Annotated in this window: 42 protein-coding genes and 1 pseudogene (2 of these 43 cut by a window edge); 21 read left to right on the top strand and 22 right to left on the bottom strand. The window is 74.1% G+C overall.

Going from position 1 to position 57671, the window contains the following annotated elements; genetic code table 11:
* Positions 1-488: the 3' portion of a hemolysin family protein gene (locus WME96_RS12340; protein WP_437292309.1), read on the top strand. It extends 853 nt beyond the left edge of the window; only the last 488 of its 1341 coding nucleotides appear in the window; the start codon falls outside the window, past its left edge; it ends in the stop codon at positions 486-488.
* Between the two features lie 7 nt (positions 489-495).
* On the opposite strand, the gene WME96_RS12335 is transcribed toward WME96_RS12340, so the two are convergent.
* Complete coding sequence (locus tag WME96_RS12335; protein WP_437290339.1) at positions 496-1905, bottom strand: POT family MFS transporter; 1410 nt, start codon at positions 1903-1905, stop codon at positions 496-498.
* Between the two features lie 346 nt (positions 1906-2251).
* Here WME96_RS12335 and WME96_RS12330 point away from each other — a divergent pair, with 346 nt between their 5' ends.
* From WME96_RS12330 to WME96_RS12320, 3 genes are all read left to right on the top strand, one after another.
* Positions 2252-3418, top strand: coding sequence for a site-2 protease family protein (locus tag WME96_RS12330; protein ID WP_437290338.1), 1167 nt, complete (start codon positions 2252-2254; stop codon positions 3416-3418).
* A 138-nt stretch (positions 3419-3556) separates the two neighbouring features.
* The gene (locus WME96_RS12325; protein ID WP_437290337.1) at positions 3557-5347 is read left to right on the top strand and encodes an MXAN_6577-like cysteine-rich protein; all 1791 of its coding nucleotides are present in this window, start codon (positions 3557-3559) and stop codon (positions 5345-5347) included.
* Positions 5348-5397: 50 nt separating this feature from the next.
* Positions 5398-6351 (top strand): alpha/beta fold hydrolase, encoded by a 954-nt coding sequence (locus tag WME96_RS12320; protein ID WP_437290336.1) that lies wholly within the window; start codon positions 5398-5400, stop codon positions 6349-6351.
* Positions 6352-6406: 55 nt separating this feature from the next.
* Here WME96_RS12320 and WME96_RS12315 read toward each other — a convergent pair whose 3' ends face one another.
* Positions 6407-7144 (bottom strand): YqjF family protein, encoded by a 738-nt coding sequence (locus WME96_RS12315; RefSeq protein ID WP_437290335.1) that lies wholly within the window; start codon positions 7142-7144, stop codon positions 6407-6409.
* A gap of 165 nt (positions 7145-7309) precedes the next feature.
* Here WME96_RS12315 and dhaK point away from each other — a divergent pair, with 165 nt between their 5' ends.
* The 3 genes from dhaK to ptsP are packed head-to-tail and all read left to right on the top strand — an operon-like array spanning position 7310 to position 11451.
* Complete coding sequence (gene dhaK / locus WME96_RS12310) at positions 7310-8311, top strand: dihydroxyacetone kinase subunit DhaK (RefSeq protein WP_437290334.1); 1002 nt, start codon at positions 7310-7312, stop codon at positions 8309-8311.
* 3 nt (positions 8312-8314) lie between these two features.
* Positions 8315-8977 carry a dihydroxyacetone kinase subunit DhaL gene (gene dhaL / locus WME96_RS12305; protein WP_437290333.1) on the top strand — a complete coding sequence of 221 codons (663 nt, stop codon included), beginning with the start codon at positions 8315-8317 and terminating at the stop codon, positions 8975-8977.
* Complete coding sequence (gene ptsP, locus WME96_RS12300) at positions 8932-11451, top strand: phosphoenolpyruvate--protein phosphotransferase (protein ID WP_437290332.1); 2520 nt, start codon at positions 8932-8934, stop codon at positions 11449-11451. Before dhaL ends, ptsP begins: the two co-directional genes overlap by 46 nt.
* A gap of 428 nt (positions 11452-11879) precedes the next feature.
* Here the strand turns inward: ptsP and WME96_RS12295 are convergent, their stop codons facing one another.
* From WME96_RS12295 to wecB, 3 genes are all read right to left on the bottom strand, one after another.
* Positions 11880-13463, bottom strand: coding sequence for a pentapeptide repeat-containing protein (locus WME96_RS12295; RefSeq protein ID WP_437290331.1), 1584 nt, complete (start codon positions 13461-13463; stop codon positions 11880-11882).
* Between the two features lie 8 nt (positions 13464-13471).
* Entirely contained in the window at positions 13472-14014 is a 543-nt protein-coding gene (locus WME96_RS12290) for a Type II secretory pathway pseudopilin (protein WP_437292308.1), read from the bottom strand.
* 315 nt (positions 14015-14329) lie between these two features.
* A complete protein-coding gene (gene wecB, locus WME96_RS12285) occupies positions 14330-15448 on the bottom strand; it encodes a non-hydrolyzing UDP-N-acetylglucosamine 2-epimerase (RefSeq protein WP_437290330.1) in 1119 nt (372 codons plus the stop codon).
* A gap of 106 nt (positions 15449-15554) precedes the next feature.
* Here wecB and WME96_RS12280 point away from each other — a divergent pair, with 106 nt between their 5' ends.
* A complete protein-coding gene (locus WME96_RS12280; protein WP_437290329.1) occupies positions 15555-16715 on the top strand; it encodes a glycosyltransferase family 4 protein in 1161 nt (386 codons plus the stop codon).
* A 35-nt stretch (positions 16716-16750) separates the two neighbouring features.
* Here the strand turns inward: WME96_RS12280 and WME96_RS12275 are convergent, their stop codons facing one another.
* From WME96_RS12275 to WME96_RS12260, 4 genes are all read right to left on the bottom strand, one after another.
* Positions 16751-17998: a glycosyltransferase family 4 protein gene (locus tag WME96_RS12275; RefSeq protein ID WP_437290328.1), complete on the bottom strand. Its 1248-nt coding sequence runs from the start codon at positions 17996-17998 to the stop codon at positions 16751-16753.
* Positions 17999-18071: 73 nt separating this feature from the next.
* Positions 18072-20903 (bottom strand): cation-translocating P-type ATPase, encoded by a 2832-nt coding sequence (locus WME96_RS12270; protein ID WP_437290327.1) that lies wholly within the window; start codon positions 20901-20903, stop codon positions 18072-18074.
* Between the two features lie 206 nt (positions 20904-21109).
* Complete coding sequence (locus WME96_RS12265; protein ID WP_437290326.1) at positions 21110-21838, bottom strand: class I SAM-dependent methyltransferase; 729 nt, start codon at positions 21836-21838, stop codon at positions 21110-21112.
* Positions 21838-22653: a class I SAM-dependent methyltransferase gene (locus tag WME96_RS12260; protein ID WP_437290325.1), complete on the bottom strand. Its 816-nt coding sequence runs from the start codon at positions 22651-22653 to the stop codon at positions 21838-21840. Before WME96_RS12260 ends, WME96_RS12265 begins: the two co-directional genes overlap by 1 nt.
* 71 nt (positions 22654-22724) lie before the next feature.
* On the opposite strand from WME96_RS12260, the gene WME96_RS12255 reads away from it, so the two are divergent.
* Both WME96_RS12255 and WME96_RS12250 read left to right on the top strand, forming a co-directional pair.
* Entirely contained in the window at positions 22725-24323 is a 1599-nt protein-coding gene (locus tag WME96_RS12255) for a lipopolysaccharide biosynthesis protein (protein ID WP_437290324.1), read from the top strand.
* Between the two features lie 246 nt (positions 24324-24569).
* A complete protein-coding gene (locus WME96_RS12250; RefSeq protein ID WP_437290323.1) occupies positions 24570-25502 on the top strand; it encodes a DUF4123 domain-containing protein in 933 nt (310 codons plus the stop codon).
* Between the two features lie 57 nt (positions 25503-25559).
* Here WME96_RS12250 and WME96_RS12245 read toward each other — a convergent pair whose 3' ends face one another.
* The 3 genes from WME96_RS12245 to xseA are packed head-to-tail and all read right to left on the bottom strand — an operon-like array spanning position 25560 to position 30434.
* Positions 25560-27746 (bottom strand): amylo-alpha-1,6-glucosidase, encoded by a 2187-nt coding sequence (locus WME96_RS12245; protein ID WP_437290322.1) that lies wholly within the window; start codon positions 27744-27746, stop codon positions 25560-25562.
* On the bottom strand, positions 27743-28729 hold the full coding sequence (locus WME96_RS12240; RefSeq protein ID WP_437290321.1) for a shikimate dehydrogenase family protein: 987 nt from the start codon (positions 28727-28729) through the stop codon (positions 27743-27745). Before WME96_RS12240 ends, WME96_RS12245 begins: the two co-directional genes overlap by 4 nt.
* Positions 28716-30434 carry an exodeoxyribonuclease VII large subunit gene (gene xseA, locus WME96_RS12235; protein WP_437290320.1) on the bottom strand — a complete coding sequence of 573 codons (1719 nt, stop codon included), beginning with the start codon at positions 30432-30434 and terminating at the stop codon, positions 28716-28718. Before xseA ends, WME96_RS12240 begins: the two co-directional genes overlap by 14 nt.
* 156 nt (positions 30435-30590) lie before the next feature.
* Here xseA and WME96_RS12230 point away from each other — a divergent pair.
* The 5 genes and pseudogenes from WME96_RS12230 to WME96_RS12210 form a co-directional block, all read left to right on the top strand.
* Positions 30591-30854, top strand: a pseudogene (locus tag WME96_RS12230) (biotin carboxylase N-terminal domain-containing protein); the annotation flags it as partial.
* A 103-nt stretch (positions 30855-30957) separates the two neighbouring features.
* Positions 30958-31119, top strand: coding sequence for a hypothetical protein (locus WME96_RS12225; RefSeq protein ID WP_437290319.1), 162 nt, complete (start codon positions 30958-30960; stop codon positions 31117-31119).
* Positions 31120-31417: 298 nt separating this feature from the next.
* Positions 31418-32593, top strand: a complete 1176-nt coding sequence (locus WME96_RS12220; RefSeq protein WP_437290318.1) for an IMP dehydrogenase — start codon at positions 31418-31420, stop codon at positions 32591-32593.
* Positions 32594-32752: 159 nt separating this feature from the next.
* Positions 32753-33097 carry an SCP2 sterol-binding domain-containing protein gene (locus WME96_RS12215; RefSeq protein ID WP_061615991.1) on the top strand — a complete coding sequence of 115 codons (345 nt, stop codon included), beginning with the start codon at positions 32753-32755 and terminating at the stop codon, positions 33095-33097.
* A gap of 183 nt (positions 33098-33280) precedes the next feature.
* The gene (locus tag WME96_RS12210; RefSeq protein WP_437290317.1) at positions 33281-34489 is read left to right on the top strand and encodes a CaiB/BaiF CoA transferase family protein; all 1209 of its coding nucleotides are present in this window, start codon (positions 33281-33283) and stop codon (positions 34487-34489) included.
* A 118-nt stretch (positions 34490-34607) separates the two neighbouring features.
* On the opposite strand, the gene WME96_RS12205 is transcribed toward WME96_RS12210, so the two are convergent.
* Positions 34608-36176, bottom strand: coding sequence for a hypothetical protein (locus tag WME96_RS12205; protein ID WP_437290316.1), 1569 nt, complete (start codon positions 36174-36176; stop codon positions 34608-34610).
* A gap of 141 nt (positions 36177-36317) precedes the next feature.
* Here WME96_RS12205 and WME96_RS12200 point away from each other — a divergent pair, with 141 nt between their 5' ends.
* Both WME96_RS12200 and WME96_RS12195 read left to right on the top strand, forming a co-directional pair.
* Entirely contained in the window at positions 36318-39167 is a 2850-nt protein-coding gene (locus WME96_RS12200; RefSeq protein ID WP_437290315.1) for a protein kinase domain-containing protein, read from the top strand.
* A 10-nt stretch (positions 39168-39177) separates the two neighbouring features.
* On the top strand, positions 39178-40257 hold the full coding sequence (locus tag WME96_RS12195; RefSeq protein WP_437290314.1) for a hypothetical protein: 1080 nt from the start codon (positions 39178-39180) through the stop codon (positions 40255-40257).
* A gap of 33 nt (positions 40258-40290) precedes the next feature.
* Here the strand turns inward: WME96_RS12195 and WME96_RS12190 are convergent, their stop codons facing one another.
* The gene (locus tag WME96_RS12190) at positions 40291-41106 is read right to left on the bottom strand and encodes a uracil phosphoribosyltransferase (protein ID WP_437290313.1); all 816 of its coding nucleotides are present in this window, start codon (positions 41104-41106) and stop codon (positions 40291-40293) included.
* Positions 41107-41346: 240 nt separating this feature from the next.
* Between WME96_RS12190 and WME96_RS12185 the strand changes: the two genes are divergently transcribed.
* Positions 41347-41838 carry an SMI1/KNR4 family protein gene (locus tag WME96_RS12185; protein ID WP_437290312.1) on the top strand — a complete coding sequence of 164 codons (492 nt, stop codon included), beginning with the start codon at positions 41347-41349 and terminating at the stop codon, positions 41836-41838.
* A gap of 57 nt (positions 41839-41895) precedes the next feature.
* Positions 41896-43860, top strand: a complete 1965-nt coding sequence (locus WME96_RS12180; protein WP_437290311.1) for a serine/threonine-protein kinase — start codon at positions 41896-41898, stop codon at positions 43858-43860.
* A 62-nt stretch (positions 43861-43922) separates the two neighbouring features.
* On the opposite strand, the gene WME96_RS12175 is transcribed toward WME96_RS12180, so the two are convergent.
* Positions 43923-44915: a hypothetical protein gene (locus tag WME96_RS12175; protein ID WP_437290310.1), complete on the bottom strand. Its 993-nt coding sequence runs from the start codon at positions 44913-44915 to the stop codon at positions 43923-43925.
* A gap of 184 nt (positions 44916-45099) precedes the next feature.
* On the opposite strand from WME96_RS12175, the gene hisD reads away from it, so the two are divergent.
* The gene (hisD, locus tag WME96_RS12170; RefSeq protein ID WP_437290309.1) at positions 45100-46482 is read left to right on the top strand and encodes a histidinol dehydrogenase; all 1383 of its coding nucleotides are present in this window, start codon (positions 45100-45102) and stop codon (positions 46480-46482) included.
* 310 nt (positions 46483-46792) lie between these two features.
* Here the strand turns inward: hisD and WME96_RS12165 are convergent, their stop codons facing one another.
* Positions 46793-47722: a DUF4388 domain-containing protein gene (locus tag WME96_RS12165; protein WP_061610377.1), complete on the bottom strand. Its 930-nt coding sequence runs from the start codon at positions 47720-47722 to the stop codon at positions 46793-46795.
* Between the two features lie 335 nt (positions 47723-48057).
* On the opposite strand from WME96_RS12165, the gene WME96_RS12160 reads away from it, so the two are divergent.
* Positions 48058-49140 (top strand): L-erythro-3,5-diaminohexanoate dehydrogenase, encoded by a 1083-nt coding sequence (locus tag WME96_RS12160; protein ID WP_437290308.1) that lies wholly within the window; start codon positions 48058-48060, stop codon positions 49138-49140.
* 70 nt (positions 49141-49210) lie between these two features.
* On the opposite strand, the gene WME96_RS12155 is transcribed toward WME96_RS12160, so the two are convergent.
* The 6 genes from WME96_RS12155 to WME96_RS12130 all read right to left on the bottom strand — a co-directional run.
* Positions 49211-51439, bottom strand: a complete 2229-nt coding sequence (locus tag WME96_RS12155) for an ATP-binding protein (protein ID WP_437290307.1) — start codon at positions 51437-51439, stop codon at positions 49211-49213.
* Between the two features lie 101 nt (positions 51440-51540).
* Complete coding sequence (locus tag WME96_RS12150) at positions 51541-51825, bottom strand: hypothetical protein (RefSeq protein ID WP_437290306.1); 285 nt, start codon at positions 51823-51825, stop codon at positions 51541-51543.
* Positions 51826-51931: 106 nt separating this feature from the next.
* Positions 51932-55579, bottom strand: a complete 3648-nt coding sequence (locus WME96_RS12145) for a sigma 54-interacting transcriptional regulator (RefSeq protein ID WP_437290305.1) — start codon at positions 55577-55579, stop codon at positions 51932-51934.
* Between the two features lie 99 nt (positions 55580-55678).
* Entirely contained in the window at positions 55679-56554 is an 876-nt protein-coding gene (locus WME96_RS12140; protein WP_437290304.1) for a DUF2520 domain-containing protein, read from the bottom strand.
* The gene (gene nadD / locus WME96_RS12135; protein WP_437290303.1) at positions 56551-57213 is read right to left on the bottom strand and encodes a nicotinate (nicotinamide) nucleotide adenylyltransferase; all 663 of its coding nucleotides are present in this window, start codon (positions 57211-57213) and stop codon (positions 56551-56553) included. Before nadD ends, WME96_RS12140 begins: the two co-directional genes overlap by 4 nt.
* Positions 57197-57671: the 3' portion of a hypothetical protein gene (locus WME96_RS12130; RefSeq protein ID WP_437290302.1), read on the bottom strand. It continues 143 nt past the right edge of the window; 475 of the gene's 618 nt are visible here — the last part of the coding sequence; its start codon lies beyond the right edge, outside the window — the gene reads right to left on this strand; the stop codon is at positions 57197-57199. The genes nadD and WME96_RS12130 overlap by 17 nt, the downstream gene beginning before the upstream one ends.

Genomic DNA, 57671 nt, shown 5'->3' with positions numbered 1-57671 from the left:
CGGCGTACTTCGTCGTCGGGTCGATGCCGGCCGTCGATCTGCTCGCCGAGATGAAGCGGCGGCGGATCCAGCTCGCCGTCGTGGTCGACGAGCAGGGCGGGATGATCGGCATCGTCACGATGGAGGACCTCGTCGAGGAGCTCGTCGGCGAGATTTTCGCCGAGAACGAGGCGCACGCGCGATCGCAGGAGACGATCCAGCGCGAGCCGGACGGGTCGGCGCTCGTGCCCGGGGACATGCCGGTCCACGAGCTGAGCCGGCAGCTCGCGATCGAGCTGCCGGACGACGTGCGCTGGTCGACGGTCGCCGGCCTCTGCATGGGGCTCGCCCGGCGCATCCCCGCGCCCGGCGACGTCCTGACGACCCCGGGCGGGGCGGAGCTCCACATCGTGGACGCGAGCCCCCGGCAGATCCGCACGGTGCGGGTCCGCGTCCCGCCGCCGGCCGAGGCCGACCTCGACGACGAGGAGCCCCGCCGCGAGGGCTGAGCGCGCGTCAGGAGGCGGGGGCGGGCGCGGCCCCGGCGTGCCTGCGCTGGAAGTAGTCGACCACCACGTAGCGCCGCGCGAGGAGCCCGAAGACGACGGCGGCGATGAAGATGAGCGCCGCGAAGAACAGGTACTGCATCGCGCCCGTGAACACGTTGAGCGCCGCGACGCCGGCGGTGATCAGGTTGCCCACGGTCACGGTGAGGTTCCAGAAGCTCATGATGGTGCTCTTCATCTCGCGCGGCGCCTGGGAATAGGCGAACTCGAGGCCCGTGGTGGACACGAGCACCTCGGCGAACGTGATGAGCAGGTAAGGCCCCGCCTGCCAGAGCACGCTGGGCGCGCTGCCCGACGTCATCGTGAGCTCGATGGCGGCGACCGCGACGAACGACAGCCCCGCGACCGCCATGCCCGCCGTCATGCGGCCGAGCGCCGAGAGCCGGAACCCGCGCCGCTCGAGGGCGGGATAGAGGATCATCGTGTTGAACGGGATGATCAGCATCACCATGAGCGGGTTGAGCGCCATGAGCTGCGACGGGGCGAGCCGGTGACCGAGGACGTCGAGGTCCATGCGCGTCGCCTGCACGACCCAGGTCGACCCCTTCTGATCGAACAGCGCCCAGAACACCGGGATCGGGGCGAAGATCGTCATCACCCGCAGGACGGCCTTGGCGCCCTCGATGGCGCCCTCGGGGTGATCGCCGCGCGCCGCGTCGAGGAAGTGCCCGCGCGCGGCGCCGCCACGCCCGTCGCGCCCGCCCCGGAGGGCACCCCAGAGGACGCGGAGGAACGAGTGCGGGTTCTTGCCGGTCGGGGGCACGTGCACGTACCTGTCGCGCCCCATCCAGAACACGAGCGTCGCGATCAGCATGAGAACGCCCGGGATCCCGAACGCTACCCTCGGCCCGAACCACTCGAGCGTCTTCGGGATCAGCGCGGACGCGAAGAACGATCCGAAGTTGATGATCCAATAGAAGAGGGCGAACACGTGCTTGACGAGGTGCTTGTTCTCCTCCGAGAACTGGTCGCCGACGTGCGCGGAGACACACGGCTTGATCCCGCCCGAGCCGAGGGCGATGAGCGCGAGCCCCGCGTAGAACCCGGTCGGGGTGCTCTCGAAGAGGGCGAGGCAGGCGTGCCCCGCGCAGTAGATGAGCGAGAGCCAGAGGATCGTCCGGTACTTCCCGAAGAAGCGGTCGGAGAGGAAGCCGCCGAGGAGCGGGAAGAAGTAGCAGGCGCTCACGAACAGGTGGTAGTTGGCCTTCGCCACGTGCTCGTGGATCAACATGTAGTTGATCATGAAGAACGTTAAGATGTTCTTCATGCCGTAGAAGCTGAAGCGCTCGCACCCCTCGTTTCCGATGATGTACTTGATCTGCGGGGGGAACTTGTCCGTGCTCGTAGCGGTTTGCGTCATGGCAGGCCCTCGCTCGCGCGCCCTCGCCGTGTAGACCGCCTCCCGCGCTCCGGCAATCTGCGGCCCTCTGCCGTCCCGAAAAGATCCGCCTGCGCGGCGAGCGCGCGCCTGGCGAGCCCACGCAGCGGCGAACAGGGCGGCGCGCGCGGGTGCGCGCTCACGGCGCTCCTCGCCTGCCCCGCGGCTCCATGTCAGGCGCGCTCTCCGGATGTTCCCGCGCCAACAACGCCGCCTCGGGGCCCGGTGCGAAATGCCCCGCTGCGGCGCCACGCCGCGGAAAAGCGTCCGTGATCCGGCCCGCGGCGCCGTGAACCACGGTACGCGCGTTGCTTTGACTGCCAGAAAGATGAAGTGGTCATTCAGGGTCGCCCGGGTCGCCGGGATCGACGTCAACGTGCATGCGACGTTCGGCCTCATCGTCGCCGTCGGCGCGCTCCAGTGGAGCGGCCGCCACGGCGCCCGGGGGGCGCTGTTCGGCGCCGCGCTGATGCTGGCGCTCTTCGCCTGCGTGGCCCTGCACGAGCTCGGTCACAGCCTCGTGGCCCGGCGCTTCGGGCTCACGGTGCGCGAGATCCTGCTCCTGCCGATCGGCGGCGTCGCCATGCTCTCGGGCCGCCCGCAGAGGCCGCTCCACGAGCTGCTCATCGCGCTCGCCGGCCCCGCCGTGAACGTCGCCCTCGCCGCGCTGCTCCTGCTCGCGGGCGCCCTCCTCGGCTTCCTCCCGGCGTTGACCGAGCTCGGCGCGGCCTCGACCCCGTCGCTGCAGACGGCGCTCCTCTGGCTCCTCGGCGCCAACATGGCGCTCGCGCTGTTCAACATGATCCCCGCCCTGCCGCTCGACGGCGGGCGCGTGCTCCGGGCGGGGCTGTCGATGGCCGTCGGCCCGGCGCGCGCGACGTCCGCGGCCGCCGCGATCGGGCAGGTGATCGCCGTCGGCCTGTTCGCGGTCGGCCTGCTGTCTGGCCACCTGGTGCTCGCCTTCATCGCGGTGATCGTCTTCCTCGGCGCGTCGCAGGAGCGGGCGGCCGAGCGTGCGAGATCGGTCCTCGGCGGCGTCCCCGTCGGGCGCGCCTACAACCGCCGCGCGATCGCCCTGTCGCCGTGCGACCGCGTGCACGACGCGGCCGAGCACATTCTCACGACGTACCAGTCCGATTTCGCGGTCCTGCTCGAGGGGGAGCCGATCGGCGTCCTGACGCGCGCCGACGTGATCCGCGCGCTCGCCGAGGGCGCGGGCGGCGCCTACGTCGCCGGGATCATGCGGCGCGACGTCGTCCGCGTGGGCGCCGATCGGTCGCTCGACGATGTGGCGCGGCTCATGTCCGAGAAGAGCGCCCCTGTGGTCGCGGTGTACGACGGTGAGCGATACCTGGGCCTCATCGGCCACGACGACGTGGCCGAGGCGCTCACGCTGCTCCAGTTCCTGCCGGCCTCGAGGCTGGGCGGCGCCGCGTCGCCCGCGGCGCAGCGGGCGCATGGGCGCGAGGCAGCGGAGGGGCCGCCGCGGCCCTGACGCACGACAGCGAGCCGCGTGAACGCGCCTTCAACGCGGGCCCGCGAGCATTGACAGCCTGGAAGGCCATCAGCGTATCCTCCCCGGTAGCTGCTCTTCACGACCCCCGTCGCCGGCATCTCTGCCGAGGGAAGGCTCATGCAAAAGCTCAGATCGCGCTCCAGGCTCGCGCCGACGTACACCCTGCTCTGGCTCGCCGCGGCGGTGCTCGCCTCCGTGGCGTCGTGCTCGGACGGCGGAACGACCACCCCGCCCACGTGCGTCGCGCCGCTCGCCTCGTGCGACGACGTCTGCGTCGACACCACGTCCAGCCCGGATCACTGCGGCGCCTGCGGCGCCGCCTGCGACGATGGCGAGACGTGCGTGTCGGGCACCTGCGTGGGCTGCGACGAGGGCCAGACGGCGTGCGGCGACGGGTGCTTCGATCTCCAGAGCGACGAGGCGCACTGCGGGAGCTGTAACAGCGCCTGCGAGGACGGCGAGACCTGCGAGGACGGCGCCTGCCAGGGCGGCGGCTGCGCCGCGGGGCGCACCGACTGCGACGGCGTCTGCGTCGACACCGCGTCCAACGCGGAGCACTGCGGCCGCTGCGACAACGCGTGCGACGAGGGCGAGGTCTGCGAGGACAGCGCCTGCCAGGAGGGCTGCTCCGACGGGCTCACCGACTGCGGCGGCGCGTGCGTGAGCACCGAGACGGACGCGGATCACTGCGGCGAATGCGGCAACGCGTGCGACGGGGACCAGACCTGCGTGGCCGGCACCTGCCAGGACGCGGAGGACTGCGGCTCGGGGCTCACGTCCTGCGGCGACGCCTGCGTCGACGTCCAGACCAGCGCCGCGCACTGCGGCGACTGCAACACGGCGTGCAACGACTCGCAGGTCTGCCAGGCCGGGATGTGCGCGTGCACGGTGGGCCCGGGCCAGGACCTCGGCAGCGCCGTGCCGCAGATCGTGAACGGCACGACGGCCGGCGGGTCGAGCACGTACGCCCCCTCGTGCGTGGCGACGAGCGCGAGCGAGCGCATCTACGCGTTCACCGCCGCGACCGCGGGCGTGTACTCCTTCGACAGCGCGGGGTCCGGGTACAACGTCGTCCTCGCGCTGCTCGACGCGGGGGGCTGCGCCGAGATCGCCTGCAACGCCGACCCGGGCGACGCCGTCGTCACGGCCGATCTGGCCACGGGCCAGACCGTCTACGTCGTGGTCGACGGCGCCGACGGCGAGACGGGCACCTTCGAGCTGAGCATCACGCGGCGGAGCGCCCCGAGCTGCCCGGCGGGCACGCTCGGCTCCGCGGTGCCGCAGACGATCACCGGCAGCACGGTCGGGCGGCCCGACAGCGTGAGCGCCACCGTGACGGAGACGTGCGGCGACGCGGACAGCCCCGACGCGGGATACGCGTTCACGGCGCCGGTCACGGGCGACTACGTGTTCGACACGTTCGGGTCCGAGTTCGACACGATGCTCCACGTGCACGACGGCGTCTGCCGGGGGCCTCAGCTCGGGTGCAACGACGACACCCTGACCGAGGACTCGGAGGTCACGGTCAGGCTCGAGGCCGGCCAGACCGTCGTGGTCGTGGTCGACGGGGCCCGAGACTCCACGCCGGGCGCGTTCACGCTCCACGTCCGGCGGGCCGTCCCGCCGCCCGTGTGCGACAACTCCGGCGTGTGCGGCGATTCCGTCGAGGGGTGCGTCGCGTGCGCGTTCGACGGGAACTGCGCCGACGAGCTCAGGAGGTGCACCGACAGCGAGACGTGCCTCGAGTACGTGAGCTGCATCCGCACATGCCGCCCGGGAGCGGAGTGCGATGCCTGCAGGGCGGCAGCCCCGGAGAGCGCCGCGATCTTCGACGCGGCCCTCACCTGCGCCTTGTGCAACGAGTGCCGGAACGACTGCGCCGGGACCGACGAAGTCGTGTGCCCGTGAGCGCGCGGGCGCGTTAGAAGCGCTGCGCGGGCCGTGGTAGGACCGCCCCGATGCGGCGGCTCCTCCACGGCCACTTCTGGACGATCGCTCCCTGGCTCAAGCATCAGCTTCGCGCCCCCGCGCTCCCCCCGACCTCCCCGTTCTCGGTGCACGTCGACGAGACGCCTGCAGGGCCCGTCCGGCTGCTCGGCAGGATCCGCCACCGGGAGGGCGCGCGCGCAATCCTCGTCATCGTGCATGGGCTCGGCGGCACGGCCGAGAGCTACTACGTGGTCTCGGCCGCCGCGCAGGCCGAGCGCGCCGGGCTCGCGTCCCTGCGCGTCAACCTGCGCGGCGCCGGGGGCGACGGGGCCGGCATCTACCACGCCGGCCTGTTCTCCGATCTGCACGCCGCCGTGGCCTCCCCCGAGCTCGCCCGGTACGAGCGCGTGCTCCTCGTCGGCTACTCGATCGGCGGGCACCTCGCGCTCCGCTACGCCGCCTCGGGCTCGCACGATCCGCGCCTCCGCGCCGTGGCGGCCATCTGCCCGCCGCTCGATCTCGCGCGGTCCGTCGCCGCCATCGATCGGCCGGAGCGCTGGCTGTACCGCCAGCACGTGCTGTCGGGGCTGAAGGAGATGTACAGCGCCGTCGCGTCCCGCCGCGACGTGCCCCTGCCCCTCCGCGAGGCGCTCGCGATCCGCACGATCCGCGAGTGGGATCTCCGCATCATGACGCGCTGGTTCGGGTACCAGAGCCCGGAGGCGTACTACGCAAGCGAGAGCGCGGCCCCGCGCCTGCGCGACCTCGGCGTCCCGTCGCTGCTCGTCGCCGCCGAGGCCGACCCGATGGTGCCGCTCGACACGGTGCGGCCGGTGCTCGAGGCCCACCCGCTGTCGCCGCTGCTCGACGTCCAGTGGCTCCAGCTCGGCGGGCACGTCGGCTTCCCGGGGACGCTGAGCCTCGGGTTCGGGGCCGCGCCGGGCCTGGAGTCCCAGGTCATCCACTGGCTCGAGAGGCACTGAGGCGCGCGCGCGATCCGTCGACCACGCGGCCGCCGGCCTCGCGGAGGCAGCCGCGTCACCCCGGCCGCGCGGCGGGCTCGAGCGCGTAGACATCGACGTCCACGCCCGGGCTGTAGAGCACGTGCGGCGCCCCCTCGGTCGCGGGCAAGCCGGCCGCGGCCACGACGCTCTCCTCGACGTGGCTCACCTCGGCGCGGTGGAGCGGATAGGGCGCGTGGTGCACCTGCCCGATCCGGAGCTCGCCCCCGCGCGCGGCGAACAGCAGGTAACGCTCGGCCAGGAAGTGCTCGAACGTCCCCGGCGCCGCGGGGCCGATCGGCGCGCCGACGCGGTAGCGCGCCTCGAAGCGCGCGGGCACGGGGCCGGGCCAGCGCCGCTCGCTGCGGTAAAGGACCTCGCCGTCCCGCGCCTCGAGGGCCATCGAGGCGTGGTGATAGGGCAGGTGCCAGCCCGCCCGGGCCACCAGGACCGCGAGGGCCTTGGCCGCATCCAGGCTGAAGAACCACACGCCCGGGTCCCGCCCCTCCCGGTGCACGTAGGTGCGGACGTTGAGCTCGTGAAAGTTCGAGATCCCCGGCACGCTCGGCGACCACCACGGGGTGACGTCGCGCATGGTGAAGGCGACGACGCCGACGTAGGCCCTGCCCTCGAACGTGTCGAGCTCGAGGCCGGGCGGCACCACGGCGCGGAGCGCGGCGGCCGGCGTCTCCCAGTGCAGGAAGAGCAGCTCTCTCCAGCGCTGGAAGCCCGCCGGGCGGCCGCGAGGGCGGAGCGTGGGCGCGAGTCGATCCACGGCCCGGAGGATAGGACGGCGCGGAGAAAAGATCCCCCCTCGCGGCAGGCGACGCCATGGGGATATCCTGCCCGCAGCAGCGCGGTCACGGACGATAGCGGTCGGCAACAGACGCCAACAGACGCCAACGGACGCCAACAGACGCCAACGGAGCGGAGGGCAGGATTGAAGAAGCTCATCAACGCGCCGGAAGATCTCGTCAGCGAGGCGGTCGAGGGCATGGCGATGGCGCACGCCGATCTGCTCCGGGTGAACACCGCGCCGCTCTTCGTCACGCGCGCGGCGCCGAAGGAGAAGGGCAAGGTCGCCCTCGTCTCGGGCGGCGGCAGCGGGCACGAGCCGCTGCACGCCGGGTTCGTCGGGCGCGGCATGCTCGACGCCGCCTGTCCGGGGGCCGTGTTCACGAGCCCGACGCCGGACCAGATCGCCGAGGCGACGCGGGCGGTCGACGCCGGCGCCGGCGTGCTCCACATCATCAAGAACTACACCGGCGACGTGATGAATTTCGAGATGGCCGCCGAGCTCGCGCGCGAGGCGGGCACCTCGGTCGAGGGCGTGCTCGTGAACGACGACGTGGCGGTCGAGGACAGCCTCTACACGGCCGGACGGCGCGGCGTGGGGACGACCGTGCTCGCCGAGAAGATCTGCGGCGGCGCCGCGGAAGCCGGGCGACCGCTCGACGAGGTCGCGGCGCTGTGCCGGCGGGTGAACGCGCACGGCCGCAGCATGGGGATCGCGCTCTCCGCGTGCACCGTGCCGCACGCCGGCAAGCCGTCGTTCGAGCTCGGCCCGGCCGAGATGGAGGTCGGCATCGGCATCCACGGCGAGCCCGGCCGCCGGCGCGCCCCGCTGGAGCCCGCGGATCGGCTGGCCGAGCTCCTGATGCAGCCGATCCTCGAGGACCTGCCGTTCAACCCGGGCGACGACGTGCTCCTGTTCGTCAACGGCATGGGCGGGACGCCGCTCATCGAGCTCTACGTCGTCTACCGCAGGGCGCACGCGATCGCGCGCGAGCGCGGCCTCAACGTCGCGCGCAGCCTCGTCGGGCCGTACATCACGTCGCTCGAGATGGCCGGCGTGTCCGCGACGCTGCTCAAGCTCGACGGCGAGATGATCCGCTGGTGGGACGCGCCGGTGCACACCCCGGCCCTCCGCTGGGGGGCCTGAGCCATGCAGACCCTGAGCGGCGACCACATCGCGGCGTGGATCGAGCGCGCGGCCGACGCGCTGGAGCGCGAGAAGACCTACCTGACCGAGCTCGACGCGGCGATCGGCGACAGCGACCACGGGGTCAACATGGCGCGCGGCTTCACGGCGGTGCGCGCCCGGCTCGACACCCTCGATCGCGGCGACGTCGGCGCGCTGCTGAAGGGCGTCGGGACGATCTTGCTGTCGACCGTCGGCGGGGCGAGCGGGCCGCTCTACGGCACGCTGTTCCGCGACGCGGGGCAGAAGGTGGCCGGCGCCGCGGCGGTCGACCTCGCGGCCCTGACGGGCTGCCTCGAGGCGGGCCTCGAGGGCGTGCGGCGCCGCGGCAAGGCGTCGCCCGGCGAGAAGACGATGGTCGACGCGCTCGTCCCCGCGGTCGACGCGCTCAAGGCGGCCCTGGGCGCGCCGCAGCCCGACGGCGCGGACGACGGCGGCGCGCCGCTCGCGGCGGCGCTCGCCCGCGCCGCGGACGCGGCGAAGGCCGGGGCGGAGGCGACCGTGCCGCTGATCGCCCGCAAGGGCCGGGCGAGCTACCTCGGTGAGCGCAGCGCCGGGCACCAGGACCCCGGCGCCACGTCGTGCTGGCTGTTGCTGCGGAGCCTGGCCGCAACGGCAGGCGCATGAGCGGGGCGGCGGGCCGCGTCGGGCTCGTCCTGGTGTCGCACAGCCGTGCGCTCGCCGAGGCCACCGAGACGCTGGCCCGCCAGATGACGGGCGAGTCCGTCGCCATCGCGTGCGCCGCGGGCGCCGGCGAGGGCGGCGTCGAGCTCGGCACCGACGCGACCGCGATCGCCGCGGCGCTCGAGCGCGTCTGCGGGCCCGCCGGCGCCGTCGTGCTGATGGACCTCGGCAGCGCGATCCTGAGCGCCGAGACGGCGCTCGAGCTCGTCGATCCGGAGCTCGGCGCGCGCACCCGCCTGACCGGCGGGCCGATCGTGGAAGGCGCGGTCGCCGCCGCGGTGCGGGCGGCGGCGGGCGGCACGGTCGATCAGGTCGCCGCGGACGCGCGGCAGGCGCTCGCCGCGAAGATCGCGCAGCTCGGCGAGGGCGAGCCCTCTGCCGCGGCGACGGCGATCGCGGCGGCGGCCACAGCGGGCGCGGCGGCGGCCACAGCGGGCGCAGCGACGGCCGCGACGGCCGAGGTAGCGACCGCCGATCCGAGCGGCCTGCACGCCCGCCCGGCGGCGCACCTCATCGCGCGCGCGGCCGCCTTCGACGCCCGGATCACGCTGGAGAACGTGACCAACGGCCGCGGCCCGGTTCCGACCGCGAGCCTGATCGCGCTCGCCTCGCTCGGGGCGCGCCGCGGCGACGTGCTGCGCGTGCGCGCGACCGGGCGGCAGGCGGCCGAGGCCGTCGAGGCGCTCGTGGCGCTCCTCCAGCGCGAGGCGGAGGCCGCCGCGCCCGCGGCGATCGCCGTGTCGGGCTTCGCCATCCCTGTCGCGCCGGGCGTCGCGCTCGGCCCGCTGGTCCGGCTGGCGCGATCGCTCCCGGACGTCCCCGAGACCACGGTCGACGACATCGCGGCCGAGGTCGAGCGGCTGCGGCGAGCGCTCGAGCTCGCGGCGCAGGACCTCGGCAACGCGCTGCGCGGCAGCGACATCCTCGACGCCCACCAGGCGCTGCTCTGCGATCCGGCGCTCGTCGACGAGGCCCTCTCGCGCATCGAGCGGGAGCGCTGCAACGCCGCGTGGGCCTTCTGTCAGGCGATCGACGCCGCGGCCGCGATCTACCGGCAGCTCGAGGACCCGTACCTCCGGGCGCGCGAGGCGGACGTCCACGACGTGGGCCACGCCGTGGTGCGCGCCCTGCTCGGCGGCGCCGCGGGCACGGTGCCCGACGGGCCGCCGGCGGTCGTCCTCGTCGACGATCTCACGCCGTCGGAGGCCGCGCGGCTCGACGCGGCGCGCGTGCTCGGGGTCATCGACCGGCGGGGCGGCCCGACCTCGCACGCGGCCATCCTGCTGCGCGCCGCCGGCATCCCCGCGGTCGCCGGGGCCGCGGCGCTCGTGCCGGAGGCGGGCGGCGCGCGCGCCGGCCTCGACGGCGCGACCGGCGAGGTGTGGATCGACCCCGATCCCGAGACCGCGCTCGCGATCGAGCGGCGGCGGGCGGTCCTGCGCGCGTCGCGGCGGCCGGCGGCCGCGCGCGACGGCCGCCTGCGCCTCGCGTGCGGCCGCGCGGTCGAGCTCTGGGCGAACGTGGCCGGGCCGTCGGACGCGCGCGCCGCGCGCGACGCGGGCGCCCTCGGTATCGGGCTGCTGCGCACCGAGATGCCGTTCCTGGGCCGGCTCGACGAGCCCGGCGAGGCCGAGCAGGCGGCGCTGCTCGCCGAGACGTTCGCGGTGTTCGCCGGCGCGCCGATCGTGGTCCGCACGCTCGACGCCGGCGGCGACAAGGCGCTGCCGTACCTCGCCCTCGAGGCCGAGACGAACCCCAGCCTCGGCGTGCGCGGCGTCCGCCTGTCCCTCGCGCGGCCGGCGCTGCTCGAGGCGCAGCTCCGCGCGATCCTCGTCGCGGGGCGCGGCCACGACGTGCGCGTCCTCATCCCGATGGTCTCGACCGCCGCCGAGGTGAGCGCGGTGCGCGCCGCGCTCGAGCGCGCGCACCACGCGCTCGCTGCCGCCGGCAGGCCGCACCGCTGGCCCGTGGCCACGGGCATCATGGTCGAGGTGCCGTCGGCGGCGCTGATGGCCGAGCGCCTCGCGCGGCAGGCCGACTTCTTCAGCATCGGCACGAACGACCTCACGCAGCACACGCTCGCGGCCGAGCGCGGCCACGCGCGGCTGCACGCGCTCGCGGATCCGGCGCACCCGGCCGTGCTGCGGCTCGTGCGCGCGGTGGTGGAGGCGGGGCACGCCGCGGGGCGGCCGGTCTCGGTGTGCGGCGAGGCCGCGGGCGATCCCGACGTCGCGCCGCTCCTGGTCGGCCTCGGGGTCACGCAGCTCAGCATGTGCGCCTCGGCGTTCGACGCCGTGGAGGACGCGCTCGCCGGGGCCACGTTCGCGGAGCTCGCGGCCGCCGCCGAGGAGGCGCTCGCGGTCGACGAGGCGTCCGCGGCCCGCGCGACCCGCGCGGCGGCGCGGCGGCCGGGCTGAGGGCCGGGCTACCAGGGCTGCCGGCTGCCTCCCCCAGACCGTTTCCGGTGCCACCGGGGCTGGCCGGCTGCCTCCCGCAGACCGTTTCCGGTGCCACCGGGGCTGGCCGGCTGCCTCCCGCAGACCGTTTCCGGTGCCACCGGGGCTGGCCGGCTGCCTCCCGCAGACCGTTTCCGGTGCCACCGGGGCTGGCCGGCTGCCTCCCGCAGACCGTTTCCGGTGCCACCGGGGCTGGCCGGCTGCCTCCCGCAGACCGTTTCCGGTGCCACCGGGGCTGGCCGGCTGCCCCCGGCAGACCGTTTCCGGTGCCGCCAGGGCTGCGGACCGCCCCCCGTAGACCGTTTCCGGTCCCGCCAGGCTGCCCGGATGTCTGCCCTTCACGGGTTGCGCGCGCCCTCTCCGCGCCGCAGCCGCGGACACGCCGTTCTCTACAGCGCGTCTACCGGCGGCGCGCCGTCGTGCGTGCTGCGCGCCGTGGCGTCCTCCGCCGACTGCGGCGCGCGGACCGGGTGTCCGAGCACGCACGCGCCGTCGCCGGGCAGCTCGGTCGCCTCGTCGCACGCGGCCAGCTCCCAGCCGCGCGCCTGGTCGGCGTCCGACCCGGAGAGGTCGGCGCCCCGGAGGTCCGCCTCGCTCAGATCGGCGCCCTCGAAGGTCGACTCCATCAGCGCCGCGCCCGACAGGTTCGCCCCGCCGAGGCGCGCGTTCCGGAAGCTCGTCTGGGTGAAGTCGGCGCTGGAGAGGTCGAGCCCGGACAGGTCCACGCCATCGAACCGGCGGTGGCCGCTCCGCGCGAGCAGGCGCGCTGCGGCGGACCGGCTCTCGGCGTCGCCCGACGAGAGCGTGGCGCGCAGCCGGAAGACGGCGAGGCGGGACGGGTCGATCCCGTGGACGAGCGTCGCGGCGAGCGCGGCGACCACGAGGCGCGCCCCGAGGGCGCGCGCCGCGCCGCGCTCGGCCCCGAACGGCGGCAGCGCGAAGGTCAGGAGCGCCGCGCCGAGGGCGCCGCCGGCGTGCGCGGCCCAGAGGAGCCCGGGCTGCGGCACCTTCGCCAGCGCGACGGCGGCCGCGAGGACGAGGAGCAGCGCGCCGCCGGCGCCGGCGAGGCGCAGCTCGACCGGCCGCGCGAGCAGGGGCGCCTCCTGCGGCTTGCGCGGGGCGCCGGCCGCGGCCGGGCCGCGGCGGGGCCGCGGCGGCTCGGCCGGATCGGCGGCGCGGCGCGGCGCCACCGCGGCCGCGCCGTGGCGGCGCGACTCGGGCGGCGCGGACATCCGCTGCGATTCGGGCGGCGCGGATATCCGCTGCGATTCGGGCGGCGCGGACATCCGCTGCGACTCGGGCGGCGCGGACATCCGCTGCGATTCGGGCGGCGCGGACATCCGCTGCGATTCGGGCGGCGCGGACATCCGCTGCGATTCGGGCGGCGCGGACATCCGCTGCGAATCCGGCGCCGCCCCCAGCCGCTGCGAATCCGGCGCCGCCCCGACGCGGCGGCTCCTCGCCGCGCTCTCCGGGACCGCCTCGGCGCTGGCGAGCGCCTCGCGCAGCGGCGACGGGAACGCCCCGACGTCGTCGAACGACGCGCCCGCGCCCGCGAGCGCCAGGATCGCCTCCTCGTCCAGGCCCGAGCGCGCGCACGCCGACGCGTCGACGCGCGCGTTCGCGAGCGAGCTCGCCGACGAGAACGCGCGCGGCAGCTTCGCGCCGCGCAGGTCGGCGGCCGTGAGCAGCGCCCCGCCGAGCAGCGCCCCCGAGAGGTCGGCCCAGCGCAGGTCCGCGCCGGTGAGGTCGGCGTTCACGAGCGACGCGGCGTCGAGCCGCGCCCCCGCGAGGTTCGCGCCGCCGAGCTTGGCCCCGTCGAGCCGCGCCCCCGCGAGGTTCGCGCCCTGCAGGTCGGCGCACGGCAGGTGCGCCGCCGCGAGATCCGCGCCCGGGAGCTCGATCGCGGCGCCGTCACCGCCGCGCCGCGACGAGAGGGCGCCGAACAGCTTGTGGAGCGCGGCGTGATCCATGGCGCCCCCTACTCGTCCGGGTCGATGGTGCCGATCGCGCTCGCGAACACCACCTGCCCGTCCTTGAGATAGCCGTCCAGCGCGAACCACGCGTGCGTCCCGTCCCTGTCGAGGTCGCCGCGCGCGTAGGCCGCCCACCTGCGGTCCGGCGGCACGTCCGCCGGCCAGTGGGAGGCGGATACAGGCATCGGCGAGCCGCCGAGTCGATATCGATACTGATACGACTGAGGGTGGGTGACCTCGAATCCGAGGCACTTCCACCCCACGGTCGGACTCCCCGTGTTGTAGTCCATGCCCGGCCTGGGATCGGGCTGGTACTTTATCCCTTGCACCCGATAGAACGCGTTGGGCACGGTGACCGCGTCGCTGCACAGCGGGTGGGCCGCCGCACTACCCGTGTTCGACTGGAGCCTGTCGGCGGACGCGACGACGGCCCTCGAGATGGCGCCGACCGTCTGCTTCGCCTCGGCCGACGTGGCGAGCACCAGGTACTTCGACACACCGTGGGTGGCCAGGGCGGCCAGGATCGTCACGAGCCCGCCCGCGAGCATCACCTCGACGAGCGTGAACCCCCGTGTCCCCCGCCGCCGAGATGCCGAATCGACTTCAGGTAATAAATTCCTTGCCACGGTACATGTATAACCGGACTGTTCGTCGATGAACAGACGGAAACCCAGTGTCGCGGCGGCAGAGGCGCTGTTTGGTCGGGTGCTGTGGGGAGCGCGGTTGTTCGAGCGGCGCGCCTCCCACGTGGGCGATGCGAGAGGCGGCGTGGCGCGGTGGTGAGCGCGCGTGGTGCGCTCGGCGTGACGGTGAGCGCGCGTGTCGCGCTCGGGGCTCAGGCGCGCGGGCCGGACGCCCTGCGCTCAGGCGCGCGGGCCGGACGTCTTCGGCGGCGGGTCTCCCGCGAGGAAGGCCTCCAGCGCGTCGGCGATGCGCTCGCCGGTCTTGCCGTCCCACCCTTCGGGCACGGAGCCCCGCTTGCCGCGGCCGTCGAGGATGGCGTCGACCTCGCGCGCGATGAGCGCCGCGTCGAGCCCAACAACGATGTTGGTGCCCTGGGTCACGGTGACGGGCCGCTCGGTGCCCTGACGCATCGTGAGGCACGGGATCCCGAGCGCGGTCGTCTCCTCCTGGATGCCGCCGGAGTCGGTCGCGACGAGCAGCGCATTGCCCATCACGGTGACGAAGTCGTCGTATCCGAGCGGCTCCATGATCCGGAGCCCCTTCGTCTCGCGCAGGCGCCCCGACAGGCCGAACGCCTCGGCGCGCGCGACCGTGCGCGGGTGGACGGGGAACACCGTCGGCAGGCGCTGCGCGATCGCGGTGAGCGCGTCGAGCGTCTCGGCGAGCCGCTCGGCGCTGTCGACGTTGGCCGGGCGGTGGAGCGTCGCGATCGCGTACTTCTTCGGCTCGAGCCCGAAGCGCGACAGCGCGTCGGTCTGCCGCTTCAGGGCGTAATGGACCGAGTCGATCATCACGTTGCCGACGAACTTGACGCGCTCGGGCGGGATGCCCTCGGCGAGCAGGTTCGGGTGGGCGTCGTGCGAGGGCGTGAGCAGGAGATCGGAGAGCTGGTCGGTGAGGACGCGGTTGATCTCCTCGGGCATCGTCCAGTCGCGCGAGCGCAGCCCGGCCTCCACGTGGACGACGGGGATACCGAGCTTGGACGCCGCGAGCGCGCCGGCGAGCGTGCTCGTGACGTCGCCGACGACAACGACCACCTTGGGCCGGTGCTCCATCAGGTCCGCCTCGGCGCCGACGAGGACGGCCGCCGTCTGCTGGGCGTGCGAGCCGCCGCCCGCCTTGAGCGTGTGATCGGGCGTGGGCAGGCCGAGGTCGCGGAAGAAGACGTCGCTCATCGTCGGGTCGAAGTGCTGGCCCGTGTGCAGGAGCCGCATCGGCAGGCCGCGCGCCTTGAGGGCGCGGCAGATGGGGGCGAGCTTCATGAAGTTCGGGCGCGTCGCGGCGACGAGGTAGATCATCTCGACCCGCGAGCATGCCGTGGTCCGCGCCGCGCTACCAGCGCGTTGTGTCGAGGTCGCTGGCGCGACGCTTTACGCGGGCAGTGCCGTCCTGTACACGCGCCCCGTGCGTCTGACCGTGCTCCTCCACGGCGATCCGAAGGCCACGCAGCAGGCCCGCCTCGGCGCCGCGCTCGCCGCCCGGGGCCACCGGGTCATCCTCTGCGACGCGCCCGGGATCGCGGCCTCGATCCGCGGCGAGTACGGGCAGCGCTGCGAGGAGCTGAGGCTCCTCTCCTCCCTGGTCCCACACGCGCTCCGGCGCCTCTGGGCGCGGCGGCGCGTGCGCGAGCTCGGCGTCGACGTCGTGCACCTGAACTTCCTGCGTCCGTGGCACGACCTCTGGTCGAGGATGCAGGGCGGCCCGCCGATCGTCGCCACCGCGTGGGGCTCCGATATCAACCCCGAGGTGTTCCGGCGATCGCCGTGGACGGTCCGCCGGGTCAACCACGTGCTGTCGCGCGCCTCGGCCGTCACGGCGGACAGCGTGCCCCTGCTGGCGAGGGCGCGGGCGCGCATGGGCGAGCGCTCCCTCGCTGTCCCCTGCGAGATTGTGCTCTGGGGCGTGGATCTCGCGACGTTCGCGCGGCAGAGGGCGCTCGAGGGGGCGGCGCGCTTCCGGCGGGAGCTCGGGATCGAGCCCGGCAAGCGCGTCCTCCTGAGCCCCCGGCAGACGAAGCCGCACTACCACGTCGATCGCATCCTCCGCGCCTTCGCCGCGAGCCGGTGGGCCAGGGAGGGCGTCTTCGTGATCAAGCTGTACGGCCGGCACGACGAGCCCGCGTACGTGCGGAAGCTCAGGTCGATGGTGCGCGAGCTCGGCGTCGGCGCGAGCGTGAGGTTCGCGGAGCCGTGCCCGTACAGCGAGCTCCCTGGCCTCTACGCGATGGCCGACGCCGCGGTCTCGCTGCTCGAGGTCGACGGCGTGCCGTCCACGTTCTGCGAGCTCGCGGCGCTCGAGGTGCCGATCGTCGCGAGCGACCTGCCGGCCTACGAGGGCGTGCTCGATCGCGATCGCGCGCTCCTGGTGCCGCCCGCCGATCACGCGGCGCTCGTCGCGGCGCTCGACCGGCTGATCGACGAGCCCGACCTCGGGCCGCGCCTCGCGGAGCGCGGGCGCGCGTGGGCCGTGGAGCGCGCCGACTGGCAGCGGTGCGTCGACCAGTTCGAGGCGCTCTACCGCGCCGCCATCGTCGCCTCCGCCGCCACCTCGGGCCAGCGCGCGTAGCGGCCAGCTCGCGCGGCGGTCAGCTCGCGCGGCGGTCAGCGCCGCGGCGGCGCTGCGCCGCGCCCGCCGGCGAGGCGCTCGAACAGCGCGACGATCTCGGCGACCTGCGCCTGCCGCGTGAGCTTCCCGATCTCGTCCTCGCGCCGGGCGGGCAGCTCCCCGCGGCGGAAGCGATCGTAGGCGCGCTCGAGCGACAGCGCCCCCAGCTCGACGTCGTCCGCGGGCACCGCCTCCCCTGCCCCCGTCCGCGACAGCACGAGCGCCGCGTCGGTCCCGGGCACCACGAAGGCGATCACCGGCGGGCCGGCGGCGATGTACTCGTAGAGCTTGCCGGGCGTCGAGAGCGGATCGAGCGCGCACAGCACGAGCGCGTCCGCGTCCCGGTAGCGGGCCACGATCTGGTCGTGCGGCACCGGCTTCTCGACCCGGAGGTGCGGCCGGAGGTGCGGGTATTTCCTGGCCTCCCGCTCGGCCCACGCGCCCGCGGCGCTCACGATGGAGAGCTCGAAGCCGGGCAAGGCGCGCCGCGAGAGGAGCCGATCGGCCGCGCGGAACACCGAGGCGAGGTTGTAGTCGCCGTACATGTTGCCCGCGAACATGAGGCGGAAGCGGCCGCCAGGATCCGGCCGGGGCGCGTACGGCGCGGCGAAGTCCTCCGCGTCGAAGCCGTTCCGCACGAGGTGCACCTTGCCCTCCGGCAGGCCGCGCCGCTCGACGAGCAGCGAGCGGAACGGATCCGCCGTGACCAGCACCGCGTCGGCGCCCGCGAAGATGCGCTCCTCGAGCCGCCGATCCACGCGCTGGCGCATCCGGGCGATCGGGCCCTCGCCGCGGTAGAGCGGCAGGAAATTGTTGTCGGTCCACGGGTCCCTGAAATCGGCCACCCAGGGGACGCCGAGCGCGCGCCGCGCGTGGTCCCCGAGGAGGTGGGCCGTGAAGGGCGCCGACGTGCTGAACACGAGATCGAACCGCTCCTCACGGAGGATCGCGGAGAGCCGCCGCCGGGCGAACGGGAGCCAGCCGAGGTAGGCGTCGACCGGCAGGGCGCCGAAGAGCGTCCCGAACCCGACCGCGGCGCGCGTGCGCTCGACGCGGACCCCCTCGGGGACCTTGGAGAGGAGCGACCGATCGACCGCGGTCCTGCCGCGCTGGCCGGACGCGAGCACGACCGGCTCCCAGCCGAGGGAGGGCGCGATCCGGCTGAGGTGAAGGGCGCGCTGCACGCCGGCTCCGCCGTGCGGCGGGTAGAAGTAGCTGATCAGGAGGAAGCGGCGCTGCGGCATGCGGGGGCCGCGCGCGTGATACCACACGGCCCCGCCCCGGTGGCGCTCCTATCGAGGAGAGCCCCGCCCCGGCTCAGTGCCCCGCCGTCGCGCCCGCCACGCGCTGCACGCCGGCGTCCGCCGGCTGGGCCTCCGCCGCCGTGCGCCGCGCCTTCCGGAGGCGCCACCACCGCTCGACGCTCATCACCGGCAGGATCGTCAGCGCCACCAGCGTCGAGTTGATCCACGACCCGAGCGAGAGCGGCGCCGAGCCGAACAGCGTGTGCATGAACGGCGCGTAGACGAAGCAGAGCTGCAAGGCGAGGAGGGCGCCGATCCCCACGTAGATCCAGGGGTTCGAGAAGAGCCCGATCTTCAGCATCGAGTCGCGCAACGACCGGCAGTTGAGCACGTAGAAGATCTGGAACAGCACGACCGTCGTGACCGCCGCGGTCTGGGCCTCGCGGTAGGCGACCTCCGAGACGACGCCGCCGCGCACCTCCGTGAAGTACTCGTACAGGAAGAGCCCGATCGCCCCCGCCGTCATGAGCACCGCGACGATCGCCGTGCGCACGAGCACGAACCGGCTCAGGATCGGCTCGCTCGGGTCCCGCGGCGGGCGGCCCATCACGTCCTTCTCCATCGCCTCGAACGCGAGCGGCAGCGAGAGCGCCACCGTGGCCACCAGGTTGACCCAGAGGATCTGGACGGCCGTGATCGGCATGAGCGGCGCGCCCCCGAGGATGGGGAAGGTCATCACCGCCACGAGCAGGATCAGCGCCTCGCCCAGGTTCGTCGGCAGCACGAAGGCGAGCGCCTTGACCAGGTTGTCGTAGACGCGCCGCCCCTCCTCGACCGCCGCGCGGATGCTCGCGAAGTTGTCGTCGGTCAGCACCACGTCGGCGGACTCCTTCGACACCGCCGTCCCCGTGATCCCCATGGCCACGCCGATGTTCGCCTGCTTCAGCGCCGGCGCGTCGTTCACGCCGTCGCCCGTCATCGCGACGACCCTCCCGTCGGCCTGGAGCGCCCTGACCAGGCGGAGCTTGTGCTCCGGCGCCACGCGCGCGAACACGTTCGTGGACGCCGCCGCCGCGCGCAGCTCCTCGTCCGAGAGCCGCGCGATCTCCGTGCCGTTCATCGCCCGCCCGCCCTCGCGCACGAGCCCGAGCTGCTCGCCGATCGCCCGCGCGGTCGCCAGGTGATCGCCCGTGATCATCTTCACGGTGATCCCGGCGTCATGGCACGCCTTGATCGCGTCGATCGCCTCCGGCCGCGGCGGGTCGATCATCCCCTGGAGGCCGAGGAGCTCGAACCCCTCCGCGAGGTGCGCCTCGTCGAGCGACGCCGCGTCGCGGCCCTGCGTCCGCGACGCCACGGCGAGCAGGCGCATGCCCTGCGCCGCCATCCGCTCCACCTCCGCGATCACCTGGGCGCGCTCCGCGTCGCCGATCGCGGCGCGCCCGAGCACCACCTCGGGCGCCCCCTTCATGAAGATCACCCGCTCGCCGCCGGGCGCCTCGTGGAGCGTCGCCATGAGCTGCAGCTCCGACGAGAACGGGACGGCGTCGATGCGCGGGTACTCCCGCCGCGTCGCCTCGACGTCCACGCCGAGCTTCTGCGCCGCGACGACGAGCGCGCCCTCGGTGGGGTCGCCCTCGATGCCGCACGCGTCGCCGTCGCGCTTCATGCGCGCGTCGTTGCAGAGCAGCCCCGCGCGGAGCAGCGCGCGCACCGGCTCGGGCGCCTCGCCCACCGGCGCGCCGTCGCGGCGGAGCTCGCCGACGGGCGCGTAGCCGACGCCGGTCACCTCGAGCGTCTCCCCGGCGCCGCCCTGCGCGGAGGCCCCGGCCGGGGGCGTCCCCGCGGGCGTCCACAGCGCGCGGACCGTCATCTCGTTGCGCGTCAGCGTGCCGGTCTTGTCGGAGCAGATGACGCCGGTGCTGCCCAGCGTCTCGACCGCAGGCAGCTTCCGGATCACCGCGCGGCGCCGCGCCATGCGCTGCACGCCGATGGCGAGCGAGATGGTGATGATCGCCGGCAGCCCCTCCGGGATCGCGGCGACCGCGAGCGAGATCCCCGCGAGCATCGCGTCGACCGGCGGGTAGCCCCGGAGCAGCGCGACCCCGACGATGACCAGCGCGACCGCCACGATCGCGATGGTCAGCACGCGGCCCACCTTGGCCATCGAGCGGGTGAGCGGCGTCTCGATCTCGGTCGCCTCGTGGAGCATCGATGAGATGCGCCCGAGCTCGGTCGCGCCGCCGGTGGCGAAGACCACGGCCGTGGCCGTGCCGCTGGTCACGAGCGTCCCGCCGAACGCGAGGTCCTTGCGGTCGCCGACGCCGGCGTCCTCCGGGACGGCGTCGACGTGCTTGTCGGAGGGCACCGACTCGCCCGTGAGCGCCGACTCATCCACGCGGAGGTTCTTCACCGAGATCAGCCGCGCGTCCGCGGGGACCTTGTCGCCCGCCTCGAGCACCACCACGTCGCCGGGGACCACGTCGGCCGCCGGGATCACGCTCCGCTGCCCGCCGCGCACGACCGTGGCCGACTGGGGCACCATGCCGGCGAGCGCCTCGATCGCCTTGCCCGCGCGGAGCTCCTGCACGAACCCGATCGCCGTGTTGAGCACCACGACCGCCAGCACCACCGACCCGTCGATGGCCTCGCCCATGATCATCGCGAGGGCCGCCGACGCGAGCAGCACGTAGATGAGCGGGTCGTTGATCTGGCGGAAGAGCAGCTTGAACGCGCTGTCGCCCTTCGCGCGCTGGATCACGTTGGGCCCGACGTCCTTGAGCCTCCGGGCGGCCTCGTCGGCTGTGAGGCCTGTCTCGGCGCTCTCGATCGCGGCGAGCGCCTCCTTGATTGGCAGGCTGTGCCAGGCGGTCCCGGACGTCGATGGGAGGGCGGGTTGCGACATGCAGTGTTCTCCTGTGGAGAGCCGCGCTGTGCGCGCTGCGCGCACCGGCGGTGGCAGCTTCTCACCACGAACTCGGCAGGTGCTTGGCACGTGTCATGCCAGTACGCAGCCGGGGCAGTTCAACACGGCCAGGAGTTCCCGCGCACGATTTGCGCCGGCCCGTTTTGCTACAGTGGGGAGTTTTGCCCCGCCGCCTCGAGCGGGCCTCAGACGCGCGTGTAGGCGAACGTCCCGTCGATGTTGAACAGCCGGGTCGCCTGCACGACCTCGGTCACCGTCACGCCGACGCGCGGCAGGAGCCGCTCCGCGACGCCGCGGCTCAGGAGGTCCTTGCGGAAGTAGCGAAGCTTGCGCGGCGCGACGTACCCCTCGAGCTCCGCGAACGTGAGGCGCTGGTACTCGGGGGTGCCGGGGACGTGGCGCCGCGAGATCACGTCATAGAAGAAGAAGACGCCGCCCGGCTTGAGCTGGGCGAGCGCCTTCTCCATGAGGCGCCGCTTGAGCTCCGCGTTGGTCACCGACGACAGCACGGCGAGCATCATCACCATGTCGAACGGCCCGCCGACGTCGGCCTTCAGGAAGTCTCCCGCCATGAAGCGGATGCCGGCGAAGCGCGATCGCGCGACGGCGGTGCGCTGGGCGATGAGATCGATGCCGGTGAGGCGCGAGGGGTCCGCGCCGAGCTCGACCAGCCACGCCAGGTTGGAGCCCGCCCCGCAGCCCACGTCGAGCACCGACATCTCGCGCAGCGCCTCGGGCGTGCGCACGCCGCACGCGACGAGCGCCTCGCGCATGCGGCGCTGCCGCTGGCGCGCGACGAGGTACGGATACCCGTTGAGCAGGCTCGCCCAGGGGTTCGCCGGCAGGAAGCGCTCGGTGTAGTACCGGTTGATCGCCTCGAGGTCCTGCTCGAAGCCGCCCTCGCCCTCGGCCATCAACCTGCCTCCCCTCGGCGCCGGTAGAGCGCGATGATCCAGTAGGGCTGCGCTCGCGCGCCCGAGGCCAGCCGCCACGCCACGGTCGCCCCGTCGAGCGCGAGGCGACCGACGCGCTGCGCGAGCCGGACCCGCGGCGCAGCGAGGTCGACCTCGCCGCAGCCGGGGCAGGAGACGCGTACGCCCCGCGGGAGGAACCAGCACCCGAGCCCGCGCTGGCGCAGCCGCTCGATCCGCTCGCTCGTGGCCTGCTCCGGAGGGCCGCCGAGCTCGGTCGCGATCCGCTCGAAGCGCGGGAAGAGGCGGTCGAGCGACGCGGCGTCGAACGACTGCAGGTGGCCGTAGATGTTGAACTCCAGCCCGCAGCGCGGGCACCGCGCGAACCTGTGGCGGAGGTTCTCCCGGAAGGGCACCGAGATGAACAGGTACCGCGCGGCGATCCGATCGAGCTCGCGCGCCGCGGCGGCGAGCACCGGATCGGGCAGGTGCTCGAGCATCTCGCTCGAGAAGGCGAGGTCCACGGCCCCGTCCGGCAGCGGCAAGGCGTCCGCGCTCGCCTGCAGGGTGCGAACGCGGAGCCTCGCGAGGGCCACGGGGCTGCGGTCGATGGCCAGAACGTCGTAGTGCTCGGCGAGGCGGTGCGTGAGGTAGCCGTCGCCGCAGCCCACGTCGGCCACCGTGCGCACCCCCGGCGGCATCATGCGCAGGAGCAGGTCGCCCTTCGCGACGATCGCCGGATCGGCCGCCGTCTCGGTGTGCTGCCAGAGCCGATCGTAGAAGATCTCGCTGTCTTTCGCCTGCTCCGCGCCGCTCATCGCGGGTCGCATGCCACGACGACCGGCTCGCAGGAAGGGCTTCTGCCTGGTTCCTGTGGTACCGAGCCGCCATGCGAGGCGAGCAGCCGCCCCCCCCCGACGCGAGCGCCCCGCCGCGGGCACCGGAGCCCACGCCGGCGGCGCCCGCCGGCGGCGCGGAGGACGGCGCGTCGCTGGCCGACCGGATCGGGATGATCGTCGGAGGGCAGCTCGTCAGCACCCTGATCAACCTCGTGCAGGGCGTCGTCGTGGTGCGGCTGCTCGGCAAGTCGGAGTACGGCGTGCTCGCGTTCGCGACGGTGCTGTTCACGACGGGGCGTGATCTCGCGCAGCTCTACGTCCCGGAGTCGCTCCTCTACTTCACGCCCAAGGTGACCCGCCCCGAGCTCAAGGGGCTCGTGCGGCAGAGCATGCTCCTCCTGCTCGGCCTCGGGACGCTCACGGCGCTCGTCTTCGCCGCGTTCGCCTTCCTCCCCGGCGTCTTCCTCGGCGGCCGGGAGGGGATCACGGCTCCCCTGCTGCTCATCGGCCTGACGAGCGTCGTCGGCTTTCCTGCGAGCGTCTTCGGCCCGCTCTTCATCGCCACGAACAACCACCGCAAGTCGGCGGGCGTCGCGCTGCTGGTCACCGTGGCGGGCGCCGCGGGCGCGCTCGTCCCCGCCGCGCTCGGGTGCTCCATCGCGTGGATCCTGGCCGCCCAGTGCGCGGCGCAGGCCCTGAGGCTCTGGCTGTCGTACCGGCTCTACGCGCGGCTGTTCCACGACGTCCCCCTCGCGCCGTTCCCGGGCGGCGTCAGGGCGCAGCTCGCGTACGCGCTCCCGCTCTCGGTGACCCGCTTCGCCGGCCTCTTCAACCAGAAGCTCGACAAGTTCGTCGTCGGCCTCTTCTTCAGCGCGGGCCTGTTCGCCGAGTTCGCGGTCGGGTCGCAGGAGCTGCCGCTCGTCAGCGTCCTCGCTTACTCCGTCACGTCGACGATGCTCCCCGACCTCGTCGCGCGCGCCGAGGGCGGGCGGACCCGCGAGGAGGGAGCGAGGGCGGCGATCGACCTCTGGCACTCGGGCATCCGCAAGACGACGCTGATCATGCTCCCCGTGGCGGCGTTCCTCCTGCTCTTCGCCGAGCCGCTCATGCGCACGATCTACGGCGACGAGTACGCAGGCGCGGCCGTCCCGTTCCGCATCTACTCCGCGCTCATGCCGCTGCGCGTGACGGCGTATGGCATCATGCTGATGGCGTTCGGCCAGACCGCGATCATCCTGCGCATCCAGGTGCTGGCCATGGTGTTCAACACCGCGGCGAGCCTGGCCCTCCTGCCCACGATCGGCATGATCGGCGCGCCGCTCTCGGCCGTCCTGACGCAGGCGATCATGATCGTCCTGATGGTGGCCCGCATCGCGCGCTTCTCGGGCGTCGGCCTGCGCGGCGTCTTCCCGTGGGGTCATTACGGGCGCGTCGCGGCCAGCGCCGTCGTCGCCGCGGCGCCGCTCAGCGGGCTGCTGGCCTCGAGCGCGATCGACGAGCGCCCCGGCGTCTGCCTCCTGCTCGGCGCACCGCTCTACGCGGCGCTCTACCTCGTGGCCGCGCGGGTCACCGGCGTGCTCGCCCCCGAGGACCGGGCGTTCGTCGCGCGCTGGCTCCGCCTGGAGCCGCTGCGAAGCCGCCATGGTTGAGCCGCTTGATCGGCCCGCGCCCGGCCGCTCGAACCACAGCCGCCCACCGTCGCTGTCTCGGGCGGCAGGACATCGGACCCCTGCGCGAATTCCGCGCAAGCTGCTTGAAAGGGCGGGCAAGCTGGAAAGATTGGCAGTCTCCCGGACGCCTCTCTCATGGTTCCCGCCTTCGTGTGGATTTCGCGCCGATCGATGCTCTAGGCTTACTCGCCGGCCTCATCGGCGCCTTGTGCGATGGAGACGACCATGAGCGAAGACCAGGAAGTAGGATTCCTCCTCCAGGTCATCTCGGGCCCCCTGGCCGGACAGACCGCGCGCATTCCGGGCGACCGTCCGCTGCTCGTCGGCCGCGCGCCCGAATCGGATCTCTCGATCGCGGGCGACGGCGAGCTCTCCGCCCTGCATTTCTCGGTGGAGCAGATCGACGGCAGCTACCTGCTCCGCGATCTGGGGAGCCGCAACGGGACGCAGGTCAACCGCGAGCGCGCGCGCGAGGTCTCGCTGCGCGACGGCGACGAGATCCGCGCGGGGGCGACCCTGTTCGCGGTGGTGCGCCGCGAGGCGAACGGCGCGAACGGTCGATGCACGCCGACCCGGCCCGCGCCCCCGTCGCGGAGGACGCGGCGGGCCGCGCCCGCCGCGACGGGCGCGCCGTACGCCGCGTCGGCGCGGGCGCGGCTCCGGCAGGAGCGCTCGCCGCTCTTCGCGGTGCTCGACGCCGCGCGCGACCCGCGCATCCGGCTGCTCCTCGTCGAGGCGGGCGAGCAGACCGCGTCGCTCTACGCCGGCTTCCAGGGCGAGCTCCTCGCGGACGTCGGTCCCACGCTGGTGCACCTCCCGCGCGAATCCACCCTGCTCGACGCGCTGATCGACAGCGGCTGGGGCGACGGCTGGGGCGTCTTCCTGACGAGCAACCGCCCGTTCGGCGACGTGCGCAAGCACCTCCGCCGGTTCCTCCTGGTCGAGAGCGGGGCGGGCAAGCAGCAGTATTTCCGGTTCTACGACCCGCGCGTGCTCCGCGGCTTCCTGCCCACGTGCGGTCCGCGCAAGATCGAGGCGCTGTTCGAGGAGATCGAGGCCTTCGCGATGGAGGCCGAGGATCCGGGCAAGCTCCTGCGCTTCACCGCGCAGGGCAGCAAGGCGCTCCGCGAGGAGTCGGCGCTGGAGCGGGCGGGCTGAGGTCAGGCCCGGCGGCCGAGGCGCCGCGCCCGGCGCGCGGGCGCGCGGCCCGGCAGCTCAGCGCGGCGGCGCGCCGGCCCCGCCCGGGTCCGGCGGGGGCAGGTCCCAGGCGATCACGCGCAGGAGCTCCGCTACGCTGAACGCCTGGGCGAAGCAGCCGCCGGGGTGATGCGGCGGCTCCCCGGACGCGACCTCGGGCACCTGGTTGAGCGCGATCTCGTTCGAGGCCGCGGAGACCACGAGCCGGTGGAGCAGCGGGATCACGTGCTCGCCGAGCGTGGAGTAGCGCTTCGCGGCGCGCGCGTAGAACCCGAGCAGGAACGGCCACACCGTGCCCTGGTGGTAGGCGCTGTCGCGCGCGTCGGGGCCCCCCTGGTACCGGGGCACGTAGGCGGGATCGGCGGGCGAGAGCGATCGCACGCCGGCGGGGGTGACGAGCTCCAGGCGCGCCCGCTCGAGCAGCGCCGAGGCCTGCTCCGGCGTGAAGCACGCGGGATCCACGGCGACGGCGATCACCGCGTTGGCGCGGACGGTCGCGTCGCGGAACGCGCCTTCCCCCGTCGCGTGCTCCGAGATCACGTCGTAGGGATAGTGGGTCTCCTCGCACCAGAAGCGGGCCGCGAAGGCCCGGCGCGCCGCCGCGGCGGCCGCCTCCGCGCGCCCGGCGAGGCGCTCGTCGCCGGCGGCGCGCGCGAGGCGCGCGAGCGTCTCCGAGCCCTTCGCCCACAGCGCGGTCAGCTCGACCGGGCAGCCGGCGCGCGGGGTGACCGCGCGGCCCCCGACGCGCGCGTCCATCCACGTGAGCCCGTCGATCGCGCCCTCGCCGCTGCGGCCCGCGGCGAAGAGGCCGTCGGCCGTGATGTGGATCCCGTTCCTGGTGCCGCGCAGGGCGGCCTCGAACGCGTCGCGCAGCGCGCCGAGGAGCTCGCCCGCGACGAACGGGTGCGTGTCGCCGACGGCGTCGGCGAGCAGCCGGGCCGCCTCGAACAGCCACAGCGTCGCGTCCGCCGTGTGGAACTCGGCGGGCTCGCCCGCGTCGGGGAGCCGGTTCGGCACGAGGCCGTCCTGCATCGCGTCGATCATCGCGCGGAGGACGCGGATCGCCCCCTCGGTCTTGCGCGGCACGAGGTAGAGGCCGGGGAGCGAGATGAGCGCGTCGCGGCCCCAGACCTCGAACCACGGATAGCCCGCGATCACGCCGGGCCGCGCGGCCGCGTCCGCGCGGAACGCCTCGGCCGCGATGGTGAGCCGCCGCTCCAGCAGCGGCCGCCGGGGCCCCGGGTCCTCGGCGCGGATCGCCGCGCTCGCCGCCGCGAGCAGGTCCTCCGGCTCGGCCTCGGGCAGCGCGCCCACCGCCACGAGCAGGTGGACGGGCTCGGCGCCGATCACCGTCTCGAAGTGGCCGGGCGTCCAGAGGTCCTCGAGGAAGTCGAGGCCCCGATCCTGCTCGCCGAGGTACTCGAACCGGCGCCACCAGTCCTGCGAGCCCACGAACGTCCCCTGGTAGCGGAAGCAGATCCGCGGCAGCGCGCGGTTCGGCTGCACCCGGACCTCGCCGATCGCGGGTCGGTCCCGGCCCGCGCCGGGCTCTCCGCGCGCCGCGCCGGCGCGCAGCTCGACCTTCTGGGAGATGCCGCCGTTCTCGCGGAGGAGCTGGTGCATGTGGCGCGCCGCGAGGAGCGGGCGCAGCGTCAGCATCACCTGGTCCGCCCCGCTCCAGGTGTAGCGCAGGACGGCCGCGTTCTCGCCGCGCACGAGGCCGAGCGTCACCTCGAGCTCGCCGCCGGGCAGGGCGTACGCCCAGCGCGGAAGCGGGTCCTGATCGAACCGCTCCAGGTAGAACGAGCTGGCCTCCGGGTCGATGCCCGGGAACTGGTGCTTGGCGAGATCCCACCGCGGCCACGACGCCCGGCGGTCGGTCGGCGAGCTCTGGGCCCGGAGCGGGCGGACGCTTGCGTCGACGTGCGAGAGCATGACGTGCCGGCGCCGCGGAGGGTCCAGGGCCGCGACGAGCAGGCCGTGGTAGCGGCGCGTGTGCATGCACGCGATCGTCGAGCTCGCGTAGGCGCCCGCCCCGTTCGTGTGCAGCCACTCCTTGCGCGCGATGGCGAGCTGGCCGCGCACCTCGACGTGCGGCCACGGCGAGGCGTGCTCCAGCGCCGCGCCCTGGGGGCGCGAGGCCGCTGGCGGGGACGAGATCGGGTCGTGAGCCGGAGCGCTCCTCCGGGATCCGTCAGAGCTCATCGACCGCCGGTGGCCTTCCTGAGCGAGTCCTCGGCGGCGGCGCGCATCACCTCGACCGGGGCCGGCAGGCCGGTCCAGAGCGTGAACGACTGCGCCGCCTGGCCGACCAGCATCCCGAGCCCGTCGGACGCGCGGAGCCCCCGCTCGCGCGCGATCCGGAGGAAGGGGGTCACCGGCGGGTTGTAGACGACGTCGTAGAGGCACACGTCCGGCGAGAGCGAGTCCCACGGGATGATGCTCGTGACCTCCTCGCCCGGCGGCCCGCCGAGCATGCCGGCGCTCGTGGCCTGGATGATCAGGTCGGCCGCGACGGCGAACTCGCTCCAGTTGAGCCGCAGCGCCACCGAGGACTTGCTGCTGATCGACCTGTCGGTCGGGATCGGCCAGGGCGCGGTGAGCGCGCCGAGCTCGGACGCGCGCTGCCCCGCCGGCGACTCCAGCATCGCCTCGGTGCTGGTCCACGACCGGGTGGTCACGCTGATGAGGTGGTAGCCGAGCATCTTGCAGGCGGCGATCGCCGCGAACGCCGCGCCGCCGGCCCCGATGATGACCGCGCGCTGCCGCGGGCTCGCGAGCGCGCCGGGCCGCCCGGCCGGATCGTCCCCGCCGGGCGGGGCGGATCGGAGGAGCTGCGCGAGCTCGTCGCGGAGCGCGAGCACGTCGGTGTTGTGCGCGGTCACGCGCCGCGACTCGGTCGCGCAGAGGACGTTGGCGACGCCGACCTCGGCCGCGCTCGAGTCGACGTCGTCGACCATCGACATGATCGCGCGCTTGTGCGGGATCGTGACGTTCGCGCCCGCGATGAGGCCGCTCCGGATGTCGCTGACGAAGCGCGCGAGCTCCGCGCCGGTGGGCACATCGAACGCGCTGTAGATGTGGGGCAGCTGGTGCGCCCGAAACGCGGCCGAGTGCATCGCCGGCGAGACCGAGTGGCCCACCGGGTGCCCGACCAGACCGAACATTCGCCGCTCAGGGTTCGACATGATGCCTTTCTTCCGGGCCGGCCTCTGCTCCGCCTTGCCCCGCCGAGACCTGCCCGGAGGCGCCCGCGCGACCGAAGGTCGGGGCGCGCTCCTCGGCCACGAAGCCGAGCCCGAGCTGCTCGCACGCGGGCGCGCCGGGCCGCGACCTGCTGCGCCTCGGCGCGCGGCCAGCCCCGGAGGCGCGCGGCCCGCCGTTCTGGCGCGCGGGCGCGGCGGCGGCCGCGGGCGGGGCGGCGGCGGTCGCGGGCTCGCCGGGCTCGACGAGCGGCTCGTCCGGCCCCGCGGTGGCCACGACGCGCGCGAGCACCGCGCCGTGGTGCACGCGGACCGCGATCGGATCGCCCGGCGCCACCTCGCGGTGATCGCGCACCGCGCGGCCCGACGCGTCCGTCGCGATGGCGTAGCCGCGCGCGAGCACGCGCAGCGGCGACATCGCCTCGAGCCGGGCGACGTCCCTGGCGAAGCCCTCGCGCAGGAGGGCGACGTGGCGGTGAGCGGCCGCGGCGAGGCGCACCGACAGCGGCCGGAGCGCCCCGCGGGCGCCGGCGATCACCGCGCGCGGGTGGCGCGCGGCGAGCCGCCGCTCGAGGCGCTGCAGCCCGGCGCGATCCTCGACGAGGATCCGCTCCATGCGCCGCCGGAGCCGCGCCACCGCGTCGTCGATCCGCTGCTGCGGCTCCGCCAGGATCTGCGCCGGCGAGCCGAGCCGGGCGCGCTGCCGGTCGACGTCGGCGCGCGCGGCCCTGAGCCGGTGGGCCATCGCGCGGCGCATGCGCGCCTCGAGGTGCTCCAGCGCCGCGCGCCGCGCCGCCGCGTCCGCGACGAGCATCTCCGCGGCCTGCGAGGGCGTGGCGGCGCGCGCGTCGGCGGCGAGGTCGGTCAGCGCGACGTCGATCTCGTGCCCGACCGCGCTCACGATCGGCACGCGCGCGGCCGCGACCTTCCGGACGACGATCTCCTCGTTGAACGCGCTGAGGTCGTCGGCCGAGCCGCCCCCGCGCCCCACGATGATCACCTCGATGCCCGGGAACTCCTCGAGCAGCCCGATCGCGCGCACGATCCGCTGCCCCGCACCCGCGCCCTGGACCGGCGTGCGCGCGAGGATCAGCCGGGCGCCGCCGCGGCGGAACGCGACGGTCACGATGTCGTGGATCGCCGCGCCGTCGCCGCTCGTGACGACGCCGATGATCTGCGGATCGACCGGCAGCCTGCGCTTGCGCTCCGGCGCGAAGAGCCCCTCGGCGGCGAGCTTCTCCTTGAGGCGGAAGAGCGCCTCGAGCAGCGCGCCGCGCCCGGCGAGGCGCGCGTCGTCGGCGCAGAACTGGAGCCGGCCGCGCGGCACGTAGACGGTGGCGCGGCCCGTGAGCACCACGCGCGCGCCGTCGGCGAGCAGCTTGCGCGCGCGCGGCGCCGCGGTCCGGTACATCACGCAGTCGATCGCCGCCTCCTCGCTCTCGTCCTTGAGCGTGAAGTACGCGTGGCCGCTGCCCACGACGCGCAGGCCCGAGATCTCGCCCTCGACGCGCACGTCGGCGGTCGACCCCTCGAGGATGCGCTTCAGCCGGCGATCCAGCTCCGCGACCGAGACAACCTCCGGCTCGGCGCCCTTCTGGCGGCGCGAGGGCGGCGGGCTCGCGAGCTCGCGCGGCTCGGCGGCGGGGATGGCCGCGAACGAGAGCTCGGGCGGTAGTTCGCGGCGCTGCACAGGGCAGACCTACCCTTTTGCTCGGCCTGGGGAAAGACTCTCCGGCCTGATCCCGTATCAGGGAAGCCCGCGGTCCGGCCCGCTGCGAGGCTCGACGCGAGGCCGCTCCGCGAGGGCGCCACGCGCGCAGGCGCTTTCGGGTGATAAGGCCGGCTCGTGATCCGCAAGGTCCTCATCGCGAGCCGCGGCGAGATCGCCGTCCGAATCCTCCGGTCGCTGCATGAGGCCGGCATCCAGGGCGTCGCCGTCCACGGCGACGTGGACCGCGGCAGCCTCCATGTCCGCCTCGCGGACGAGTCGTACCCCATCGGCCCCGCACCTGCGGGCGAGAGCTACCTCCGCATCGATCGCATCCTCGACGTCGCCCGGCGCTCGGGGGCCGGCTCCATCCACCCCGGGTGCGGGTTCCTCTCGGAAAACCGTGAGTTCGCGGAAGCGTGCGAGCGGGCTGGCATCCCCTTCATCGGCCCGCCCACGAGCGCTGGAGAAGGCGAGCCTCCGGCCGCGCCACGTCGAGAGCCCGATGCTCGGCGATCGCGAGGGCAACCTCGTGCACGTCTTCGAGCGCGACGGCTCGATCCAGCGGCGCCGGCCGTGTCCAGCGCCCTCGCGCCGGGCGCCCCGCAGCTCTCGCCCTGGTCACCCGCCACAGGGTCTTCCGGTGAAGCACAGCGCCTTCAGGTGAGCCCTTCGGGTACCCCCGCGGCGCTCCTCGCGGCCTCGGGGCGCCCCTTGCGCCGCCGTCCGGAGGGCGAGAGCGCGCGGTCGTGCTCTGACGCGCCGGAGGCGAGACCAGGCGCGAGCGACCGCGCGGCGCCATGCCACAGCACGCGGCGACGCGCGGCGCATTCCGAGGAGCGCGAAGAGAAAAAGAGAAAACCGACAGCGCGCCACCTACGCAGCGCGTCGCCCAAAGTCTCCTCTCGCTCTGGTCTCGCTCGATGCTATCCTACCCCGAACTTTTCGGCTGGGGTGGAGGTGCGATGGGACGCGAGGCGAAGGGCCAGAAGGACCCTCTTGAGGCCGTCGCCACGCTCCCACCGATCGAGGCCCGCACGCACGAGCCTCCGCCCGCGACGGGGTGGCCGGCCGCGCAGCGCGCCGACGAGCCGGTGAGCGATGCAGTCGCCGGGTCTTCCACGGATTCCCTGCCTTCCCCGTCGCCGCGGTGGTTCGACGCCACCCCGCCCGACGCGGCGCCGGCGGGGGTCGCGCGCCCGCGGCGGCTCTGGTCGATCCCGCTCCTCGTGGTCGCGCTCGTGCTGGTCGCGACCGCGCGCAGCGTGGTGGTCCGCGCGCTCTTGCCGCTCGCCCTCGTCGCGGCGGCGGTGGCGCTCCTCGCGCGGGGGCGGCGGCGCCTCTTGCCCCCCGCGCAGGCGAGCCGGCGCGGGCTGAGCCTCGACGGCGACCAGCTCGTCCTCCAGGGCAAGGGCGGCGCCGCGCAGCACGTGCTGCTCGCGACGTGCGAGCGGTTCGGCGTGACGCTCCTCGCGACCCCGCGCCGCGATCGCATCGTCGCCCTGCTCAGCTCCGGCGCCGGGATGTCCTCGATCGGCGCCAGCTTCGACGGCCCGTCGCGCCGCACCTTCGCCGCGCTGCTCGACCGCGCGTCCGTCGTGGGCTCCGACGACGTCGGGCTCGACGCGATCGGCCCGGACGGCGAGCCGATCTCGCTCGGCCCCGCGGCGCTCGCCGCGCTCCTCGACGAGCTCACGGCGCGCTCGCCCGGGTGCCTCGATCGCTTCCTCGCGACCGACGCGCGCGGCGCGACGCTCAGCCTCGACAGCCTGGAGCTCCGCGCCGGCGGCCGTGTCTTCGATCTGACAGCGCCGCTCGAGTGGCGCGCGTTCGTGTTCCAGGAGGCGCTCGGCCAGGCGCTCGCGGTCTACCAGGGCACCTGGGTGCGGCAGGGGACGAACGAGATCGTCCTGGTCTGCCTGCTCCCTGCGATGACGCCGGCGCTCGACGCGCCGAGCGCGTCGCTCGGCCCGCTGGATCGCGGCGCGCTCCGCGACCTCCGGCTGATGCAGGGCTCGCCGGAGAGCCCGCCGCCCGGCGATCAGCGCGTGGCCATCGATCGCCTGCTGATGGTCCCGATCCGATCCGCGCTGGACAAGGCGCCTCGCCCTGCCGCGCAGGCGCCGCGCGCGCGCGCATGAAGCACGACGACGCGCGCGCCAGGGTAGTCCTGACGGAACGACTCGGGCGAGCTCCGACGTCGGGCTTCGCTTGACGCGCGCGTTCGGGCGCGGGTAAACCGCGCCCAGTACTCGGTCGATTCAAGTCACCACGTCCCACACGAGATCCGGAGGCGATCCATGGCCGTCGATATCCAGAGACTGTTCAACGAGGAGCTCCCTGCTGCCCTGGCGAAGAATTCCGACACGGCCAAGCAGATCGGCGGGAAGTATCAGATCAACGTGACGGGCGACGGCGGCGGCGAGTGGCTGATCGACCTGGCGAGCGCCACGCCCAGCATCGCCCCCGGCAACCCCGGCAACGCGGACGTCACGATCGCGCTGACCGCCGAGGATTTCCAGAAGCTGCACGAGAACCCGCAGGCGAACTCGATGCAGCTCTTCTTCGCGGGCAAGCTCAAGGTCACGGGCAACCAGATGCTCGCGATGAAGCTCCCGAAGCTGTTCCAGCTCAACGCGGGCTGATCCAGGCGCCGGCGGCTCGCTGGGCGCCGCCGCGCGCCGCGACGGGCCGCCGCCGGGGCGCGGCCCGGGCGCGACCACCGCGGCCACGAGGCGCCGGCTGGGCGCCGGGACGTGCGGCACGGCGGACATCACCTCCGTCTCTTTTCCTCCCCACCGCAGCCCGCGCAGGACAAAGAGGTCGCCATGCGCCCGCTCACCGACACGCGCATCCTCGATCTCTCGAGGCTCCTGCCGGGGCCCTTCGCGACCCTCGTGCTCGCGGATCTCGGCGCGACGGTCGACAAGATCGAGGACGTCGCCGGCGGCGACCTCCTGCGCCACATCTCCCCCCAGATCGCCGGGGAATCGGCGGCGTTCCAGCTCCTGAACCGGGGCAAGCGCAGCGCCCTGCTCGACCTCAAGAAGCCCGAGGGGCGCGACGCCTTCCGGCGGCTCGCCGCGACGTACGACGTGCTCGTCGATCAGTTCCGCCCGGGGGTGCTCGATCGGCTCGGGCTCGGCCACGAGGCGCTGCGCGCGGACAACCCGCGGCTCATCGTCTGTGCGCTGACCGGCTACGGCCAGACCGGCGCCCTGGCCGAGCGCGCGGGGCACGATCTGAACTACGTCGCGCGCGCCGGGGTCCTCGGCGCGCAGGGACCCGCCGAGGGCCCGCCGCAGGTGCCTGGCTTCCAGGTCGCTGACGTGAGCGGCGGCCTGTGGTGCGCCGTCGCCGTCCTCGCCGCGCTGCGGGAGCGCGAGCGCACCGGGCGCGGCGCGGTGCTCGACATCGCCATGACGGACGGCGTGCTCGGCTTCGCCCTCCCGTCGCTCGCCGAGGCGCTCGCGGGCGGCGCTCGCGCGCGGGGGGCGGACCGCGACGGCGAGGCCCCGCACGGGCGCGCCGCGGGCGACGAGCTGCTCACCGGCGGCATCGCGCCGTACAACACCTACCTCTCGAAGGACGGGCACGCGATGGCGCTCGCCGCGCTCGAGCCGAAGTTCTGGGCCTCGTTCTGCGAGGGAGCTGGCCTCGATCCCGACCTCGGCGCGCTGCGCCCCGGGCCGCATCAGATCGAGCTCAAGCGCAAGCTCGCCGCCGTCTTCCGGGGGAGGACGCGCGCCGAATGGGAGGCGTTCTCCGCCGAGCGCGACTGTTGCCTCGAGCCGGTCCTCGATCCGCGAGGCGCCGCCGCCGATCCCTACCTCGCGTCGCGCGGGCTCCTCTTCGAGATCGCCTCGGCGCGCGGCCCGATCCCGCAGATCAGGACGCCCGTCACGCCGCGCGGGGTCGCGTTCGCGCCGGCGCCCGGCGCCGGAGAGCACACGCGCGCCGTGCTCCGCGACGCGGGCTTCTCGGAAGCGGACATCGACGCGCTGATCCGCGCCGGCGCGGCGCGCGAGGCGCGCTGACCGCCGTCAAGGCGCGCGCTGACGGCGCGCCGGCGAACGGATCGCGAGGCGCGCTGACCGCCGGCGCGTCGCGCCGAGCGCCGCCGTCAGCCCGGCGCTCGGCCTCGCGTCGCTCGCCTCAGATCTTCTTCAGCTCGTCGACGAACTCCCAGTCGGCGATCAGGTGCTTCTTGAGCAGCAGCGACAGGAGCGCCGCGAACATCGCCTCCCAGCGCACGTTGTTCCCGAGGATCTCGCTCGCGTCGGCGCCGTGCGAGACGGCGCGGAGCGCGGAGACCAGGTCGCGCGCGGTCAGGCCCGTATCGTCCGCGGCCGGCGCCGGCGGCGGATCGGACTGCGCTGCGGCCCGGGGGGCGGGGGCCGCCTGGCGCTGCGGCTTGCTCCCGCGCGCGGGGAGCGTGATCGTCGTGCCGTCGAGGAGCGTGAGCGAGACCATCCGGCGCCGGCCGCGGCCCTGCGGCGCGGGGATGTTGCGCACCTCGCGCTCGCTCGGGGGCTCCTCGCCGTAGTCCGCCGGCGCGGTCGCCGGCGGCGGCTCCGGGGGGCTCTCCGGGACGCTGCGCGCCGCGGCGCTCGCGCGCCCGAGCACGGCGCCGAGGAGCGCCGCCGCCGGCGTGCTCGGCGCGGGCGCCATGTCCATGCTCGGCGCCGTCTCGCTGGCGGGCGTCACGGGCCCCGGCGCGGTGCTCGGGCGCAGCGTCTTCCGCCGCTCCGACGGCGTGGCCGGCGCGGACTGCGTCGTCGGCGCGGACTGCGTCGTCGGCGCGGACTGCGCCGCCTGCGAGGACTGCGCCGCCTGCGCGGATTGCGCTGCCTGCGCGGCCGCGAGCAGCTCGGGCGACGGCGCCACCTTCAGCGTCGGCCGCGAGCGCTCGTCGGGGCGCCCGCGGATCTGCCGCTCCTCCGGGCGGCCGCGGACCTCCCGCTCCACAGGCCGCTGCGCGGGGCGCGGCGCCTCCCATCCCAGCTCGTCGTCGAGGACGCCCACGTCGTCGGCGTCGACCTCCGAGGTCTCGATCGCCGGCAGCGCGTCCTCGACGAGCCGGGCCCCGGAGCGGAGCGCGGGCCTCGTCAGCAGCAGCGGCTCCGGCGTCGACGCGACCTCCTCCGAGTGCCTCGCGGTCTCCGGCGCCCTGGCGAGCTCCGAGGACGGCGGCGGATCGACGGGGCGCGCCCGCGACTGCGGCTCGCTCACCTGCGCGCGCTGCGCGGGCGCCGGCGGCGGCGCCGAGCGCGCCCGCGCCCCGTAGTAAACGCGGATCGCGTTACGGATGTCGCTCGGCGGAGCGATCATCGCGCGCACGGGCAGCCCGGAGAACGCCATGCACTCCTTCATGCCGTCCTCGTTCGTCGGATCGTCCATGGCGACGTAGAGCGTCTCGCCCTGGTTGCGGACGTGGCGCACGTAGATCGGCACGAGGCAGTACCGCTCGGCCACGTCGTGCGGCACGAGGTTGAGCAGCTGTCGCGAGAACTCGATGTGGAGCAGCGACACCCAGGGAACGGCGAGCTGGTGTGACAGGATCTGCGTCAGCTGGGTCTCGTTGATGAGACCTTGCTCGACGAGGAGCGTCCCGAGCCGCCGCCCGTCCGTGCGCTGCATGTCCAGGGTGCTCTCGAGGGCCTCCTGGGTGATCATCCGCGCGTCGACCAGGAGCTGACCGAGACGTAGGCGAGGCGTAACCATCGCGCCCGAGGTTACCCCAAGTGGGATCCAGGACCTAACAGACGGCTGGACGAGCCCCCCCGCCCCCCTCCCGGCCGCGCCCCGGGGGCCGGCGCCGACCTCGACCCCAATCGCTATCCCGAACGTGGTAAGGTCCCGCGCGTGTCCACAGTGGTCTGCCCGCAATGCGCGAATCCGTGCGAGCAGGCGCACAAATTCTGCCCGGTGTGCGGCTTCCCGATCTCGGAGTTCAACCGGACGTCCGACGACCCGCTGATCGGCACCACGCTCCCGGGCAACTACGTGATCCTGGAGCTCGTCGGGGTGGGCGGCATGGGGCGCGTGTACCGGGCCGAGCAGAAGGCCCTGGGGCGCACGGTCGCCGTCAAGATCATCCATCCGCACCTGCTCGGCGACGAGAGCGCGTCCGTCCGGTTCATCACCGAGGCGCGCGCCGCGAGCCGCCTGAACCACCCGAACTCCGTCGGGGTCATCGACTTCGGCAAGAACGGCGGCCAGCTCTACCTGGTCATGGAGTTCCTGCGCGGGCGCGACCTCGCCCGCGTCGTCTACGAGGACGGCCCGCTCCCCTTCCGCCGCATCGTCGACATCCTCTGCCAGGTTCTCGCGGCGCTCTTCGAGGCGCACCACCTCGGCATCATCCACCGCGATCTCAAGCCCGAGAACATCGTGCTCGAGCCGATGCGCTCGGGCGGCGACTTCGTGAAGGTCGTCGACTTCGGCCTCGCGAAGATGAAGGCGGAGGTCGCGACGACGAACATCACGAGCCCGGGCATCGTCTGCGGGACCCCGGACTACATGGCCCCGGAGCAGGGCCGCGGCGACCCGATCGACGCGCGAAGCGACCTCTACGCGTGCGGCGTCATCCTGTTCCAGCTCCTCACCGGCCGGCTCCCCTTCGAGGCAGAGTCGCCGACGCAGGTCGTGCTGATGCACCTCTCCCTGCCGCCGCCGGATCCGGCGCTCGTCGCGCCCGAGCGCGAGATCCCCGAGCCGCTCGTCGAGGTCACGCTCCGCGCGCTCGAGAAGGAGGCCTCGCGCCGCTACCAGTCCGCGGACGAGTTCGCGGCCGCGCTCCGGTCGGCGGTCGGCACGTTCGACACGCCCTCGGGCCGCTTCTCGTTCGCCGAGGCGACGGTCATCTGCGCCGCGTGCCGCGCCATCGTGCCGCGCGGCCAGAAGTTCTGCGGCGAGTGCGGCGCCCGGATCGCGCAGCCGCACGCGCCCGCCCCGGCGCCGCGCGCCGCGCAGGGCGCCGCGCCCCCCACCGCCCGGCGCGATCGCGCGTCCTCGGCGCCCCCGCTCCCGCTCCCGTTCGCGGCGCGCGAGGACGACCTCGCGTGGCTCGACGGCTGCCTCGCGGACGTCGAGGGCTCGGTCGTCGCCGCGCGCATCGTCGGCGAGCACGGCGTCGGCAAGACGCGGCTCCTCCGCGAGTTCCTCGACGTCGCCGCGAGCCGTGGCGACGTCGTGATCCAGACCGGCCCGGATCCGTGGAGCGCCGAGGTCGGCTACTACGCGCTCCGCTGGGCGATCGCCGGGCTCGCCGAGCTCCCGCCCGACGGCGGCAACGCGTCGAACTGGAGCGGCGCGACGCCCGAGGCGCGGCGCGGCCTGCTCGAGATCTTCGGCAAGGGCGACCGCGGCAGCGACGTGCGCAGGCACGCCTGGAACAAGCCGGCCGCCGGGGGCCTGTCGCCCGACGACCGCCGCTTCATCGCCGCGGAGGCGCTGCGCTGGGCGCTCTCGCGCGCGCAGCAGGCCGCCTTCCCGCACCGCGTCCTGCTCGCGGTCGACGATCTGCACGCCGTCGACGGCGCGAGCCGGAACGCGTTCGCCGACGTGATCGCGGAGCCGCCGCTCGCGGCGCTGCTCATCGTCGCCAGCCACACGCCGGGCTTCGATCCCGAGTGGGGCGGGGCCGCGCGCACGCTCGGCGGCCTGCCTAAGGACACCGCGCTCTCGCTCCTCCGGAGCAGCGTGAGCCTGGACCACCGCGGCGCCCGCAAGACGCCCCCGAGCACGGGCGGCGCGCGCCTGTCGCCGCGGCGCGACGCCGCGGACGGCGCGACCGATCCGGCCGCGCTGGGCCTGCCGCCGAGCGCGGCGAGCCCGTCCGGACCGGGCGGCGAGGCCGCGACGGTGCCGCCGCTCTACATCGACCAGCTCGTCCGCTACACGCTCGAGGGCGGCAGCGACCCGCCCGCGCGGATGGCCGACCTGGTCGCCGCGCGCATCGAGCGGCTGCCGCAGGACGCGCGCCGCACGCTGCAGGCGCTCGCGGTCATCGGCGACGCGGCCGACCGGCCGACGCTGCAGCGCCTGCTCCCGGACATCCGCGCCTTCGACGACCTGCTCGGCAAGCTGGTCGCGGCGGGCATGATCGAGGAGCACGCGAGCGGCATCCGCACGACGCACCCGCTCCTGCGCGACGTGACGCTCGCGACGATCCCGGCCGGCGTCCGGCGCGACCTGCACGCCAAGGCGACGTTCGACAGCGCGGGCGACCCGCTCGCGCTGCCGATCGAGGTGCAGGCGATCCACGCCTACCACGCGCAGAACGCGTTCGTCGCGCTGATGCTGCTCGAGCAGGCGGCGGATCGCGCCGCCGCGCGCGGGGACAACGCCGGCAGCGTGCTCGCGCTGCGCCGCGGCCTCGACCTGGCGCGGCGGGAGATCTTCCGGGGCGAGCTCGACGACCCGGTGCGCGCGGTCCTGATCTTCAGCCGCAAGCTCGGCGAGGCGCTCGCGCGCGCGGGCGACCTGACCGACGCCGACGGCGTGCTGCGCGAGGCGCTCGACCTCGCCGGCCCCGGCGGCCCCGATCGCGCGCTCGTCCTGGGCGCGCTCGCGCACGTGGCGCACCAGCGCGAGCGCACGGGCGAGGCGTCGATGTACCTGCGGGAGGCGATGGACCTCGCGCGGCAGAGCGCCGACAGCGACGTGGTGCAGTCGCTCGACAAGATGCGGCGCGAGTGGATGTCGCGCTGAGCGGGGCACCGTGAACGGCGAGGAACGAGCGCAAGGGCCCCGATCTCCGGCGAAGGCAGCGGCGACGGCCGAGCGCGCGCCGTTCATCGCGCGGTGGGACCTCGACAAGACCTACCTCCGCACGGACTTCGACACGCTGCGCGATCTCGTACGGACCGCGATCGAGCGGCCGGATCAGAAGCGCACGGTGCCCGGCGCGGGGTCGCTGCTGCGCGAGCTCGGCCGCGCCGGGGTCGAGACGCACATCCTCTCGGGCAGCCCGGAGCAGCTCCGCTCCCGCATCGAGCAGAAGCTGCGGCTCGACGGCGCGCGCTGGGCGTCGCTCACGCTGAAGCCCAACCTGCAGAACATCCTCAGGCTGCGCTTTCGCGCGCTGCGCGGCCAGCTCGGCTACAAGCTGCCCGCGCTGCTCCAGCGGCGCTGCGAGCTCACGAGCCAGCGCGACCCGAGCGGCGCGCTGATCCGCGAGGTGCTCCTCGGCGACGACGCCGAGGCCGACGCGTTCGTCTACTCCCTGTACGCCGACGTCTGCGAGGGGCGGGTCACCCCGCTGGAGCTCGGCGAGGTGATGCGGCTCGGGCACGCCTATGACGACACCATCCTCGATGCGATCCGGTTCGCGAGCTACGTGGAGAAGGGCCCCGTGGTCGAGCGGATCCTCATCCACCTCGACCGGCAGTCGTCCCCCTCGGACTTCCGGATCTTCGGGGACCGGGTGGTCCCCTTCTACAACTACCTGCAGGCGGCCTTCGTGCTGCACGAGGACGGCCGCATCGGCGCGCACGCCGTGCTCCGCGTCGCCCAGGATCTGGTCGTGGCCCACAACTTCGACAGCGCCGCGCTCGCGCGGAGCTACGTCGACCTGTCGCGCCGCGGCCACGTCTCGGGCAAGGGCATCGCGTCGCTCGAGGCTGCCTACGGCGAGCTCGCGCAGCGCCGGGCCGCGGGCGCGAGCGACCTCGGCGCGATGATCGCGGAGCTCACGCGGCTCTGCGGCGACCTGCGCCCCGCGATGAGCCGGCCGCACGCGGCGATCGACTACCGCGCGCTCGCCGTCGGCCACAACCGCCGCGCGAAGCGCCGCCGCTGACGCGCCCTGCCCTCGTTCGACCGATCCGCGCGCCTACAGCCAGGCGTTGTTGAGGATCTCGCCGACGCCGCCGGCGCCCGGCACGATGTACTGGATGTTGTTCAGGCCGCGCTCCTCGTCCCAGTGCGTGCCCGGCTCGGTCTTGAGGACGCGCGCCGGCGAGAGGCCGCGATCGAGGCGCAGCGCGTAGATGATGGCGTCCGGGTGGGCGTCTGTGACGCGGCGGATGTACTCGGGCGTGACGATGAGGTGCATGGTGATGCACTTGGCCGGCCGCCCCTCGAGCGCGGTCTTGTAGTAGGAGAGGGCGCTGACCATGGATGTGCCCGTGGCGCCCATCGGATCGGGGAAGAGCACGTGGCGGCCCTCGACGTCGCGGCCGATCTTGGCGTCGTGCCATGTCGCGCCGATGACCTCGCCCTGCTCGTTCGTCTGCCGGCTCATGAACAGGTGATCTTGCCGGACCAGCGCGGGGTCGAGGACCTCGTTCAGGAGCTCGTAGACGACCTGCGAGGGCATCGTCCCGGCGCGCGCGATGCCCACCGTGACCACCTTGGTCGCGCGCGAGAGCGCGGCGCCGCGGTAGACCGCCTCCGGATGGGACGAGATCATCCGGGTCGGGACGTCCACGCGCGCGCGCCCCAGCTCGGCGGCGAAGACCACGCGCGCCAGGATCTGGTAGAGAACGCCGACGAGGCGCCCGACGTCGGGCTGACCCGTCTCCGGGGAGCAGGCTCGAGCCAGCAGCGTCCATGCGAGTGGGTCATCGAGGAGGTGCACGCCCGGACCGTACCGGTGGGCGATTTCGGGGGGCCGGAATCGACTCTCAGCGTACGCAACGTCGACCATCGTTTTTCTGTTACACTACCTGGCCCGGCGCGGGGTATTCCTCCGGGTGCGCGCCGGAGCTCTCCCCGGGAGCGAAACGGTTTCGAAGCGATGAGGGCGCCCGCCCCAGCGGGTCGCCCGGTGGACTTGCAAAGGAAGGGATGTTCGGTGGATAGCGACCTTGCCGAGTCGGTTACGGCGCTCAAGGATGCCTTTGCCCGAAGAGGCATCCCCGCGAGGTTCGGAAAGGCGGCTCCAGCGGTGGTGGAAGAGCTGCGCAGGACGCTGCGGGTGCCCGCCAGGTACCGCGCTTTCCTGCTGGAGGCAGACCCGCTCGACGTCGAGACGGTGACGCCGGTCGAGCGCGTACGCCTCATCCCTTCGGAGAAGCTCGCGGCCGAGCAGCAGGCGAGCGGCGGCGAGAGCTCCCTCGCGGGCTGGCGCAAGAGCTGGATCCTCATCGCGCGCAGCGCCCTGCTGGGAGATCCCTACTTCCTCGATATCTCGAAGCTCGACGCCGAAGGGGACTGTCCCGTGTTCACCTGCATGACCGGGACCGAGTCGCTCAAGCCGGAGCTCTGCGCGTCGAGCTTCCAGCAGTTCCTTCGCATCCTCGCGACCTCGATGGAGGTCGCGTCCGGCTTCGGCGAGAGCGGCCTCGACGACGACGACGAGGCGATCTTCCGCGAGGCGCTCGCGCCGAAGATCAAGACGATCGACTCCGCGGCCCTGCGCGCGGGCCACTGGACGTGACGGAGCGTCCACGGCGCGCCGCTCGCCGGGCGCGCTGGGGATCGAGCTGACCGTGCCATGGCCAGGTGCCCGGCTTGCAATGCAGAGAACCCGGGTTCCGCCCGGTTCTGCGTGTCGTGCGGCGCGTCGATGGCCGCGCGGGGCGTCGCGACGCCCTCCGCGTCTCCTGCGCCCCACGCGCAGGCGACCGTCCCGGGCCAGCCGCTGACCGAAGCGCTGCTGCCCGAGGATCCAGCGCACCGCGTCAGCCAGGCGGCCTTCGGCGCTGACGGCGCGAAGCTCCCGCCGGCCTTCGGGAGCGCCTTGCTCGTGCCGGCCTCCGGCGGCGGCGCGAGCGCGGCGGCGGCGGCGCCGCACGTCGTCCCGGCGCCGCTGGCGGGCTCGCTCCCGCGGCGGGCTCCAGGGGGTCACCTGCCGGCGGGGACGCTCGTCGATCAGAAGTACGTGGTCGAGCGGGTGCTCGGCGAGGGCGGCATGGGGGTCGTCTACCTCGCGCGGGACGTCCACACCGGGCTGCACGTGGTCCTGAAGGCGGTGCGGCAGGAGCTCGGTCACCGGCCCGACGTGCGCGCGCGGACGCTCGCCGAGGGCCGCGCGCTGGCGCAGATCGATCATCCGAACGTCGTCCACCTGAAGGCCGTGGTCGCGGAGCGGGACGATCTCTGGCTCGTCATGCAGTACATCGACGGCGAGAGCCTGGAGCAGACGCTCGCCAGGTACGCCGAGGAGCGCCGGCCGATGCCGCTGCCCGAGGCGCTCTCGATCTTCCGGCAGCTCGCCTCCGGCATCGCGGCCGCGCACCGCGAGGGGGTGATCCACCGCGATCTCAAGCCTGCGAACGTCCTGATCCGCCGCAAGGACGGCGTCGCGAAGGTGACCGATTTCGGCATCGCCAAGGCCGAGGCCGACGCGCTCGCGGGGCGCGGGATGACCAAGGGGATCATCGGCTCGCTCTATTACATGTCCCCGGAGCAGGTCCTCGGGCGCCGCGACCTCGACAAGCGGGTGGACATCTACGCGCTCGGCGTCGTGCTCTACGAGATGCTGATCGGGCAGGTGCCGTTCGACGCCGAGAGCGATGTCGAGATCATGCGGCTCCACGCGGAGGTGCCGCTCCCCAGCGTCAGCGCGGTGCGGCGCGACGTCCCGCCGGAGCTCGACGCGTTCCTCCGGAAGGCGTGCGCCAAGGACAGGGCGGACCGCTTCTCGAGCTGCGAGGAGATGCTCGCGGCGCTCGACGCGATCGCCCGCCCCGCGCCGGCCGCGACCGCGGCGCCCCTCGGCGCGTCGAGCCGGCCGCCGCCGCCGGCGGCCACGACCGTGGACGAGATCCGCGACGCGGCCACGGGTGGCCCGCTGGCGGGCAGGCCTGCGAGGTCGCATCGCGGGCGGGGGTCGCGGCTCGCGATCGGCGCCGGCGCCCTCGTGATGTTCGGCGGGGCGGCCGCGCTGCTCTGGCTGGGCGTGCTCGACAAGCCGCGCGACGGCCGCCGGAGGGGCGCCGCGCCGCCGCCGGCCCCGGTGACCAGCGCGAGCTCCGCCGCCCCTGAGGCGAGCGCGCCGCCGCCGGATCCGTCGCCGCTCGCGGGCCTCACCGGCCTGTGGGTCGGCAACGGGCGCGAGCTCGAGGCCGTCCTCGCCGGCGAGACGCTCGAGTTCCGGGTCCGCCACCCCGAGCAGTTCGCGCCGCAGGACTACGTGGAGGGCGAGGCCCGCTTCTCGCTGCGCGAGATCCCCGGGGAGACCGGGGTGTTCGCCGTGGAGGACCGGCTCCGGTTCATCGCGCCCGAGTCGCGCCAGTTCGATCCGTCGCGCTCGCGCGGCACCTGCCAGGACGTCCGCAGCGCCGTGGAGGGCCGTCCCTTGCGCGCGAGCTTCGACGGGACGCGCCTGAGCGTCGAGTTCGCGAAGATCGAGCCGTCCGCGGGCAACTTCGTGATGGAGCGCAACAAGGTCGTGAGCTGCGTCGGCCTCAGCGCCCTCCCCGCCACGCGCGTCGTGAGCACGCTGTCGAGGATGTGACGCGACACGCCGCTCCGGAGCGGCGGCCTTCTGGCGCGCGCGCCCCGCGCGAGGCGCTCCGCTCAGAGGCCGCCGACCGCCGGCACCGGCTGCGGCTTACCGGCGTGGATGATCGCGCACCGGACGGTGGTCGACGACGTCGGCGCGCTCGCCCTCCCGCCGCCGAGGACGAGCGTGGCGAAGATGTTGCGCGCGGCGGTGTCGACCTCCGCGGCGCCGCGCGGCGGGACCGGGTTCCCGCTGGCGTCGAACACCGTCACCGCCTGCACGACGCCGCGGGCGATCTCGCCCTCCGGGAACGACATCATCACCGCGATGCGGACGTAGGCCGACGCCCCCTCGACGACCCCGAAGCTGTGCGGCTTCTTGGCGAAGGCGCCGCAGAAGCCGCTCGTGCCCATGCCGCCGTTCGGGCCGTAGTTCGCCGACGCCCACTGCCCGACGTTGACCGTGAGCCCGCTATCGCCCGACCCCTGCGCGTACTGGACGCACTGGGCGAGCGCGGGATCCCACATCGATCCCGTCGGGCACTGCCCCACCTTGGCGCAGGCCTGACCGGTCCACACCTCGTCGCGCGCGCAGGTCTGCGAGAGCGGGACGCACGCGGCGGTCGGCCCGTCGACGACGAGCTCCTGGCCGGGCGGGCACCCGAGCTGCTGCCCGGCGCCGACGGCGACCCCGATGTTGCTCGCCACCTGCTCGCGCGACACGCAGTAGCCCGTGCTCTGGTCGATCTCGTCGCCCGGCCTGCAGCGGTCGGGGGCGCACCCGCCGGCCTCGTAGTGGCGACCCACGCCGCAGTAGGCGTTCGCCGCCTGGGGCGTGAGGCACTGGCCCGCGACCGAGAGGTAGCCCTTCAGGCAGCGGCAGCGGTTCTGCGTGGTGTCGAAGCCGGCGCCGTCGCTGCACGACGAGATCGAGCAGCGGCAGCTGCTGCCCTGGCAGATCTTGAGGAAGCAGGAGTTCTCCGGGCACCCGACGAGGACCGCGGGCGCGAGCGCGAGGAGCGCGAGCGAGATCGCGGTGGGGGCGACGCCAAACGAGCCGGGCCGCATGCGGGCGACCCTACTCCATCCGGTCGGGCCGGGGAACTTCGCGGCGCGACGCGCGGCCGTGCACGCGCGCGCCGCGCGACCTGCGACGGCGGGCGCGCGGCCGGCGTACCACCGGACGGGGTGCTGTGGTACGGGGTGTCGCCGTCCGGGCGGAGATCCCGCCGCGCCGGTCCCACGTGAAGCCATGCTGCCCATCTACATCGAAGGTTCGCCTGAGTTCGAGTCCACCCTGTCTGCCCTGCGCGCCCGCGGCACGGGCGATCTCGCGAACGTCACGCCTGCGGTGACCGAGATCATCGACGACGTCCGGCGCGGGGGCACGGCCGCCGTGCTCCGCTACATCGAGAAGTTCGAGCGGAGGACGCCGAAGGCGCTCGTCCGCCACGCGGGCCCGGAAGCGGAGGGCGGCTTCGGCGGCGCCGAGGCGCTCGCCCGGCTCCCGTCCGACGTCCGCGCCGCCCTCGAGACCGCGGCCGCGAGGATCGCGCGGTACCATGAGCGGCAGCGCGACGCGGGCGACCTCGGGCCGGCGGACGCAGCGCAGGGCGGGCCCGCGCTGCAGGCCGGGTTCAGCTACGAGGAGGAGGGCGTCCTCCTCGGCATGCGCGTGCGCCCCCTGCGTCGCGTCGGCGTCTACGCGCCGGGCGGCAAGGCGCGCTACCCCTCGAGCGTGCTGATGTCGGCGATCCCCGCGCGCATCGCCGGCGTGCGCGAGATCGTCCTCGCGAGCCCGTCGGCGGACGACGCCACGCTGGCCGCGGCGCACCTCTCTGGCGTGACGACCCTGCTCGACTCGGGCGGCGCGCAGGCGATCGCGGCCATGGCCTACGGGCTCCCGGAGCTCGCGGCGGTCGACAAGATCGTCGGGCCCGGCAACGCGTATGTCGCCTGCGCGAAGCGGCTCGTCTTCGGCGACGTGTCGATCGACGGCATCACCGGCCCGAGCGAGATCCTGGCGCTCGCCGACGACTCCGCGGATCCGCGGCTCGTCGCGGCCGACCTGCTCTCGCAAGCCGAGCACGACGAGGCGTCCTACGCGCTGCTCGCGACGACCTCGGCCAAGCTGGCGGAGGCGGTCGCGCGCGAGCTCGACGCCGCGCTCCCCGAGCTCACGCGGCGCGCGATCGTGGAGCAGTCGCTCTCCCTGCACGCCGCGGCGCTGGTGGTCGGGTCGCGCGCTCGCCTCGCCGAGATCGCCGATCAGCTCGGGGTCGAGCACGTGGCCTTCCACGTGGCCGACGCCGAGGCGCTGTTCTCGGAGATCGGCACGCTCGGCGCCGCGCTGCTCGGCAGCCTCACCCCGGTCGCGGCGGGCGACTACCTGGCGGGGCCGTCGCACGTGCTCCCGACCGGCAACTCGGCCCGCTTCGGCTCGCCGCTCGGCGTGTACGACTTCGTGACCCGCGCGAGCCTCATCCGTTACTCCAGCGCGGCGCTGCGCGCGCAGGGCCCGGTCATCGAGAAGCTGGCGCTGGCGGAGGGCCTCCAGGCGCACGCCCGCGCCGTGACGCTCCGCCTCGCGAGCACGGCGCTCGACCCGGCGAAGCGCGACCCCTCGAAGACCTGACGTACCCTCACCGCCGACGGCCCCTCGCCGCCTCGTCGATCGCGCCGCGCCCTTCGGAGCGCGGCGGTCGAAGGGGTGGCGCCGACGGCTCGGACGCGCGCCGACGGCTCGGACGCGCGCCGACGGCTCGGACGCGCGCCTTACCATCGCCGCGCGCCGTCCATTCCTCGCAGCGACGAACGAGCACGCGCGCCTCCGCGCCGAGGCGCGCGTGCGCCGTTCTCACCGGCCACATCGCGTGGCGACACGAGAGGCCGCACGGACCCACAATGCCCGCGCGGCCTCTCGGCGCCCTGCGCTCAACTCGGCTTCACTCGACGCGCAGGTAGCCTGCGTTGATCAGCTTCAGCACGGACTGCGCGGTCTCCAGATCCGTCGCGGGGCTCTTGTTGAGGACCATCGCGAGGTGCCCGTGGTTGAAGACGACCTGGAGGACGTCCAGATCGACGGGCGAGAGATCGCGGAGCAGCGGCTTGAGCGGCTGGGGGATGACCAGGCGCGCCGACAGATCCGGGAGCTGGTGCCGGATGTTGTTCAGCTCGTCGATCTGCCGGAGCCCCTCCATGAGGAGCTCCTGCACCGTCGCGCTGATCTCGCCGGTCATCACCCGTTCCTCGGCCGGCTCCAGATCGAACGTCCCGCCGGCCCACGTGAGGATCCGGTAGACGCTCTTGAGCGGCGGGACGTCGGTCAGATCGTTGATCGTCGCAAAGGTCACGATGCCCTTGCGCAGGTAGATCTTGCCGACGTCGTCGTCGGAACGGACGACGAGGACTCCGCTCTTCTTCGATGTGCCGAAGAGCTGAAGCAGATCGGGGAGCGGGATCTCGTCGATCGACCCGGACATCGACCGGGTCTGACCGCTCCTGAGCGAGGGCTCGTCCATGCGACGGCGCGCCGGGGGCGCGCCGGGATCGGTGGAGACGACCTTGAGGATGCTGGTGCCGATGAGCACCCGATCGCCCTCCTTCAGGGTCGTCTTCTTGATCTTCTCGCCGTTGACGAACGTACCGTTCGTCGAGCCGAGGTCCTCGATCACGATCTGCTGATCGGTACAGGCAATCCGGGCATGGCGCCGGGAGACCATGTCCTCGACGAGGACCATGTCGAGGTCGCTGGAGCGACCCACGACGATCTCCTGCTGCTCCCCGAGGGGAAATTCGCCGCCTTGGTACTTCCCGGAGATGAAGCGCAACGCCAGTTGCCGCGTTGCCGACACCTTGGGAGCGTGGTTATCCATCGCAGGGAGTAAAAACCTTCGAGCGCTACGCGAGCGCCAGCAGGGGGCAAAGTCTAGTTTCACCGAGCAAAGGTGGTCAAGAGATCCGGTCTGTTCTTTCAAATGAGTTCGCCCGCTCGGGTTAACGCAACGCGCCGACCGCCCTCCTCCAGTCCAACCCAGAGCCCACCCCCGCCGGCCATCGGGCGCGCCCAAATGCGTCCAATCCGCGAGGAAACCGGCCACTAGCGACGGCTGAGCCCGCTGGGTTCCACGTCCCGGCCCCTCCGCAGCAGGCGCCCTCCTCCACGGAGATCGCGGCCGCTCGGTTCATAGCCCTTGCTTTCGGCCCCGGCATGTTGAACGGCCTCGGCGTGAGCTCCGAAGCGACGCAACGCACCCTCGCCGCAGGCGATCCGCTGGGCACGCACCGCGTGCTCGACCCCCCCGGGGCCCTCCCGCAGCCGGCAGAGCGGCTGGACGCCGACGCCTCGCGCCACTTCGAGACCGAGATCGTCGTGGACGTGGCGACGCTGAACATCGACGCCGCGAGCTTCCGCCAGATGGAGGAGGCCTCCGACGGCGATCCGGCCGGCGTGGCGCGGCTCGTCCTCGAGACGGTGGCGCGCCGGGGAAAGCAGCACAACCCGGTCACCGGCTCGGGCGGCATGCTGCTCGGCGTCGTCCGGCGCGTCGGATCGCTCGCGGAGCACCGCGGCGTCGCCGCCGGCGACCGCATCGCGACGCTCGCGTCGCTCTCGCTCACGCCGCTCTCGCTCCGCCGCATCGTCGCCGTGCGCCCTGCGTCCGCGCAGATCGACGTCGAGGGCACCGCGATCGTCTTCGCGTCGGCGCCGCTCGCGCGGATGCCGAGCGACATGCCCGAGCGGCTCGCCCTCGCGCTGCTCGACGTCGCCGGCGCGGCCCCCCAGGTGGCGCGCCTCGCCGGCCCGCGCGACAGCGTCGTGGTGCTCGGCGCGGGCGGGAAGTCCGGCCTGCTGTGCGCGGCCGAGGCGCGGCGCTGCGTCGGCCGGTCCGGCCGCGTGATCGGCGTCGAGGCGTCGCCGGAGTTCGCCGCCGACCTGCGCGCGCTCGCGATCTGCGACCACGTCGCCGTGGTGGACGCGCGCGACCCCATCGCGGTGCGCGACGCCGTGCTGCCGTTCACGGGCGACGCGGGCGCCGACCTCACGCTGTCGTGCGTGAACGTCCCCGGGGTGGAGCTCAGCGCGATCGTCGTGACGCGCGATCGCGGCAAGACGTACTTCTTCGCGATGAGCACGAGCTTCACCGCCGCCGCGCTCGGGGCCGAGGGCATCGGCAAGGACGTCGACCTCTACATCGGCAACGGCTACGCGCACGGCCACGCCGAGCACACGCTGGCGCTCGTGCGCGAGCACCCCGCGCTCGAGCGCCTCATGGCGTCGCGCTACGGATGAGCACGCCGCGCGGCGCCAGCAGGCCGCGCGCCCCGGCGCCGCGGCTTCGGCCGGGGCGCGCTCGCCGGCGTCACCCGGCCCGCTCCTGAGGGGCCAGCTCCGCCGCGGGCAGCCCCGCGGGCGCCGGCCCGGCCGCGGGCGCGGCTGCGCCCAGCTTGTCGACCGCGGCGGGGAGGATCACGGCGAAGGTGCTCCCCTTCCCTTCGTAGGAGCGCACCTCGATCCGGCCGCCCGCGCTCTGCGCGATGCGCTGGCTGATCGACAGCCCGAGCCCCGTCCCCTTGTCCTTCGTGGTGAAGAACGGCAGGAAGATGTTCGCGAGCACCTTCTGGGAGATGCCCGGCCCGTTGTCGGTGACGTTGAGCTCGACGAACGGCTCGTCCGAGCCGGAGCCGGGCCGCGTGCCTCGGCCGAAGCGGACGCGCGTGGAGATCACCACCTTGCCCCGGCCCTTCATCGCCTGGACCGCGTTGCGGAACAGGTTCATCAGCACCTGCCGGAGCTGCTCGGGATCGATGGCGACGCGGGGGAGATCGGGATCCAGCGTGACCTCGACCTCGAGGTGATCGTTGCGGCGCTCGATCGAGAGCACCTGCAACGTGCGGCGCACGATCGCGTTCACGTCGGTCGGCACGACCGAGCCCTGCGCCGGCCGCGCGAGATCGAGCACCGAGCCCACGACCCGGTCGAGCCGGTCGACCTCCTCGAGGATGATCCCGATGAACTCGCGCGAGGACGGGTCGATCTCCGCCTCCGGCACGGGATCCGCGAGGAGCTGCGCCGCGCCCTTGATCGCGCCGAGCGGGTTCCTGATCTCGTGCGCGAGCCCGGCCGCCATCTGGCCCAGGAGCGCGAGCCGGTCCCGCTCCTTCATCTGCGCGTAGAGGCGCGAGTTCTCGAGCACGACGCCGATCTGCGCGGCGAGCGTCTCGAGCAGCGTCAGCTCCTCTGGCGAGAACGCGTCGCGCACGCGCGTGTCCGCCACGACGAGGAGCCCGATGGGCTCGCCCTGCTCGTCGCGCGCGCAGAGCACGACGCCCGAGCAGAGGCTGCCGAGCACCTCGGCCGCCGCCAGCACCGCGTCCTCCGGGACCTGCGGCCGCACCTCCGTCCGCCGCGCGAAGTTGCCGTCGTCCTCGGCGTCGCTGCGGCTGCGGCGCGCGCGCCGCTCGCGGGCCTCGCGCTCGAGCTCCTCCATCGCGAGCGGCCCGCGCTCGAGGCGATCGAGCATCGCCCTCGCGGTCGCCACCTCGATCCGCTCGGGGACGCGCGGCCCGAGCGAGGCGAGCCGGTCGAAGCCGGTCCCGTCCTGATCGCGCAGGTAGAGCGCCGCCCCCGTGACCCGGCGCGACTGCTCGAGCGCGCTCATCACGATCGCGCCCATCTCCTCGACCTCGAGCGTGTGCACGAGGCGCCGCCGCGCCTCCGCGAGCGATCGGTCGAGATCGAACCGCTCCCGCAGGAAGAGGCGCTGGATCTGCTCCTCGACGCGCTCGCGCAGCGGATCGAACAGCACCAGGATCACGATCGCGGCGAGCACGGCGTTCAGGTACATCGTGTTGAAGCCGCCGATGAACGTGAGCAGCAGGTAGAAGATCAGCGCGATCAGGAACGCGACCGCCGTGGCGACGAGCAGGCGCGCGAGCATCTCGTAGGCGTCGAGGAGCCGCTCGTGGCGGAGCGCCTGGGCGAGGACGAAAAGGAAGACGATCGAGAGCGCCGCGCCGACCGGCGGCGGCTCCGCGCCGAGGAACCAGGCGAAATCGGCGACGCTGGCGAGCCCCGCGAGCGCGCCGATCACCACGAGGAACCGCACGCGACGCTGCGTCGCGCGCGAGGAGCTCCGCTTGCCGCGCTGGCCGAGCGTGTACAGCCCCGCGGTGAGCAGCGCGAAGACGTAGGTGAAGATGCAGCCGCGCGTGAGCCAGTCGAGCCACGAGCCAGGCTCCCGGCTCACCAGCACGAGGACGAACAGCGGGATGACGAGCACCCCCGCGAACCGGAGCAGCCGCGAGCGCCGGTCCTGGTCGTGGGGGATCATCGCCTCGAAGAGCTGCAGCGCGAACTGCGGCAGCAGCACGGCGAGGATCGCGGTGAAGCGCTCCCAGATCGAGGCCTGGAAGAAGCCGAAGAGCGACTGGGACAGGTACCAGAGCCCGACGTCCGCGGCGAACGCGGCGAAGAACAGGTGGACGCGCCGGACGCGGCCCCGGAGCAGCGTCGAGGCCGCGATCGCGAGGGCCAGGGCCCCGCAGACCAGGGTCGTCCGTGTGCGGAGATCGAACCCGAGCGGCGCCACGCGCGAAGGCTACCGCAGGGCGCCGGGCGGCAACCGCAAAACGCGCCAGGGCGACCGGCCGCGCGGCGCAGGGGCGCGGCCGCGCCGGCCCGGCCCTCGGCTCAGCGCGTCCCGTCGCCGTCGGACGGCGTCTTGTCGTGGCTGTCGGTGCGGCTCGGGGGGCACCACGGGAGCGGATCCGGCTCCGAGTCGTCGCGCTCCCGCGACCGCACGTAGCTCGTCGCGGGCCACCGCTGGTCGGCGGACGGCAACGCCACGTCGCGCTCCCGGAGCGACCCGGGCGTGACGACGTCGATGACCGGGAGGCCGACATCGCCGTCCAGCTCGTCGGACCTGCCGGGCGCCTCGTCGGAGATCATCGGGTCGAGATCGCTCCACGCTTCCACGCCCTGCTCATCGTGCTCCGCGGGCGCGATCGCGCACCCCAGAATCAGCAGCAGAGGCGCCGCGAGGCCCCCGAAAAGCCAACTCGTCCAGCAACCTCGCATCAGTTCAATCCTCCGAAGTCCCGCCAAAGCCATACTGTTTGACAAGCTGGGAAAGCCGCGGGCGCTTCATGCCCAAGAGCACGGCCGCGCGCGTGATATTCCCACGACTTTCGTCGAGCGCCCTAGCAATGCACTCGCGCTCGATCTCGCGCTTCATGTCGCTGAGGCTGACCCCTCCTCGGACATGCGCGTACGCGAGCTCCAGTGGCGTGCGATCCGCGGGCATCGAGGATGGCTGAGACTCCGGCGCCGCCCGCTCGGGCGCAGACGCGTGAGGTGCGCTGGGAGGCTCGCTGGAATGGCTAGCAGGGTGCGTGCCAGCCCTCGACGTCATCGGCGTGCTCGTCGGTTCCGCGGCGTCGAGGTCCCGCAGCCCCTCGACGTTCGTGGTGAAGTCCTCCAGCTCGATCACCTCACCGTCCGCGAAGATCGCCGCAGCGCGCAACGCGTTCTCGAGCTCGCGCACGTTGCCCGGCCATGCGTGCCGCGACAGGGCCGTGATCGCCCTGGTGGAGAGGCGCTTCGGCGCCGTGCCGCGCTCCGCGGCGATCCGCTCCAGGATCGCCGCGGCGATCACCGGCAGGTCGCGCGGGCGCTGCCGGAGCGCGGGGACCTCCAGGACGACCTGCCGCAGGCGATAGTAGAGATCTTCCCGGAACTCGCCGCGCGCGACCATCGCGCGCAGGTCGCGGTGGGTAGCGCAGAGGATTCGGACGTTGGCGCGCAGCGGGGTGACGCCGCCGACCCGCTCGAACGTCTTGTCCTGGAGGACGCGGAGCAGCGCGACCTGCGTGCGCGGCGAGATGTCCCCGATCTCGTCGAGGAAGAGCGTCCCGCCCTCGGCGAGCTCGAAGCGCCCGCGGCGGCGCGCCGCCGCGCCGGTGAACGACCCCTTCTCGTGCCCGAACAGCTCCGACAGGAGCAGCGTCTCGACGAGGGCGGCGCAGTTCACCTTGACCAGCGGGCCCCCCCGCCGCGCGCTCACCTCGTGGATCGCCTCGGCGACGAGCTCCTTGCCGGTCCCGCTCTCGCCGTGGATCAGCACGGTGGCGTCGCTCGCGCCGACCTTCTCGATCTGGTGGACGAGGCTGAGCAACGCGGGCGTCGTCCCCACCATCCGCTTGAGCGCGGGGGCGACGGCGGACGGCCGCGGGGCGCGCACCGAGGCCCGCGCGCACCCGGCGCACGCGATCGATCCGCAGAGCTCGCAGCCCCTCGGCTCGGCCTCCGCGGCGCTGCGCGCGCACGCCTCCAGCCGGGTGAGCTCCGCGAAGCTGCGGCGCGAGAGGAACCGGCGCGAGATCTCGGGCGGGAGCGACTCGGCGATCCGGTCGCGGAGCGAGAGCGCCGCGTCGAGGTGCGATCGCGCGGCCGCGGGCTCGTCCTCGGGGGCGTGCGGCGTCCGGTCCACGGACGACGCGTGGTGCAGCAGCACGTGCGCCTCCAGGGCGCGCTCGCGGTTGTGCGCCTGGCGCGACAGCGCGAGCGCCTCCGCGGCGGCCTGCCCGAACGGCTCCCCCGCGGCGCGGGCGCGCAGCGCCTCGAGGAGCGCGACCTCGGCGCGCAGCCAGTCGGAGCTCGCCTCGGCGCGCGCCCGCTTGATCATGTGCGCCGCCTGCAGGAGGTCTCCGTCGTCCAGCGCGATGCGCGCGGCGATCGCGTAGCACTCGCCGAGCTTCGAGCCCGCGCCGTACGCGAACGCGGCGCTGAGCTCGGACCAGGCGTCGGCCGTGCGGCCGCACGCGAGGTGGATCTGCGCCGCGACGTACGCGACGTGCGTGATCCGCACGCCCGGGATGACGTGACCACAGACCTTCCGCGCGAACGCGAGCGCCTGCTCGGCCTCCTCGATCAGCCCGAGCTGGAGCCGGATCTCGGCGAGGTTCGCGATGAGGTTCACGAGCGCGACCTTGTCGCCGATCTTCCGGAAGATATCGATCGAGCGCTCGAGGAGGCGCAGGGCCTCCGGGTACTCGTGCTTCAGGTGCGCGATGACCGCGAGGTTCGTGAGCGCGTAGCCGGTCGCGACGCGCTCGCCGCGCCGCTCGCCGTCCGCGAGGACCCCGGCGAGCATGGAGCGCGCCTCGTCGAGGCGGCCGCTCGAGAGCATCGCGATCGCGCGGTTCAGCCGGGCGCGCAGCTCGCTCACGTGCTCGCCCGCGCACGCCGCCTCCCACGCGTCGGCCGCGAAGTGCACCTCCGCCTCGGCCCAGGCCTGCTGCGCGAGGAGCAGCTTGCCCAGGATGTTGCGCGCCTGCAGGCGGGTCGCGATCTCGCTCGCGCCGGCGAGCCCCTCCTCCGCGTGCCCCCTGGCCGCCGCGAGATCGCCCGTCTTGCAGCAGAGCTCCGCCATCTCCACGGCGCCGCGCGACCGCTCCGCGGGCGTCGCCGCGCGCGAGAGCGCCCGCGAGAGCACCATCGCGGCCGTCGTCAGGTCGCCGCGCGCGCTCGTCGCGCGGCCGTGCACGAGCAGCGCGGCGAACGACTCGCGCTCGCGCATCGCCGCCGAGGAGAAGTCGATCGCGAAATCGACGTCGCCGAGCCGGAGCGCGAGCTCGGCGGCGCGGAGCAGCCGCTCGCCCGCGGCGGCGCGGTCGCCGGGGAGCGACCGCATCGAGCGCGCCCAGCGCTGCCAGAAATCGGCGCGCGCCGACGGCTCGCCGACCGCGGCGATCGCCTGCGTCGCCGCCGCCTCGGCGCGGTCGTCACGGCCCAGCGAGGCGAAGAGCTCGCTGGCGCGCGAGGCGCTCCACGGATCGGACGACTGCGCCTCGAGCGCCTCCGCGACCGCGAGCACGTCCTCGGGATCGACGCCGGCCGGGTCGACGACCGCGCGCCGCGCCGCGACCCACCCGCGATCGTCGACCTCGATCAGGCCGAGCGCGGAGAGCTCCTGGAGGGCGCTGTGGCGCGCCACGTCCCCGAGGCCCTGATCCGCCCGCCGGTCCGCGATCAGGCCGAGCTGCGCGGACGCCCAGGGCCGCTGGCTGAGCGCCAGGCGATCGAGCAGCCGCCGGGCCGCGCCGCCGGGCGGCTGGCGCGCGGGGCGCTGCTCGGGCGGCGCGCCGAGCACGGCGGAGCACCAGCCCTCGAGGGCGTCGAGCCGCTCGAGCCTCGCGACGACCCGGCGCTCCGCGTCCGCCGCGGCCGCCTCCCAGAAGCGGTGCAGATCGTCCGGCGAGGCGACGGCGTCGATCGTGAGCGCGCTCGTCCACGGCCGGATGGCCGCGTCGCTGCACACGATCACCAGCGCGGCGCTCGAGCCCCCGGCGATGAGGCGCGAGAGCTCCTCGAGCACGAGGCTCCCCCAGCTCGTCGGCTCCCCCTCGGAGACGAGCAGGATCGCGCCCTGCGCGGCGGAGCCGATGCCCTGCGCGGCCGCCGCCGGGTCGGCGGAGACGACCCCGCAGCGCAGCGCGAGGTCGCGCCAGGGATCCCGGTCCGCGGCGTGCGCGGCCGAGATCAGCGAGCGCCCCACGCCCCGCGCGCGACGCGCGAGGTGGGAGCAAACCGCGTCCAGGACCGACCGCTGTCCATGGACGTGGAGCACCCCACGGGACGCGGCGTCGAGGACACGCTCGTCGAGCGCCCGGAAACCTCCGGCGTCGCTCGTCGTGGCGGAAGAAACACTGGCTGCAGCGACTGATCCCAAGGCACCAAAAGCGTACCTTCGCGCTGGACCTCGCATCAACGAATCCCGCGGTCGAACATCGATAAGTTCGTGCCGCGTTGGTGGAAAATTCCAGCGTAGCTACTTGCTTCCGTCCAGGGCCTGTTCGATGGCGTCGAACGCGTCGGGAGGCGCTTCGCCGAGGGCGCGGGCCAGCGGGAGCTGCGTGGCGGCGGCGGCGACGTAGAAGGGCACGAGGTGCGGCGCGAGCCGGCGGAGCGTCTCGAGGTGCCGCGCGACGCCGGCCGCGTCGCCGCGCCGCACCGGCCCGGTGAGCGCGTCGGGCACGCCGAGCACCTCGACGTTGTCCGCGACCGTGCGGAGCAGCGGGCCGAGCATCTCGGCGGCGGTCTTCCGATGGATGCCGGCGCGCTCGAGAAGATCGACCCCGGCGGCCGCCAGCGCGGCGGCGCCGTTGGCGACGAGGCCCGCGGCGGCGTGGTAGGCGACGCGGTCGAGGCCGGGGAACGTGCGCGGGGCCATGCCGAGGCGCACCCCGAGCGAGCGCGCGACGCGCACGGCGGCGGGATCGCCGTCGACGTGGAGCTGGCCGCGATCGAGGAACGGCAGGAACGCGGGCGAGGCGAACGAGATCATCGGGTGCATCTGCGCAACCGAGACGCGGTCGCCGCGCACCGCCGCGAGCGCCTCGGGGCCCAGCGCGCCGGCGCAGTGCACCACCGCGACGTCCCGGTGGCCGACGAGCCCGCGGTCGCGCAGCGCCTCTGCGCAGGGCGCGATGTCGCGATCGCGCACGGCGAGGATGACGAGGTCCGCCTCGATGCGCTCCGCCGGCAGCCCATCCCGGGCGGGCCTGAGCGTGACAGGCATCCCCGCGTCGCGGATCGCGCGCGAGAGCCCGCGGCCCACCTTGCCGCCGCCGTAGATGAACACCTCCAGAGGCGCGCCGTCATCGCGGCGCATCGGCGACGGGCGCGTGCTGTCCATATCGTTCATGGCTTGCTCCCGTAGAGGCCGTGCGCGAGCGCGTAGTCCAGCACCGCGCTCGGCACGCGCTGGCGGACGGCCTCCAGATCGCCCGCGGCAAAGGCGCGGCGGACGTCGCTGCTCGAGATCTGCGGGAGCAGCACGTCGGCGGCGCGCAGGGCGGGCCGGGCGACGGCGGCCGCGTCGTCGGGGTGCGCCGCGACGGACGCGACGAAGCCGGAGCGGCCGAGGACGATCGGCGGCGCGATCTGCTCGATGCGATCGAAGCGGTGCCACCGCGGGAGATCGGGCAGCACGTCGGCGCCGACGAGCAGGCGCATCGCCCAGCCCGGGTGCGCCGCGGCGAGGTGCTCCAGCGTGCGCAGCGTGAGGCTCTCGCCGCCCAGCTCGCGCTCGACCGTAGACACCGATACGCCCGGGAGCCAGCCGAGGGCGAGGTGGCACATCGCCAGGCGGTGCTCGAACGGCGCGAGCTCCTTCGAGAACGGGTGGCGGTAGACGGGGACGACGAGCACCTCGTCGATCGGCGCGACGGAGATCGCGTAGGTGGCCGCGAGCACGTGCGCCACGTGCGGCGGGTTGAAGCTGCCGCCGAAGATGGCGACCCGCCGCGCCTCGGACGGGCGCGAGGGCGGCGCGCCCGCGCGCGCCTCAGCCGTGCGAGCCACCTTGAACCCTCAGCCTGGGGCCGGCCGCGGACGGTCCCACGATCTCGCGCGCGGTCACCGCGCCGCTCGCGTTCATCACCTCGATCCGCACCCCGCCCTGCCCGTCGTCGAGGAGCGCCGTGCCGCCCTCGGAGCCGATCGGCCCCGGGGAGAAGAACGTCCGCGGGCCGACCTTCTTGATGAGCGGCCCCGAGCTCTTGCCGAACACGAGCAGGGACGCGGCCACGATGTCCTCCTCGTCGAGCGTCGCCTTGTCGAACACGAAGAGCGCGACGCGCCCGTCCAGGATCTCGATCGTGCGCTGGCCCGGCGGCAGGCTCATCAGCACCTTGAGGCGCAGCCGCGCCCGCTCGGACGCCACGAAGGCGTCGATCGCCTCCGGGGTCGACGTCGCGCACCGCGCCGCCCGCTCGAACAGGGCGCCCTCGGTGGGGTTCGCGCCAACCAGGCTCTGCGCC

The sequence above is a fragment of the Sorangium sp. So ce406 genome (assembly GCF_051474675.1).
GTDB classification, from domain to species: Bacteria; Myxococcota_A; Polyangia; order Polyangiales; family Polyangiaceae; genus Sorangium; species Sorangium cellulosum_G.
The sequence above is the reverse complement of the archived record's forward strand: the minus strand, read 5'-3'. Positions and strand labels throughout refer to the sequence as shown.

Bases quoted from the DNA above. Each gene is read 5' to 3' on its own strand.
- WME96_RS12335 (WP_437290339.1), bottom strand. From the start codon at position 1,905: ATGACGCAAACCGCTACGAGCACGGACAAGTTCCCCCCGCAGATCAAG.
- WME96_RS12330 (WP_437290338.1), top strand. From the start codon at position 2,252: ATGAAGTGGTCATTCAGGGTCGCCCGGGTCGCCGGGATCGACGTCAAC.
- WME96_RS12325 (WP_437290337.1), top strand. From the start codon at position 3,557: ATGCAAAAGCTCAGATCGCGCTCCAGGCTCGCGCCGACGTACACCCTG.
- WME96_RS12320 (WP_437290336.1), top strand. From the start codon at position 5,398: ATGCGGCGGCTCCTCCACGGCCACTTCTGGACGATCGCTCCCTGGCTC.
- dhaL (WP_437290333.1), top strand. From the start codon at position 8,315: ATGCAGACCCTGAGCGGCGACCACATCGCGGCGTGGATCGAGCGCGCG.
- WME96_RS12295 (WP_437290331.1), bottom strand. From the start codon at position 13,463: ATGGATCACGCCGCGCTCCACAAGCTGTTCGGCGCCCTCTCGTCGCGG.
- WME96_RS12290 (WP_437292308.1), bottom strand. From the start codon at position 14,014: ATGCTCGCGGGCGGGCTCGTGACGATCCTGGCCGCCCTGGCCACCCAC.
- wecB (WP_437290330.1), bottom strand. From the start codon at position 15,448: ATGATCTACCTCGTCGCCGCGACGCGCCCGAACTTCATGAAGCTCGCC.
- WME96_RS12275 (WP_437290328.1), bottom strand. From the start codon at position 17,998: ATGCCGCAGCGCCGCTTCCTCCTGATCAGCTACTTCTACCCGCCGCAC.
- WME96_RS12270 (WP_437290327.1), bottom strand. From the start codon at position 20,903: ATGTCGCAACCCGCCCTCCCATCGACGTCCGGGACCGCCTGGCACAGC.
- WME96_RS12265 (WP_437290326.1), bottom strand. From the start codon at position 21,838: ATGGCCGAGGGCGAGGGCGGCTTCGAGCAGGACCTCGAGGCGATCAAC.
- WME96_RS12260 (WP_437290325.1), bottom strand. From the start codon at position 22,653: ATGAGCGGCGCGGAGCAGGCGAAAGACAGCGAGATCTTCTACGATCGG.
- WME96_RS12255 (WP_437290324.1), top strand. From the start codon at position 22,725: ATGCGAGGCGAGCAGCCGCCCCCCCCCGACGCGAGCGCCCCGCCGCGG.
- WME96_RS12250 (WP_437290323.1), top strand. From the start codon at position 24,570: ATGAGCGAAGACCAGGAAGTAGGATTCCTCCTCCAGGTCATCTCGGGC.
- WME96_RS12245 (WP_437290322.1), bottom strand. From the start codon at position 27,746: ATGAGCTCTGACGGATCCCGGAGGAGCGCTCCGGCTCACGACCCGATC.
- WME96_RS12240 (WP_437290321.1), bottom strand. From the start codon at position 28,729: ATGTCGAACCCTGAGCGGCGAATGTTCGGTCTGGTCGGGCACCCGGTG.
- WME96_RS12225 (WP_437290319.1), top strand. From the start codon at position 30,958: ATGCTCGGCGATCGCGAGGGCAACCTCGTGCACGTCTTCGAGCGCGAC.
- WME96_RS12220 (WP_437290318.1), top strand. From the start codon at position 31,418: ATGGGACGCGAGGCGAAGGGCCAGAAGGACCCTCTTGAGGCCGTCGCC.
- WME96_RS12215 (WP_061615991.1), top strand. From the start codon at position 32,753: ATGGCCGTCGATATCCAGAGACTGTTCAACGAGGAGCTCCCTGCTGCC.
- WME96_RS12210 (WP_437290317.1), top strand. From the start codon at position 33,281: ATGCGCCCGCTCACCGACACGCGCATCCTCGATCTCTCGAGGCTCCTG.
- WME96_RS12205 (WP_437290316.1), bottom strand. From the start codon at position 36,176: ATGGTTACGCCTCGCCTACGTCTCGGTCAGCTCCTGGTCGACGCGCGG.
- WME96_RS12190 (WP_437290313.1), bottom strand. From the start codon at position 41,106: ATGGTCGACGTTGCGTACGCTGAGAGTCGATTCCGGCCCCCCGAAATC.
- WME96_RS12180 (WP_437290311.1), top strand. From the start codon at position 41,896: ATGGCCAGGTGCCCGGCTTGCAATGCAGAGAACCCGGGTTCCGCCCGG.
- WME96_RS12175 (WP_437290310.1), bottom strand. From the start codon at position 44,915: ATGCGGCCCGGCTCGTTTGGCGTCGCCCCCACCGCGATCTCGCTCGCG.
- hisD (WP_437290309.1), top strand. From the start codon at position 45,100: ATGCTGCCCATCTACATCGAAGGTTCGCCTGAGTTCGAGTCCACCCTG.
- WME96_RS12165 (WP_061610377.1), bottom strand. From the start codon at position 47,722: ATGGATAACCACGCTCCCAAGGTGTCGGCAACGCGGCAACTGGCGTTG.
- WME96_RS12160 (WP_437290308.1), top strand. From the start codon at position 48,058: ATGTTGAACGGCCTCGGCGTGAGCTCCGAAGCGACGCAACGCACCCTC.
- WME96_RS12140 (WP_437290304.1), bottom strand. From the start codon at position 56,554: ATGAACGATATGGACAGCACGCGCCCGTCGCCGATGCGCCGCGATGAC.